This is a genomic window from Burkholderia latens, from assembly GCF_902499045.1.
In the GTDB taxonomy this organism is placed as follows: Bacteria; Pseudomonadota; Gammaproteobacteria; order Burkholderiales; family Burkholderiaceae; genus Burkholderia; species Burkholderia latens.
Genome location: NZ_CABVPL010000034.1, coordinates 1 through 56,093, shown reverse-complemented (window position 1 = coordinate 56,093; position 56,093 = coordinate 1). Strand labels below are relative to the sequence as shown.

Below are 56,093 nucleotides of genomic sequence, written 5' to 3'. Positions count from 1 at the left end.
CAATCGGCGCATGCGGCAACGCGGCCGACGGGGCCTCGCGCCCCGCGCCGGCGGCCGCGCAGCGGTACAGCCCCAATTACCTGCGCGCCGCCGGCTCAAATCGACATACACTTGAGTATCGGTCGTCCGTCCCTATCTGGATGGATGACGCATCGAGCGAGGAGCGGTTTCATGACGACGAAGGTACTGCTGATTGGCGCGACCGGCCGCACGGGCCTGGCCTGCGCGGATCTGCTGCTCAAGCAGCCGGAATTCGAGGTCACTGCGCTGGTGCGCCGGCGCGGCTATGCGCTGCCGGGCGCGAAGGTCGTCGAGGCCGATCTGACGGGCGATTTCTCGCACGCGTTCCAGGGCATCACGCACGTGATCTACGCGGCCGGCTCGGCCGAATCGGAAGGCGCGACCGAAGAGGAGCAGATCGATCGCGACGCGGTCGCGCGCACGGCCGAGCACGCGCTCGCCTACAACGTGCAGAAGCTGGTCGTGATCAGCTCGCTGACCGCGTACTGGCCGGAGCGCAGCGGCGCGCTGCGCCATTATTCGCAGATGAAGCGCGAAGGCGACGAGCGCGTGATCGCGTCGGGCATCGACTACGTGATCCTGCGCCCCGGCCCGCTCGCGGACGGCCCGGGCGTCGGCAAGATCGCGCTGACCGAGGAGCCGCTCGACGCAGCGCCGCCGGTATCGCGCCAGGATGTCGCATGGGCCGCGATCGAAGCGATCAAGCTCGGCATTTCGCGCAAGGTCATCGGCTTCGTCGGCGGCAGCGTGCCGATCGAACAGGCGTTGCGCGCGTAACGGATGCGCGCGCCGCGTTGGCGGCGCGTTTCGTCGAGCCGGCGGCCCGCGATGCGGGCCGCTTTACTGTGGGCTTACTGCCCGCGGCTCACTGCTTCGGATGCGCGTCGGCCCACGCCTTCACCGCGGCGAGCGTGTTCTCGACGTGCTTGTCCGGCGACAGGCTCGTGTATTCGTACAGCACCTTCCGTTCCGGCGAGATCACGTACGACACGCGATTCGCACGATCGACCGCGGGCAGCTTCGCGTCGTATTCGCGGATGATCTTCGCGTCCGGATCGGCCGCGACCGGAAACTTGCTGCGGCACTCGCTCACCGAGAACTTCGTCAGCGTGTCGATGTTGTCGGCCGATACGCCGATCACGGTCGCGCCGTACGCGGCATAACGATCGACCGCATCCGCGAACGCGTGCGCCTCGATCGTGCACCCCTTCGTGAACGCCGCCGGGTAGAAATACAGCACGACGGGCCCGCGCTTCAGCGCATCGGCGAGCGAGTACGTGTAGGTCTTGCCGCCCAGCGACGCCTGCGTCGTGAAGACCGGGGCCGCATCGCCCGGCTTCAGTTGAGCCTGCGCGACCAGCGCATGACCGGCGACCAGCAGCGCCGCCGTGGCGCCCACCCATAGTTTTCGCTTCATCTGCGTCCTCATTTCTTATAAAGTCAGCCCGAAGTAGGCCCCCACCGGCGTTCGCGTGTCGAACGCCGCGATGCACGACCCGACCGGCAGCGCGCGGCGCTGCCGGCCGGTCGGTTAAAGATTCCGCGCAAGCTGCCGTTAATCTTTCCGGACAACCGGTTCCAGCCCTAATCGTCAGCGAGAAACATGGAAGCCAACAGGAAACAGACGCCACGCAAGGGCTCCTGGCGCAGCGCCTTGCATACGCTGCGCCGCTTCGCCCGGTCGGGCGGCGCGCTGATGCCTGCGCGCGCCGGCGCGCCGCGTCGCGACGACACCGTGCGCAGCTGGCTGGAACAGACGGTCGGCACGGTGGACTTCCTCGCCCATGTCGACCGCGAACTGCGCTTCCTGTACGTGTCCGATGCAAGCCTGCGCTTCATCGGCTACCACCGCGACTACCTGCATACGCTGACGCTGCGCGATCTGATCGCCGAACAGGATACCGCGGCGCTCGAAGGCCTGCTTGCACGCGCTGCGCGCTCGGGCCAGGTCGAGAAAGCGACGCTGTGCATCGTCAAGTCGCTCACGTACCCGCTCGACGTCGAGATCCGTGCGTTCAAGAGCCGCCATCACGGCGTCGACGGCTTCGCGATCGCCGCGTTCGACGTGTCGGCGTGGCGCGCGCTCGAGGCGCGGCTGACGTACGAGATGCACCACGATCCGATGACGGGGCTCGACAACCTGTCCGCGCTCGTGCCCGCGCTGATGCGCGCGCAGCAGGCCGCCGACGCGGCCGGCACCTGCGCGGCGCTGTTGCTGCTCGACCTCGACGATTACCAGCGCATCAACCGCGCGCTCGGCTACGACGCCGGCGATGCGCTGCTGCGCCAGACCGCGCAGCGGCTGCAGGCGCTCGTCGCGCCCGACGAGCAGCTCGCGCGTGTCGCGAGCGACAAGTTCGCGATCGTGTTCACCGCGCCCGACCGCGCGCGCGCAAGCGACGCCGCGGATGCGCTCGCGCGCCGGCTGCAGGCCGCGGTGCGAGAACCCTACGTGTACCAGGGGCAGACCGTCCACTTGTCCGCGAGCATCGGCATCGCGCTGTACCCGGACGAACGCGCGGCGCCGCACCGCGCGCAGCATCACAGCCCGCTGCTGCGCCGCGCGGACCATGCGCTCGCGCAGGCGAAGGCGTCGGGCGGCAATGCGCTCGCGTTTCATGCGCCCGTCGACGATCCGGCCGACGCCGAACTTCTGAAGCTCGAAGCCGACCTGTACGACGGCGTGCGCAACGGCGAATTCTCGCTGCACTTCCAGCCGATCACGCGCAGCCAGTCGGGCGCGGTGGTCGGCGTCGAGGCGCTGATCCGCTGGCGCCATCCGGTGCACGGCCTCGTGCCGCCGGCAACCTTTATCCCGCTCGCCGAATCGATCGGCCTGATCAACTACCTCGGCAACTGGGTGCTCAAGGCCGCGTGCATGCAGCTCGTCGCGTGGGACCGGCAGGGGCTCGCGCTGCAGTACGTGGCGGTCAACGTGTCGCCGCAGCAGTTCCGCGACCCGCGCTTCACGCAGAGCGTGCGCGAGGCGATCACGCTGACGGGCATCGACCCGCGCCGCATCGTGCTCGAAATCACCGAAAGCCTGCTGATGCACGATCCCGCGCAGGCGAAGGCGCTGCTGGAGGAACTGACCGAGCTCGGCATCCGCTTCGCGATCGACGATTTCGGCACCGGCTATTCGAGCCTCGCGTATCTGCAGCGCTTCCCGCTCGCGAAGCTGAAGATCGACCGCAGCTTCGTCGAGAACCTGCTGACGTCGCGCAACGACCGCGCGATCGTGTCGGCCGTGGTCGGCCTCGCGCAGACGCTCGATCTCGAGCTCGTCGCGGAAGGCGTCGAGACGGAAGCACAACGCGAACTGCTGACCGAAATGGGCTGCAATCACATCCAGGGCTGGCTCGTCTGCCAGGCGCTGCCGTCCGAAGAGCTCGCACGGCGCTTCGAGGCGCAGCAGCTGCGCCTGCACGCCGCCTGACGCGCACGGCGCACCGGACGAATCCGTATGTCAATCACCGCACACCTGCCCCGCACGGCACTGCTCGACAAGCTGTGGGCCCGGATGAACGAACGGGGCGACTTCCCGCTGCTGTCCGAGTCGCTGCGCGCGACGATGGCCGCGATGAAGAACGACGATCTCGACTTCACCGCGCTCGTGCGCGTCGTGCTGTCGGATTTCGCGCTCACGCAGAAAGTGCTGCGGCTCGCGAACTCCGCGATGTACATGGCGTTCGGCGGCAACATCACGACCGTCACGCGGGCGCTGATGGTGCTCGGCATGGACACCGTCGGCCATCTCGTCGTCGGGCTGAAGCTCGTCGACCACTTCCATCACAGCACGCCGCGCCGCATCGACGCGAAGCTCGAGCTGAACCGCGCGCTGCTGTCCGGCTGCGTCGCGCGCAAGCTGACCGAGCACGCCGAGCTGCGCGGCGGCGAAGAGGCCGTCGTCTGCACGCTGATGCGCCAGGTCGGCAAGCTGCTCGTCGTCTGCTATCTCGACAGCGAATGGGACCGGATCCGCCGCCGCGCCGCCGAACTGGACGGCGACGATGCGGCCGCGTGCGTCGACGTGCTCGGTGTCGGCTTCGACGAGATCGGCCTCGAGGCCGCCGCGAGCTGGCGGCTGCCCGACGTGATCCGCGCGGGGATGTCCAACGGCGACGGCCGCGCCGCAAAGGCCGGCGGCGCCGCGGGCGCGGACGACGACGATGGCGACGACTGCCTGCGGCTCCACGACGCGTGCGCCGACGACAGCTCCGAGCGCGTGCGCTGGCTGCGCGCGGTGAGCCGCTGCTCGACCGATGTCGCCGGCGCGCTCGCGATGCCGGCGAGCCCGCAGCGCGACGCGCACATCGCGGCGCTCGCGCAGCATTACGGCGCCGAGCTGGAGATCGAGTCCGACGCGCTCGTCGAAATCGCCGAGCGGCTCGCGCGCGAGGAAGCGAGCGACACCGTGATGCGCGAGATCGTCGAGCTGCGCGCGAACGCGGACGCGATCGCGCGCGCGCAGACCGAACCCGAAGCGTGCCTCGAAGCCGGTCTTGCCGACCTGCGCGCGCTGCCGTCCGAGCACGTGCTGACGCCGGTGCTCGCGCTCGCGTCGGAGAGCCTGCTCGCGGGCCTCGCGTTCACGCGCACCGTGATGTTCGTACGCCGCGGCGACGGCACGTTCGCCGCGCGTCTCGGCTTCGGCCCGGACGTCGATGCGGCGCTCGACCGGCTCGCGTTCGACGAGCGCTTCGAGCCGGACGTGTTCCATCTCGCGATCACGAACTCGGTCGGCATCTTCATCGAGCAGGCACAGGATCCGAAAATGGTGAAGCGGCTCCCCGCGTGGTACGTCGATGCGCTGCCCGACACGCGCGCGTTCGTGCTGCTGCCGGTGCGGGTCGGCACGACGACCGTCGCGCTGCTGTACGGCGACTGGGCCGGCGCGCAACCCGCGCGCAAGATCACGCAGCAGGAGATGAGCGTGCTCAACGAGCTCGCGCGCGAACTCGGGCGGTTCTTTCCCGCGCAATCGGCATAATGCGCGACGGCCCGCCGGCCGGCGCACGAAATCCGCTGCCCAAAAGCAAACCGGCCGCGAACGCGGCCGGCTGCATCGTACGACGGATCGAAGCGCTTACTTGAGCGTGACCGGCACGCTGAAGTACTTCTTCGCGAGCGCGTCGATCGTGCCGTCCGCCTTCAGTTCCTTCAGCGCCTGATCGAGCGCGGTCTTCAGAGGCGCGTCGTTCTTGCGCAGGCCGAAGCCGACGCCCGAGCCGAGGATCTCGGCATCGCTGACGGTGCCGCCGGCGAAGCCGAAGCCCTGGCCTTGCGGCTTCGTCAGGAAGCCCTTCGAGCCCGCTTCCGAATCCTGGAACGTCGCGTCGAGACGGCCCGACTTCAGGTCGGCATACGCCAGATCCTGCGTCTGGTACGGCACGACGTCGACGCCGGCCGGCGCCCATTTCTTCTTCGCATACGCTTCCTGGATCGTGCCCTGCAGCACGCCGACGCGCTTGCCCTTCAGCGATTGCGGCGTCGGCAGCAGGCCGCTGCCCTGCTTCGCGATCAGCTGGTTCGGGATCGTGTAGATCGGATCGGTGAACGCGATCGCGTGCTTGCGCTGGTCGGTGATCGTCATGTCCGAGTTGATCGCGTCGAACTTGCGCGCCTGCAGCGCGGGAATCAGGCCGTCGAAGTCGTTCTCGACCCACACGCACTTCGTCTTCAGCTTCGCGCACACCGCGTTGCCGATGTCGATGTCGAAGCCGGTCAGCTTGCCGTCGGGCGTCTTGTATTCGAACGGCGCGTACGAGGCCTCGACGCCAAAACGGATCTCTTTCAGATCCGCGGCCATCACGCTGCCTGCCGCCACCGCCGATGCCGCCACTACCGCGTGCGCGGCCACTTTACGCCAATCCAACTTCATCAGGTGTTCTCCTCGATACTCGAATGTTCCGGAACGACCGGCGCACGCATCATTGCAGGGTCGAATGACCCCGGCAATGCCGACGCCGCGCCGTGATGCGGCGCAACAGCCGCAAGGCCGCGATTGTACCAACCCGCGCGGCCCGACACGCCAAAGCGGCGGCCGGCACGCGATGGTGCGCTGCGGGGCGCGGGCCGCCGCCGCGCCGCTCGTGGAACTTGCAAGACGATGTCGCAAATACGCAAGCGCGACGCACGCGCCGTCTGCGCGGCATGCGCGTGTCAGCGCGAAAATGAACGGACTGCGGGACGATGCGCGGGCCGCGAGCTGCCGCGGCCCGCGCGATGGCTCATCGGTCAGGCGAGCGCGGCGAGCGTGTCGCGCGTCGTATCCACGACCAGCAAGCCGGCGCGCAAACCCGGCTTCACGGTCGGATTCGGAAACACGATGCGCTCCTCGTCGTGCTTGACCGTGTAGCGGTAGTCGCCGTCCTGCGCGAGCACGGTGCCGCGCGGGAACGCGGTGAAGTTCGCGACGTCGGCGGCGACGAACAGCTCGAGCGCGTCGCTCTGCTTCGTGATCTGGTCGATTACCGTGAACACGCGCGGCAGCGGCGCGTCGGTATCTGCCGATGCACCGGACAACAGCTTGCGCACCGCGCGATCGGCCGGCGCGAACCGGCTGAGGTCGTTCTGGCCGAACGGCCGCACCTTGCCGAGTTCGAGCGTGCACGCGAGCGCGCCGCACTGCTCGGCCGTGAAGTGCGAATACGTGTTGCCCTTCGCGGTATGCAGCAGCACGGCCGCGATGCGCGCATCGCCGAGCCACTCGACCATCGCGCGCGTAGGCGGCGTGCCCGTGTGCGGCAGCAACGCGAACTGCTCGAATACCGATGCGCGGATCGCCGTGTGCATGTCGATGTGCCAGCGCGCGCCGCCCGCCGGCGCAGCCGCGAAGAACGCGGCGGCCGCGGCTTCGAGCTGCGCGGCGCGCGGCGCTTCGCGGCTCGTCGGCACCTGCGCGTGACGGCCGCTGAACAGCCGGTTCAGGTCGTCGTCGAGATAGCGTTCGCCCGCACGCATCGCCGGCACGTTGCCGAGCACGACGAGCAGCCGGCACGCGAGCGGCAGCGTCCGCGCGGCGACATCGCGCACGAGCATCGACAGCAGCTCGATCGGCGCGGTCTCGTCGCCGTGCACGCCGGCCGACACGAGCACGCTCGCGCGCGCTGCGTCATCGGCGTCGCCCGCTGCCGGCTCGAGCGCGAGCAGCCCGTCGCCGAGCCATTGCCAGCGCACCGCGCCGTTCGCACACGCGCCCGCTCTCACCGCCGGCGCGTCGCCCGCGAGCGTGAACGCGAGGAAGTCGTCGAGCAGCGCGGCGGCCGGCATGCGCGACTCAGCGCTGGAAGTCATACAGCGACCCGACGCGCAGGATCTGCGTGAGCGCGTCGAGCGCGGTGCGCGATTCGTCGAGCAGCGCCGGATCGGCGAGATCTTCCGGCGCGAGACGATCGCGGTAATGCTTGTCGATCCACGCGTCGAGCGACGCGAACAGCGTGTCGTCGATCCACACGTTCGACGTGACGGCCGCGCGCTCCGCGTCGGTCAGCACGACGCGCAGGCGCAGGCACGCGGGGCCGCCGCCGTTCTTCATGCTTTCGCGCAGGTCGAACACGAGCACGTCGCGAATCGGCCCGTTGCCGGCCGCGAGCCGGTCGAGATAGGCGGCGACGTTCGCGTTCTCGCGGCACTCCTGCGGCACGACGAGCACCTGCGAGCCGTCCGCGCGCGACAGCAGCTGGCTGTTGAACAGGTACGACGTGACGGCGTCGTTCACGCTCACCGCCGCATCGGGCACCTCGATCACGTTCAGCCGCGCGCCGCGCGCGTCGAGCGCGGCGGTCAGCGTGTCGTAGATCGCCTGCTTGTTGACGAACGCGCGCTCGTGCGTGAACAGCGTGTCGCGATTGCCGACCGAGATCACGTCGTTGTGGAACACGCCCGCATCGATCACGTCCGGATCCTGCTGCGCATAGACCGTCGCTTCTTCCGCGAGCCCGTGGCGATGCGCGACCGCGCGGCTCGCCTCGAACGTCTGGCGCGCCGGGAAGCGCTTCGGCTCCGGCCCGCGGCGGTATTCCGCGCGGCCGTACACGAAGAACTCGACGCCCGGCTTGCCGTATTCGGCGCAGAAGCGCGTGTGGTTCGCCGCGCCTTCGTCGCCGAGCGCCGGCGTGCCCGTCAGCGCGTCGTGCACCGCGAAGTGCGCGGGGTCCGCAAACAGCGTCGACAGCGTGCGGCGCGTCGCTTCGTGCTCGATCGCACGATGCAGCTTGCTGCACAGGTTGGCCGGCGTGAAATGCACGCGGCCGTCGCTCGTGTCGGCCGACGGGCTGACGGTCGCCGCGTTCGCGGTCCACATCGCCGACGCCGAGCTCGCCGCGGCGAGCAGCTCGGGCGCCTGCTTCGCGGCCTTCGCGATCACGTCCGCGTCCTTGCCGGAGAAGCCGAGCTCGCGCAGCAGGCGCAGCGACGGCCGCTCCTGCGGCGGCAGCACGCCTTGCGCGAAGCCGAGATCCGCGAGCTGCTTCATCTTGCGCAGCCCCTGCTTCGCGGCCGCCTTCGGATTCGCGGCCGACTTCTCGTTGTTCAGCGACGCCACGTTGCCGAACGACAGCCCGGCGTAGTTGTGGGTCGGGCCGACGAGTCCGTCGAAATTGGCTTCTTGTGCGTTCATCGTCGCTCCCTCGATCAGAAATGCAGGCCCGGCGACAGGCTCGCGGGCAAGGTCAGTTGCGTGCTTTCCACCGACGCCATCGGATACGCGCAGTAGTCGGCCGCGTAGTACGCGCTCGGCCGATGGTTGCCCGAGCGGCCCGTGCCGCCGAACGGCGCGGCCGACGATGCGCCGTTGGTCGGGCGGTTCCAGTTGACGATCCCCGCGCGGATCGTGCGGCGGAAGTGCGCCCAAGCGTTCGCGTCGTCGGCGAGCAGGCCGGCGGACAGGCCGAACGCCGTATCGTTCGCACGCTCGATCGCCTCGTCGAACGTCGCGTAGCGGACGATCTGCGCGAGCGGGCCGAAGTGCTCTTCGTCCGGCAGGTTCGCGACGCCGGTCACGTCGATGATCGACGCGTTCACGAAGCCGAGGCGCGGATCGCGCTGCGTCATCGCGATGATCGGCTTCGCGCCCTGCTCGATCAGGCGCGCCTGCGCATCGACGAGCTTCGCCGCCGCGCGCGCCGAGATCACCGCGCCCATGAACGGCTGCGGATCGGCGTCGAACACGTCGGCCGTGATCTTCGACGTGACGTCGGCGAAGCGCGCGACGAAGCGATCGCCGAACGCGCCCTGCGGCACGAAGATGCGGCGTGCGCACGTGCAGCGCTGGCCGGCCGACAGGAACGCCGACTGGATCGTGTGGTGCACGGCCGCGTCGATGTCCTCGACTTCGCCGATCACGAGCGGGTTGTTGCCGCCCATCTCGAGCGCGAGCACGATTTCCGGACGGCCGCCGAACTGCTTGTGCAGCAGCGTGCCCGTATCGGAGCTGCCGGTGAAGAACAGCCCGTCGATCTGCCGGTGATTCGCGAGCGCGATGCCGGTGTCCTTCTCGCCCTGCACGAGGTTCAGCACGCCGGCCGGCAGCCCGGCTTCGTGCCAGACCTCGACCGTTGCGCGCGCGACGCCCGGCGCAAGTTCGGACGGCTTGAACACGACCGTGTTGCCCGCGATCAGCGCCGGCACGATATGCCCGTTCGGCAAATGGCCGGGGAAGTTGTACGGGCCGAACACCGCGACGACGCCGTGCGGGCGATGGCGCAGCACCGCGACGCCGTCGGCCATGTCCTGACGCTTCTCGCCGGTGCGCTCCTGGTACGCCTGGATCGAGATGCCGACCTTCGCGGCCATCGCCGCGACTTCGGTGCGCGCTTCCCACAGCGGCTTGCCCGTTTCGCGGCCGATGGCGGTCGCGATCGCTTCCTTGCGTTCGGTGAGCAACGCGGCAAAGCGCTTGACGATTTCGCAGCGCGCTTCGAAGTCGAGCGCCGACCAGCCGGCGAACGCGCGGCGCGCGCTCGCGACCGCGCGGTCGACGTCGGCCGCCGACGCGCTCGCGCCCTGCCAGGCGACGGCGTCGGTGCCCGGGTTACGCGAAGCGAAGACGGGGCCCGAGCCTGCGACCCAGGCGCCGTCGATGAAGAGTTCCGTCATGATTCGTTTATCCCTGTTTGACTTTGAGCGGCAGCACGCGGACCGGATCGCCGGCCTTCACGTCGAGCGCGGCGGCATCGTCGGCCGACAGCACGAACGAACCGTTCGCGACCACGCCCGGCGCGACGCCGACGCGGAAATCGTCGAGCGACGTGTTCGACACGAGCGACTTCGGTGTACCTTCCGTCGCATCGGGCACACCGATCGCGACCGGCACGACGACGCTCTCGCGCACCGTGCGCAGGTCGTTGATGTGGCATTCGAGCACCGGGCCCGCGTCGAATATGTCGACGTGGTTCTGGTAGCGCAGCCCTTCGGCTTCGAGCATCTTGCGGGCCGGCAGCGTGTCGCGATGCGTGAGGCCGACCGCGTCCTGCGCGTCCTGCGGCAGCAGGTCGACGTACACCGGATAGCGCGGCATCAGTTCCGCGAGGAACGACTTGCGGCCGTGCGAGCTCAGGTAGTCCGCCGCATTGAAATCGATCTGATAGAAGTGCGAACCGACTGCGCGCCAGAACGGCGACGTGCCGTCCTCGTCGAAGTGGCCGCGCAGTTCCGCGCAGATGCGTTCCGGGAAGCGGTCGCGGAACTGCGCGATGAACATGAACCGCGAGCGCGACAGCAGGCCGCCGACGCCGCCCGTGCGATAGCGCGGGCTCAGGAACAGCGAGCACACTTCCGCGTAGCCCGTCAGGTCGTGCGAGATGTTCAGCGCATGCATCCGCGTCCACACGCCGAGTTCCTGGCTCGCGTGCACGACCGTGCTCACGCGATAGTTGTAGAACGGCTGCTCGAGGCCGACCTGCGTCTCGATTCCGCACACGCCGGCGATGTCGCCCGTCTTCGAATCTTCCATCACGAAGAAGTAGCCGGCTTCGCCCGGCGCCGCGTTGCCTTCGAGCGTGCGGCGCGAGCGTTCGATGCGCGCGGCGAGCGCGTCGCGGTCGGGCTTGAACGTGGTCAGGCCCGGCCCGGTTTCCTGCGCGAGCGACACGAGCGCGTCGACGTCGCCCGTTTGTACGACCCGAACGACGATCATGCTGCGTCCCCCTTCAATTCTTCATCGTCGCGGCGATGCAGCGGCACGCAGCGCACGACATCGCCATCCTTCACGTCGAGTGCCGCGCGCACGTCGCCGGCGAGCGGCGCATCGGTGCTGTCGCCCGGCAGGTCGGCCAGCACGCAGCGGAACGACTCGCCGCTGCCCGCCGACACCATGTACGCGACGTCGCCGTGCTGGTGCGCCGCTTCGCGCACCGTGCGCTCCGCGCCGTGCTTCACGCATGCGGTGCGGTCGACCTGCGCGGTCAGCACCGGGCCTGCGTCGAAGATGTCGACGAAGCGGTCCGGCTCGAAGCCTTCCTCGAGGTGGATGTCGTACGCGAGCAGCGCCGTTTCGTTCGGCTCGCCGAGCACGCGCTGCGCGGCTTCCGGCAACAGCGGCACGTAGAGCGGATACGCGGGCATCACTTCCGCGATGAACGTACGGCTGCGGCCGCCCGACGCGATGTCGACGTCGGTGAAATCGCGGCCGAAGAACTTGCGGCCCACTGCTTCCCAGAACGGCGACGCGCCCGTGCCGTCGCTTACGCCGAGCAGCAGCGTGAACACTTCCGGCGTGAAGCGGCGGCGGTTCGCGGCGATGTACATCATCCGCGCGCGCGAGATCAGGTGCGCGGCCGCGTCGCCGCGCAGCGACGGATCGACGTAGAAGCCGGCCAGCCGGCTCTTGCCGGTCAGCTCGTGCGACATCGTGAGCGCGTGGATCTTGCGGTTCACGTGCAACTCGCGCGACGCGTGGATCAGCGCGTCGTTGCGGAACGCGTAGAACGGTTCCGAGTAGCCGGCCGCGGCCACGATGCTCGCCGTGCCGAGCAGCTTGCCCGTCGACGAATCCTCGAGCACGAAGAGATAGAACTCTTCGCCGGCGAAGTCGACGTCCGCGCGAAATGAATCCTCGGAGAGCGCCACGCGCGCTTCGAGCGCCGCGCGGTCGTGCGGCAGCGAGTGCAGGACCGGCTGCGCGGTGCGCGCCATGTGCGCGAGCGCATCGAGATCCGTGAGTTTGCCGGGGCGAACAAATAGCATCGTCGTTCCTGTCTGCGATGGGGTGCGCCGATCAGCGCGCGGTGGCTTCCTGGGCCGCGAGCACCTGCTCGACCGCCTTCTCGAAGCGCTTCACGCCTTCGTCGAGCAGGTCGAACGGGATCACGAGCGACGGGACGAAGCGCAGCACGTTCGGGCCGGCGATCAGCATGATCAGGCCGTTTTCGGCGGCGGCCGTGACGAAGTCCTTCGCGCGGCCGTCGAATGCGGCGGTGAGTTCCGCGCCGACCAGCAGGCCCTTGCCGCGGACGTCCTTGAAGATGCCGAAGCGTGCGTTGATGCGTTCGAGCGCGCCCTTCAGCCGCACGCTGCGTTCGCGCACGCCTTCGAGCAGTGCCGGGTCGGCGATCAGTTCGACGACCTTGTCCGCGATCGCCGACGCGAGCGGGTTGCCGCCGTAGGTCGTGCCGTGCACGCCGACCTTGAAGTGCGCGGCCAGTTCGTTCGTCGTCAGCATCGCGCCGATCGGGAAGCCGTTGCCGAGCGCCTTCGCGGTCGTCAGGATGTCGGGCGTGACGCCCGTGTCCATGTACGCGTAGAACTGGCCGGTGCGGCCGACGCCCGTTTGCACTTCGTCGAAGATCAGCAGTGCGTCGTTTGCGTCGCAGGCTTCGCGCAGTGCCTTCAGGAACGCCGGATCGGCCGGGATCACGCCGCCTTCGCCTTGCACCGGCTCGACGATCACCGCGCAGGTTTTCGGGCCAATCGCGGCTTTCGCGGCTTCGATGTCGTTGAACGGCAGGTGCTTGATGCCTTCCGGCACCGGGCCGAAGCCTTCCGAGTACTTCGGCTGACCGCCGACGCTGACCGTGAAGAACGTGCGGCCGTGGAACGACTGGACGAACGACACGATTTCGTATTTGTCGGCGCCGTGGCGGTCGAAGGCGACGCGGCGCGCGAGCTTCAGTGCGGCTTCGTTCGCTTCCGCGCCCGAGTTCGCGAAGAATGCGCGGTCGGCGAAGGTCAGCGATTCGAGGCGCTTCGCGAGGCGCAGCACCGGCTCGTTCGTGTAGCCGTTGCCGATGTGCCAGAGCTTGCGGCCTTGTTCGTCCAGGACCTTCAGCAGTTCCGGGTGGCCGTGGCCCAGCGACGTGACCGCGATGCCGCACGCGAAATCGACGTACTCGCGGCCGGCCGTGTCCCACACGCGGGAGCCCTCTGCACGGTCCGGCACGAACGGCGCGGGAGAAAATACCGGCACCATCACTTCGTCGAATGTCTGGCGGGTCACGGTCGAGGTCGTCATGGTCGTTCCTTTCGGTTTCGTAAGAGGGTTCAACAGGATCAAGTTTAGGTAAGGGTGACGCAAGCGTCTTGCGGATTTGCGACGGGTTCTATCGGAAGCGGCTGCTTCAGGTATTTTGCCCTCCAGGCGGGGTTCGTTTTTGCTGTGGTCCGGTTTTGTTGGTTTTTTTTGGGGTCTGTTTGGGTGGTGCGCTTTCGGTGGGCGTGAAGCACCTGTCATCGTGTCGGTCTATTAGCGTCGCCCCTCCGCGGGGCAGCGGTCACTTTTCTTTGTCTTGCCAAAGAAAAGTAACCAAAAGAAAGGCGCTGTGAAAACGCAAGACCTCCCGGTGCCATGGTCAACAGAGTGGCCACCGCCTAAGTGTCCGCGCCAGTTCGGAACCCGGAGTGGTGCGAGCAATGGTTCTGACACCTACCACTACCCAACAGAGCGGTATACCGCCCGCTAGCTCCGTCCTCGCTTCGCTCGGCCGCAAGGTGCGCCCACCCCTCCAGTCGAGGCCCATGCCCCCGCAGAATTCCCGGGTACTCAGCTCCCCAAGCAGTGGCGGGCGCCGCGACGCCACGACGGACGGTCTCGATCGATTGCATCCATTCGCCAGACGGCACGATCGCACTCCCAATTGAGCGGCCGGAAAAATAAGGGCGGTGGGTTGTGGGATGTGCCTGTCGGCCGAGCGAAGCGAGGACGGAGCTAGCGGGTGGTATACCGCTCTGTTGGGTGGTGAGTGATGTCAGAACCATTGCTCGAACCACTCCGGGTTCCTGACTGGCGCGGACACTTAGGCGGTGGCCACTCTGTCGACCATGGCACCGGGAGGTCTTGCGTTTTCACAGCGCCTTTCTTTTGGTTACTTTTCTTTGGCAAGACAAAGAAAAGTAACCGCCGCCCCGCGCAGGGGCGACGCTAATAGACCGACACGATGACAGGTACTTCACGCCCACCGAAATCGCACGACCAAAACGAAAGCGCACCGCAAAAAGAACCTCAATCTTTCCCGCGCTCGACGAGCGCCCCGCCGCGCGGCTCGCTGCCGCCGCCGGTCTGTTTCTCGAGCCAGGCCCGCCGATCTTCCCGCGGCGTGACCCCGAACCTTTCGCGGTAAGCATTGGAAAAATGCGCTGCAGAGGAGAACCCACAGGCAAGCGAAACCTGAACGACCGACTTGCTGGTCCGCTGCAACTGAGTCCGGGCCTTGAGCAGTCGAAGATTGAGGTAATACTTGGAGGGCATCGCCCCGAGATACTGCCGAAAGAGCCGCTCCAACTGCCGCCGCGAAACGCCGACGAGCCCGGCGATCTCATCGGTGGTCAGAGGATCCTCGACATTGGCCTCCATCAAGAGCAACGCATCATTGAGCCGAGGATGCCGCTCGCCCGGCGCGGTAACGAACGGAATCCTCTGCCGCTCCTCGCCGCTGCGCAGCGTGCCGGCCCCGAGCGCATCGGCAATCCGCTCGGCAAGATCGGCCCCATGTTCGCGGCCAATCATGGCCAGCATGAAATCGACGGTCGCCTGCCCGCCGGCACAGGTCGCCCGATCGCGATCGATCTCGAAGATCTGCTGCGTGACGATCGACCGCTCGAACTGCTCGGCGAACTGCTGATACGTCTCCCAGTTCACGCTCACGCGATACCCGGAAAGCTGCCCGGCCATCGCGAGCCACCACACGCCGTGGTGAATCCCGGTCACGACCGGCGTGCGCTGCCCGACCCGCGCAAGACTCGCGAGAAACAACCGATAGTCGGCAAACTGCTGAAACCGCTCCGACACGACGATCAGCCAGTCGCACGCGATCGCATCGTTGAACGCCGCATCCGCATGCCACTGCGCGCCGCCGGCAAGCGGCACCGGCCGCCCATCCCACGAACACACCTGCCACCGATACAGCAAGCGCCCGTCGATCTCGTTCGCAAGATTCAGCGCATCGACGATCGGACCCACGCCCGACATCGACACGGGCGGCAATGCAACGATCGCCACCTGCGTCGTGCGGGTGGCGCCTGCGGGACGAGACACCGGTACCACGTATGACACCCGCCCTTCGCGTTACTTCAGACTACCCGACAGGAACTGCTTCAGACGCTCGCTCTGCGGTCGCACCAGCACCTCCTTCGGATCGCCCTCTTCCTCGGTCCGCCCCTGATGCAGGAACATCACGTGGTTCGACACGTTGCGCGCAAAACCCATCTCGTGCGTGACGACGATCATCGTCCGGCCTTCCTCGGCCAGCTTCTGCATCACCTTCAACACTTCACCGACGAGCTCAGGGTCGAGCGCGGACGTCGGCTCGTCGAACAGCATCACGTCCGGATGCATCGCGAGCGCCCGCGCAATCGCGACGCGCTGCTGCTGCCCGCCCGACAGGTGCGACGGATACTGCTTCTCGACGCGCGGCGGCAAGCCGACCTTCTCCAGGTACTCGCGCGCCCGCTCCTCGGCTTCCTTCTTCGAAATGCCGAGCACGTGCACCGGCGCCTCCATCACGTTCTCGAGCACGTTCATGTGCGCCCACAGATTGAAGTGCTGGAACACCATCGCAAGCTTCGTGCGAATGCGCTGCAACTGCTTGTGATCGGCAACCTCGAGCGCGCCGGCGCGGTCCGTCTTCGTACGCACGGCCTCGCCGTCGACGACGATCTGCCCCGCATTCGGCCGCTCGAGAAAATTGATGCAGCGCAGGAACGTGCTCTTGCCCGACCCGCTCGCGCCGATGATGCTGATGACGTCGCCGGCCTTCGCGTTCAGCGACACGCCCTTGAGCACCTCGTTATCGCCATAGCGCTTGTGAATGTCGACCGCGGCAAGCTTGACGGAAGCGGACGCGCTCGTTTGAGTGATCTCGGCCAACTGGCTCTCCTCGAAGTGAAATCAATGACGGCCGGCCGCGAGATACGCGAGCCAGTGGCGCTCCGCCCGGCGAAACGCCGCGACGAGTGCGAACGATACCGCAAGATAGATCAGCGCGGCGATCCCGAACGACTGGAACGCCATGTAGGTCGCGGAATTGGCGTCGCGCGCGACCTTCAGGATGTCGGGCACGGTCGCCGTGAACGCGACGGTGGTCGCGTGCAGCATCAGGATCACCTCGTTGCTGTACAGCGGCAACGCGCGGCGCAGCGCCGACGGCAGGATCACGCGGCGGTACATCGTGAACGGCGACATCCCGTACGCCCGCGCAGCCTCGACCTCGCCGTGCGGAATCGCGCGGATCGCGCCCGCGAAGATCTCGGTCGTGTACGCGCAGGTGTTCAGCGCGAACGCGAGAATCGCGCAGTTGAAGCCGCTGCGGAAAAACGCGTCGAGCAGCGAATGCGAGCGCACGAACTCGAGGCTGTACATGCCCGTGTACATCAGCAGCAGCTGCACGTAGAGCGGCGTGCCGCGGAACACGTACGTGTAGAACCGCACCGGCATCGACAGCCATCTCTTCTTCGACACGCGCGCGACCGCGAGCGGCACCGCGCACACGAAGCCGAGCGAAATCGACGCGACGAGCAGCCACAGCGTCACCGCGAGGCCGGACAGGCGCTGGCCGTCCCAGAAAAGGAACGCCTTGCCGAATTCCTGGAGGATCTCGATCATAGTTCTGCGTGACGCACGCCCATGGAGTAACGCTTCTCGAGCTGGATCAGCACGAGGTTGGAAACGGTCGTGATCGCGAGGTAGATCAGCGCCGCGACGAGGATGAAAAAGAACATGTTGAACGTGCTCTTGCCGGCGTCCTGCGCGGCCTTCACGACGTCCGCGAGGCCGATGATCGACACCAGCGCGGTCGCCTTCACGAGCACCTGCCAGTTGTTGCCGATGCCCGGCAGCGCGAAACGCATCATCTGCGGAAACATGATCCGCACGAACACGCGCATCCCGCTCATGCCGTACGCCGCGCCGGCCTCGAGCTGGCCGCGCGGCACCGACAGGAACGCGCCGCGGAACGTCTCGGTGAAATACGCGCCGTAGATGAAGCCGAGCGTCAGCACGCCGGCCACGAACGGGTCGATGTCGATCTGGTCCCAGCCGACGAGGTCGGTGAACTGGTTCAGCCAGATCTGGATGCTGTAGAACAGCAGCAGCATCAGGACGAGATCGGGCACCGAGCGGATCAGCGTCGTATAACCGGTCGCGATCGCTCGCAGCACCCGGTTGTGCGACAGCTTCGCCACCGCGCCGATCAGCCCCAGCGCCACCGCAGTGGCGAGCGACAGCACCGACAGCTCGATGGTCTGCACGGTGCCGGCCCACAGGACGGGACCAAAGCCGTAAAGGAACACGCGCGTCTCCAGTGTTGATAGAAACACCGGCGCGCATCACTGTCCGGCGCCGGGCTGACGCGGATAGTCGCAAGCGAAATTGATTGCCTCAAATCACCGCATCTGCCGATGCTGCGTTGCAACAATTCGTCGCATCATTTCCGCGTGGGCCCTACGCTGCTGTTTCAAAAGGAAAAAACCCGCTTCCTGACGGTCCGTTGACACGCCGGGAAGCGGGTTTTTTGCAATTTTCCGGTCGCTTTTTCGATATAGCGCCGGCGGCCGGCTTACCGCCCTTTCAGGATGTCGGAGCGCGAAGTCGTATAGACAAGCCCGTCCGGGCCGAAATGGACGTTGAAGAACGCGTCGGTGTTGACGCCGTCCTCGAGCCAGCGCCAGCTCCAGACCGTCTCGGGCTTCAGCGGATACTGCGCGATGTCGCCGGGCTTGCCGAGCAGGCGCCGCACCTCGTCCTCGTCCATCCCCGGGCGCACTTTCGCGAAATTCTCGGCGGTCAGCACCTGCGTCGCGCCCATGTAGTGCCCGCTCGCGTCGAGATCGACGAACCATGTCTGATTGCCCATCGGGCCGCGCGGATATTCGAGACGCTTCGAGCCGTCGGTGAAGATGCGCTCGGTCTCGGGCTTGCCCATCGTGTCGCGCACGTCGGCCTCGGTCGAGACGCCGGCCTTCAGCCCCTTGAGGAGCAGCGGCGCCGGCTTGATCGCGGTAAAGAAGTCCTTGATGCGTTGCACGTCGAGATGGCCTTGGTCGTCGCAGCCGGTCAGCGCCAGCGCGGCGGCCAGCATCGTCACGGGAAGCAGCCGGAAACGAAAAATCATCGGAAGGAATGCGCGTCGAGAAAACACGCGGCAAGGATACCCGCGCCACGCCAAAAGCGCGAGAACGACGGCAGGACCGCGCAGCCTGCCTCGTGTTCAATGCGTCGTTTCGGTCTGCTGCTCGGCGTCGCGGCTCGCCGGGTCCGCGCGGCGCACGCGCGATACGGCCGGGGCCGCGCCGATCCTGCTGCGCGTGCGCACGAGTTCGGCAAGCTGCCACGAACCGAGCGCGAGACATCCGAACAGCACCTCGCGGCCGCGCTTGACCAGCGCGAGCGACAGCGCCGTGTCGCGATCGACGCCGAACATCTGCGCGAGCAGCACGACGGTCGCCTCCTGCACGCCGAGGCCGCCCGGCACCATGAACGCCGCATGCCGCACGGCCTGCGTCATCGCCTCGATCGCGATCGCGCCGCCGATCGACACCGGATGGCCGAGCAGCGCGAGCGCCCAGTAGATTTCGAGCGCGCCGAGCACGTAGCCGGCCAGCTGCCAGAAAAACGCGCTGAACAGCAGGCCCGTGCGCGACATCAGCGCGTCGATGTCGGCATCGAGCCGCCGGCCGTCGACACCCTGCAGCAACCGGTGCGAATCGCCGAGCAGACGCCCCGCGAACCGCTCGATCGCATGGAAGATCCCGCCGCGCCGCATCAGCACGACGCCGAGCACGGGCAACGGCAGCGTCAGCAGCAGCGCGACGCCGATCGTGCCGCCGCCCATGTCGTGCGTGGTCGCGAGCAGCAGCACGAGGCCGAGCGCCGCGAACGCATACTGGACGACGATCGTCACCAGCACCTCGACGATCACCGACGCGGTCACGCGGCTCGCGTCGGGCACTTGCCAGCGCGCCATCCGGATCCCGACCAGCTCGCCGCCGATGCCGACGACCGGCAGCAGCCGGTTCACGGCCTCGCGCACGGTCGCGATCCACCACAGGAACGACAGCGACGCGCGCCGGTCGAGCAGCTGGTGCCACGCATACGCGTCGAGCAGCAGCGGCAATGCGTGGAACGGCACGAGCCACAGCAGCGCGAAGCCGGCGCGCTCGAGCATCTGCGTCACGTCGCCGATGCCTTCGTGCAGCCCCAGCGCGAGCAGGATCCCGATGCCGATCGGCCAGCCGAGCCACTTGATCCACTTCGTCATGACGGCTGCGCCCCCGTTTCTTGCGACGGGCGCACGCCGCGGGGCGCCGCACGCTGGCCGAATACGTCCGCGAACCCGCCGGTCGCGACGCCGGCCGCCTTCAGCGCGGCCGCGACGCGGGGCGACAGCAGCGCGTCGAGTTCATCGACCGGCCGGTAGCCGGCCATCGTCGGCGTGATCGGGCCGTCGCCGGCCTCGGCCGGATGACAGTAGATCTCGCCGACGCCGGCCGGCAGCGTAGCGAGCGCGTCGAGCAGCACGGCCTCGTCCATCGCGCCCGTATGCTCGATCCCGACCACGTAGTCGTTGTGCGCGAGCCCCGCGCGATCGAGCCGCGCGCGCACCAGCGCGATCCACGGCTTGAGCAGTGCGGGCGCGCTCGCTTCGTAAGGCAGCCGCACCGCGCGCAGCCCGTAATCGCGGCCGATCTCGATGATCATCGACAGCACGGTCGGATGCAGATGGAAATGCTTGTGCGCATTCACGTGATCGAGCGGCAAGCCGCTCGCCGCGAACGCGTCGAACTGCGCGCGAATCTCGCGGCGCAGCTGCGCACGCACGTGCGGCAGGAAGAAGAAGCGGCAGCCGTCCTTCGCCATCGCGTCGCCGAAGCGGCCGTCGCGGCCGACGAGCGCGGGAATCTCATGCGCGGGCAGCGTGGCCGGCCCGTCCGCGAGCACCAGGTGCAGGCCCACCGCGAGCGACGGCAGCCGCCGCGCGCGTTCGATCGCATCGTGCGCGGCGCTCGCCCCGACCATCAGGCTCGCGGCGTTCAGCACGCCGTCGCGATGCGCGCGCTCGACGGCCGCATTGACGCGCGGGTGCAGCCCGAAGTCGTCCGCGGTGAAGATCAGCGCCCGCGCCGCCCGCTGCGTCGCCACGGATCAGGCCTCGTGCGCGCGCAGGAAGCGGAAGAACTCGACGCCTTCGCGCAGGCGACGCTTCATCATGTCCCAGCTCGTCAGCATCTCGCGGACGATCTCCCAGATCTTCGACGGACGGAAGTAGAACTCCCGATAGAACTGCTCGAGATGGTGATAGATCTCGTCGCGCGACAGGTGCGGATAGCCGATCGCCGCGAGCTGCACGCCTTCCTTGCTGACCAGGTTGATCGTCTTGTTCTCTTCCATCCAGCCGTTCTCGATCGCCTGCTTGTACAGCGTCGTGCCCGGATACGGCGCGGCGAGCGACACCTGGATCGTGTGCGGATTGATTTCCTTCGCGTACTCGATCGTCTTCTTGATGGTTTCCTGCGTCTCGCCCGGCAGGCCGAGGATGAAGGTGCCGTGGATCTTGATGCCGAGCTTCTTGCAGTCCGCGCTGAAGCGGCGCGCGAAATCGGTGCGCACGCCCTTCTTGATGTTCACGAGGATCTGGTCGTCGCCGGATTCGAAGCCGACCAGCAGCAAACGCAGGCCGTTTTCCTTCATCACCTTCAGCGTCTTGTACGGCACGTTCGCCTTCGCATTGCACGACCACGTGATGCCGAGCTTGCCGAGCCCGATGGCGATGGCTTCGGCGCGCGGCAGATCGTCGGTGAAGGTGTCGTCGTCGAACATCAGTTCCTTCACCTCCGGCATGTTGTCGCGGATCCACTTCGCTTCGGCGAGCACGTTCTCGACCGAGCGCGTGCGGTAGCGATGGCCGCTGACCGTCTGCGGCCACAGGCAGAACGTGCAGCGCGACTTGCAGCCGCGGCCCGTATAGATCGACACGTACGGATAGTTCAGGTAGCCGATGAAGTAGTTGTCGATCTTCAGGTCGCGCTTGTAGACGGGCGCGACGAACGGCAGTTCGTCCATGTTCTCGAGGATCGGACGCGCTTCGTTGTGCTCGATCGAGCCGTCCTTCGCGCGCCAGCTCAAGCCCTTGATCTCCGCGAACGGCTTGCCTTCGGCGAGTTCCTTGCACGTGTAGTCGAATTCCTCGCGGCACACGAAGTCGATGGCGTCGCTCGCGGTCAGCGAGTTGTGCGGATCGACCATCACCTTCGCGCCGACCATGCCGACCAGCATCGACGGCTTCATCTTCTTCAGATCCTGCGCGAACATCGCATCGGTCGGAAACGACGGCGTGCTCGTATGGATGATCACGAGGTCGTAGTCGTTCGCGATCTTCAGCGTTTCGTCGACCGACAGCCCGTCGGCCGGCGCATCGACGACGCGGCTGCCCGGCACGAGCGCGGCCGGCTGCGCGAGCCACGTCGGATACCAGAAGGAACGGATTTCGCGCTTCGCCTGATAGCGCGAGCCGGCTCCGCCGTCGAAGCCGTCATACGAAGGGGCCTGCAAGAACAGCGTTTTCATGAATGCTCCGGTAGCCTGCATAGTTCGATTCGTTTCAACGATTCAGTCAATCAACCGCGGGCCGCCGTATCGGCGCCCGCCTCTTTGTCATGTCGCGTCGCACGGCAGTGCCGCGCGGCGCGTTTCGGCCCGCGGGCCGGATTCGTCCGGTAACGCGCGCGTGCCGGCCGCCGTGGTGCGCACGCCGGTACGCTAGCGGCCGTCCGCGCCTTCCACCGCCGCCGCCGCGCGCTCGCCGCCGACGACCGTCATCCGCGCGCCGCGCCACACGACGTGCGTGCCGAACGCGGCCGCGAGCCATTCGAGCGCGAGCAGCGTGTCGCGCACCGCGACGAGCGGCAGGTCGCGCCAGAACGCGCGCCAGCCGTCCTCGCCGCGCGCGTGCAGCACGAGCCGGCCGAACGCGCCCGCGATGGCCGCGCCGCCCGCGAGCGTGCCGGCGGCGGTGCCGTCCAGGCGCAGCGCGAGCACCGCGCCGATGGCAAGCCACGGCGCGGTAAACGTGATGAACAGGAACGCGAAGCCGGCCGGGTTCAGCGAGCGGATCGTGCGCAGCCAGCGCGTCTCGCGGTGCCAGAGCGGCCCGAACGACGGCTCGATCACGTCGGTCGCGACCTCGACTTCGGACAGCACCGTGTGGCGCCCGAGGCGCCGCGGCAGCTCGGCCAGCCAGTAATCGTCGGCCAGCTCGTCCTTCAGCGCGAGCAAGCCGCCGATCCGGTCGAGCGTGTCGCGCGTCAGCGCGAGCGTCGCGCCGAAGCCGAAGCGGCTCGAGCGGCCGAGGTGCGCGATCCGCACCGACGGCGCGAACCACGCGTCGACGAACTGCGCACCGATCCGCGTCCAGAAGCCGCCGACGCTGCGCGCATGATACAGGCACGTGACGACGCCGACCGACGCGTCGGCGAGCGGCGCCGTCACGCGCTCCAGATAGTCGGCCTTCACCGCGATGTCGCTGTCCGCGATCACGATGCGGCCGTACTTCGCGCGCTCGGCGAGATTGATCAGGTTGCTGACCTTCAGGTTCTTGCCATGCACGCGCGCGTCGATCACGAGCGTGATGTCGCAGTCCGGATAGTCGGCGCGCAGCCGCTCGACGACGGCGACGGCCGGATCGGACGCCGACGCGACCCCGAACAGCACTTCATAGCGGGGATGGCGCTGCCCGCAGAACGTCGCGAGGTTCTCGTACAGGTGCGGCTCCGCGCCGCACAGCGGTTTGAGCACGCTGACCGGCTCGAAGCCGTCGCGCGCGGCGGTGCGCGGCATGCGCGGTCGCGGCGCGAACGCGGCGGCGAGCGCATAGCCGGCCGCGGCGAGCGTGAACGCGATCAGCAGCCAGTCGAGCAACGTGACGGTCGGCGTCATGCGCGACGCCCCCCGGCGATGCGGGCGCCACGCCGAGCCAGCGAACCTGGCTGAACGTGATGGGAAATTCCGGCAGCGACGAACGCGGGCACGACCCGACTCCTTGTTCCAGCAGCGTCTGTGTAGAGAGGCATGGCTCGTTCGCAGAAGCGACCATGCCCGGATTCGCGTGGCACATCCTCGCGCGCGGCCCGAACGGGATGCGGGAAGATTCGAATGGCGACCATCGGCACAAGATGGGCGAGCGCCGGATTTTAGCAGTCCGCGCCTACCCGCGCTCGACGCCGCATGAAACGGACTGGTGCGATTTCGGCAAAGCTGCGAGACCGGCAAACCATTCGGGTGCCACCGCGTTCACGTTAGCGTAAGCACTTTGCAGGCGTATTGCAGTCTTGAAAATCAAACGTTTCGTGCAAATTTGTACGTCGATGCGAAGACGCGCCCAATCGCCGTAAACGACGGTAATTATTCGGCGATTATGGCGATTTCTGCAACGATCAAGAAGACCCGCGTTGCACCCCTGAAAGGCGCATGGGTATCCGTGCGTCGCCAGCGCGTTCCGGAACCCTTTGGCAAAATCGTCGGCATCTGTTGCGCATGCGCATCACCGCGCCCCTCCCTTTCGAAGGCCTCCCGATGATTCCGTTTTCCGTACTCGATCTCGCCCCCATTCCCGCCGGCGCCGATGCCGCGCAGGCGTTCCGCAACACCGTCGACCTCGCGCAGCACGCGGAACGCCTCGGCTACCGGCGCTACTGGCTCGCCGAGCATCACAACATGCCGGGCATCGCGAGCGCGGCCACCGCGGTCGTGATCGGCCACGTCGCGGGCGCGACGAAGACGATCCGCGTCGGCTCGGGCGGAATCATGCTGCCGAACCACGCGCCGCTCGTGGTCGCCGAACAGTTCGGCACGCTCGCGTCGCTGTATCCGGGGCGCATCGACCTCGGGCTCGGCCGCGCGCCGGGCACCGACCAGACCACGTCGCGCGCGCTGCGCCGCGACCTGATCGGCAGCGCCGATTCGTTCCCGGACGACGTCGCCGAGCTGCAGCGCTATTTCGCGGAACCGGTGCCCGGGCAGCGCGTGCGCGCCGTGCCCGGCGCGGGGCTCGACGTGCCCGTATGGCTGCTGGGTTCGAGCCTCTTCAGCGCGCAGCTGGCCGCGATGCTCGGGCTGCCGTTCGCGTTCGCGTCGCACTTCGCGCCCGACTACCTGATGCGCGCGCTCGAGATCTACCGCGCGCAATACCGGCCGTCGGCCGCGTGGCCGAAGCCGCATGCGATGGTCGGCGTCAACGTGTTCGCGGCCGATACGGACGACGAGGCGCGGCGGCTGTTCACGTCGCTGCAGCAGCAGTTCATCAACCTGCGCCGCGGCACGCCCGGCAAGCTGCCGCCGCCCGTCGACGTGCTGGAGGCAAGTGAATTCGAACTCGCGAACGTCGCGCACGCGCTGTCGTTCGCGGCCGTCGGCTCGCGCGACACCGTGCGCGACAAGCTACGCGACCGGATCGCGCAGACGGGCGCCGACGAGCTGATCATCACCGCGCAGATCTACGATCACGCGGCACGCGTGCGCTCGTTCGAGCTGGCCGCGCAAATCCGCGACGAACTCGCGAACGAAGCCCGCTGAGCGGGCGACGCGCGCCGCCGCGTTACTGCGGGTGTGCGGCGCCCATTCCGTCGAGCAGCGCCTTGTGGAACGCGTCCGGATCCTGGATCTGCGGCGCATGGCCGAGCGCCGGAAACTCGACGAGCTGCGCGCCGGGAATCGCCGCCTGCGTGCGCTTCGCGAGTTCCGGGTAACGGCCGAGTTTCGCGTGCACGTCGGGCGGCGCGGCGTCCTTGCCGATCGCGGTCGTGTCCTTGTCGCCGATCAGCAGCAGCGTCGGCACGCGGATCGCGCCGAGCTCGTACACCACCGGCTGCGTGAAGATCATGTCGTAGAGCAGCGCGGAATTCCACGCGACCGCGTCGCGGCCCGGGCCGCGATACATGCCGGCGAGCATCTGCACCCAGCGCTCGTACGACGGCGCCCACTTGCCCGCGTAGTAGGTCGCCTGCTCGTAGCGGCGGATGCCGTCGGCGCTGGTCTTCAGCTCGCGCGCATACCAGTAGTCGACGGACAGCGGCGGCACGCCGAGCGCCTTCCAGTCTTCCAGGCCGATCGGGTTCACCAGCACCAGCTGGTCGGTCGCCTTCGGATACATCAGCGCGTAGCGCATCGCGAGCATTCCGCCCGTCGAATGGCCGACGAGCGTCGCCGACTTCACGCCGATCGACTCGAGCAGCGCATGCGTGTTGCGCGCCAGTTGCTGAAAGCTGTACTGATAGCGCTCCGGCTTCGACGACTTGCAGAAGCCGATCTGGTCCGGCGCGATTACGCGATAGCCGGCACGGCTCAGCACGCCGATCGTGTCCTCCCACGTCGCTGCGCAGAAGTTCTTCCCGTGCAGCAGCACGACCGTGCGGCCGTTCGGGTGCGCCGGCTGCACGTCGACGTAGACCATCTCGAGCGTTTCACGCTGCGACACGAACGCATAGCGGTGCTCCGGCTCCGGATACGCGAAGCCTTCCAGGCGCGGGCCGTAAGCGGGCCCGTCGTTGCCGGCGGGCGCCTGGGCGGCGGCGGCCGGTGTCGCGCAGGCTGCGGCGACGGCCGCGCCGAGCACGGCGGCGCGGGCCAGTGACAACATCTTGCAAATCGAAGGCATGGCGATCACGGTAAGGGGAAACGCATACGGGCAGCCGGCATAGGAGCAGCCGGCATACGGCAGCCGGCGGCCTCGCGCCCCCGCGATTCTACGCGGTCGGGCTGACGACGGCGCGCAACAGTCGCCCGCCGCACGACTTTCGCGCCCGCGACGATCTCGGGTATCGTGTGACGTGACCCTGAAACGCCTGCAGGCGGATATCCATGAAAAACGTCCTCAGCATTCAGTCGCACGTCATCTACGGCCACGCGGGCAACAGCGCGGCCGTGTTCCCGATGCAGCGCCTCGGCGTCAACGTCTGGCCGCTCAATACGGTCCAGCTATCGAATCACATGCAGTACGGCCACTGGGCCGGCAGCGCGATCGATGCCGCGAAGATGGAGCAGCTCGTCGACGGCATCGCCGCGATCGGCGCGCTCAAGCGCTGCGATGCGGTGCTGTCCGGCTTCGTCGGCTCGCCCGCGCAGGCGCGCGCGACCGTCGAGATCGTGCGCGCGGTGAAGGCGATGAACCCGAACGCGTGGTACTTCTGCGATCCGGCGCTGGGCCAGACGGGCGGGATCCGGCCCGAGCCCGGCGTCGAGGAGTTCATCGTCCAGGAAATGCCGGCGCTCGCGGACGGCATGTCGCCGAACCATACCGAGCTGCAGAAGCTCGCCGGGCGGCGCATCGAGTCCGTCGCCGAAGCCGTCGACGCGTGCCGCGCGCTGATCCGCCGCGGCCCGAAGATCATCCTCGTCAAGCACCTGCACGACCGCAACAGCCCGGCCGACCGCTTCAACATGCTCGCGGTCACCGAAACCGAGGCGTGGATCGGCCAGCGGCCGCTGTATGCGTTTCCGCGCCATCCGGTCGGGGTCGGCGACCTCACCAGCGCGATCTTCGTCGCGCGCCGGCTGCGCGGCGACTCGGTGCGCGCCGCGTTCGAGCACACGCTCGCGGCCGTGCACGCGGTCGTGAAGGCGACCTACGATGCGCGCCGCTATGAGCTCGAGCTCGTCGCCGCGCAGGATGAAATCGCGCGGCCGAGCGAATGGTTCGGCGCGTGGGTGACCGACGCGTGATGCGTGCGCATCGCCATCTTCGCCGTTGCTCCGCTCTGCTCCCCGCTGTTCTCCGCTGTTCTCCGCTGTTCTCCGCTCCTCCGGCCCGCCATGCGCCGCCCGCTTCGCTCGTCGGCTCGCCTCTCGCGCGCCGCGTTGCCTCACCCGTTGTCCCGTGTGTCGTCTCGCCCGTCTCGTCGCCTCCTGCTTCCCCCGTCCCCCGCTTGTCGCGTCATCCCGCAGCTCGTTGATGCACGCACCGCTGGCCCCGTGCAATCCGCTCCACGCGTGCAAACGTTTCCGGACTTCACGGGAATGACACCGAATCCCGGCTATGCTCGCGGCGGCACGACCGTCGCAGCCGCATCCTGCGATCCGGGCGCGGCCGCTTTTCCCGCATGTCCCGCCAACCGGCTCCCCCTTTACGCACGATAACGACCATGACCCGATCGAACCGTCGTGATTTCCTGCGCGTCGCCGCCGGCACTGCCGGCGCCGCCGCGCTGAACCTGTTCCCGCCCGTGATCCGCGATGCGCTCGCCATTCCCGCGAACCGCCGTACCGGCACGATCCGCGATATCGAACACATCGTGATCCTGATGCAGGAGAACCGCTCGTTCGACCATTACTTCGGCACGATGCGCGGTGTCCGCGGCTTCGGCGACCCGCGTCCGCTGCGGCTCGCGAACGGCAAGTCGGTGTTTCATCAGCCGGTCGGCCCGGCCGAGCTGCTGCCGTTCCACCCCGGCGCCGACAAGCTCGGCATGCAGTTCCTGCAGGATCTGCCGCACGGCTGGCAGGACATGCATGCCGCATGGAACAAGGGCCGCTACGACCAGTGGGTGCCGAACAAGGGCACCACGACGATGGCGTACCTGAAGCGCGACGACATCCCGTTCCACTACCAGCTCGCCGACGCGTTCACGATCTGCGACGCGTACCACTGCGCGATCCCGAGCTCGACCGACCCGAACCGCTACTACATGTGGACCGGCTACGTCGGCAACGACGGCACGGGCGGCGGCCCGGTGCTCGGCAACGAGGAAAAGGGCTACGGCTGGACGACCTATCCGGAAGTGCTGGAGCAGGCCGGCGTGTCGTGGAAGATCTATCAGGACGTCGGCACCGGCCTCGACGCGAACGGCTCGTGGGGCTGGACGCAGAACCCGTACATCGGCAACTACGGCGACAACGCGCTGCTCTACTTCAACCAGTACCGCACCGCGCTGCCCGGCACGCCGCTGTACGACAAGGCGCGCACCGGCACCAACATCAGCGCCGGCGGCACGCTGTTCGACGTGCTGCAGCAGGACGTGAAGAACGGCACGCTGCCGCAGGTGTCGTGGATCTGCGCGCCGGAGGCGTATTCCGAGCATCCGAACTGGCCGGCCAACTACGGCGCGTGGTACATCGAGCAGGTGCTGAAGGTGCTCGTGTCGAACCCGGACGTGTGGAGCAAGACCGCGCTCTTCATCACCTACGATGAGAACGACGGCTTCTTCGACCACGTGCCGCCGCCGTTCGCGCCGCAGTCGCGCGACAACGGGCTGTCCACGGTCGCGACGACCAACGAGGTGTTCGCCGGCGACGCGTCGCACATGGCCGGCCCGTACGGGCTCGGCCCGCGCGTGCCGATGCTCGTCGTGTCGCCGTGGACGAAGGGCGGCTGGGTGTGCTCGCAGACCTTCGATCACACGTCGCTGCTGCAGTTCATCGAAGCGCGCTTCGGCGCGCAGTATCCGTTGACGGCCGCCAACGTGTCGCCGTGGCGTCGCGCGGTATGCGGCGACCTGACGTCGGCGTTCGACTTCGCGACCGCCGACGCCGCATGGCCGGCGCTGCCCGACACGAGCGGCTACGCGCCGCCCGACCGCCTGCGCCACCCCGACTACATCCCGGTGCCGCCAGTCGCGCAGCAACTGCCGAAACAGGAGCCGGGGCTGCGTCCGGCGCGCGCGCTGCCGTACGAGCTGTTCGTGCACGGCCGCGTCGAAGCCGCGAACGGGCAGTTCCGGCTGACCTTCGCGAACACGGGCCGCGCAGGCGCGGCGTTCCAGGTGCAGTCGCGCAACCGCGTCGACGGCCCGTGGACGTACACGGTCGAAGCCGGCAAGCGGATCGCCGACACGTGGAGCGCCGCCGCGTCGCTGGGCCTGTACGACCTCGACGTATATGGCCCGAACGGCTTCTACTGCCATTTCCGCGGCCCGTTCGCGACCGGCGCCGGCAGCGCGAACGCGAACCCCGAGGTGATCTACGGCTACGACGTCGCGAACGGCAACATCACGCTGCGCCTGATGAACCGCGGCCACAAGGCGGTGCGGCTCAAGGTCACGAACGCGTACGGCCACGGCGGCGCGCGCACGTTCGAGCTCGCGCCGGGCGCGCACGTCGACGACTACTGGGATCTGCGCGGCAGCCACGGCTGGTACGACCTGACCGTCAGCGACGGCCGCCTGCTCGGCTTCGTGCGCCGCTTCGCGGGCCACGTCGAGACCGGCCGCCCGAGCACCAGCGACCCGGCGATCCGCACGAGCGCGTCGCATGACGCCGCTGACGCCACCGAAGCCGCGTCGGACGCCCTGTCCGACTGACGACGGCACACGGCGGCGCGGCCTCCGTGCGGGGCCGCGCCGCCCGCCCTTCCCCGCATCCCGTCCGTTCGTGACGGGAAACTCCCGATACCGGCCAGCCGTGCTCGCGCGGAAGCTGTGCGCAAATCCGCATCGAATGCGCGGCAAATTGCCAAGACCCGTGCATATCGGCGACCTATATATCGAGGCGATCGGGGCTCCTCGCCGAGCCTGACGGGAGATTGTTCCGGGAATCATCTGCATGCCGAGCTCCCCGCCCGATTACGAGAAGCGGTCGAACCGCCCGCCCGTCGCACGTGTCCGGCCTGCCGGCCGCGTGCGGTACCCACCCGCTGGTGTAGAACAAGAGGAACGAACATGAAATTCCGTCATTCCCTGTTGTCGGTATCGGTCGTATCCGCGGTAGCTCTCCTCTCGCAACAGGCCGCCCAGGCCGCCGACGCGACCGACGTGAAGGTCGGCTTCGCCGCGCCGCTCACCGGCGTGAACGCCGGCTACGGCAAGGATCTGCAGAACGGCGTGCAGCTCGCGCTCGACGATGCCGCCGCGCAGAAGGTGCAGATCGCCGGCAAGCCCGCGCACTTCAACCTCGTCGTGCAGGACGACCAGGCCGACCCGCGGATCGGCGTGCAGGCCGCACAGGCGCTCGTCGATCAGAACGTGTCGGTGGTGGTCGGCCACTTCAACTCGGGCACGACGATTCCGGCGTCGGTGGTCTACGACAAGGCCGGCATTCCGGTCATCGACCCGGCGGCCACCAACCCGACGCTCACGTCGCGCGGGCTCGCGAACATGTTCATGGTGATCGCGACCGACGGCCAGAACGCGGGCAACGCGGGCAAGTACGCGGTCGACGTGACCAAGGCCAAGCGCATCGCGATCATCGACGACCGCACCGCGTTCGGCCAGGGCGAGGCGGACGAGTTCGAGAAGGCCGTGAAGGCGGCGGGCGGCAACATCATCGGCCGCGAGTTCACCAACAATCAGGCGGTCGATTTCCGCGCGCAGATCACGAGCCTGAAGGCGAGGAATCCCGACCTGATCTTCTTCGGCGGCCTCGATTCGCTCGCCGCGAACTTCATCAAGCAGATGCGCCAGCTCGGGCTGAACGCGCAGTTCGTCGGCGGCGGCGGCGTGAAGGACAACGAGTTCATCAAGATCGCCGGCCCGGCCGCCGAAGGCGCGATGGCGTGGGAATACGGGCGTCCGCTCGACGAGCTGCCGCAGGGCAAGGACTTCGAGCAGCGCTTCAAGAAGCGCTTCGGCGTCGACGTGCTGTCGTACGCGCAGTTCGGCTACGACGCCGCGTGGGCCGCGATCAAGGCGATGCAGGCGGCCAACTCGACCGATCCGAAGGTCTATCGGCCGGCGCTGAAGAAGATCGACTTCGAAGGCGTCACCGGCCGCATCTCGTTCGCGAACGACGGCTCGCTGAAGAGCGGGATGTCCACGCTGTATCAGGTGAAGAACGGCGCGTGGAAGACGATCGTGACGAAGGGCGGTTGATCGGGCGGAGCCGGCGGCCCGCGGAAGCGGGCCGGCCGGCGCGGGCGTCAGCGCAGGCTCCGCCCGCCGCTATGGGGCGATCCGGGAACGGCCGGAAGACGGCGCCGGATCGCGATGAACCGCAGCCATCGCACAGCATATCGTACGATGACTGATGTTAAGGCGTGAGACGCCGGGCCTAACGTCATGCCCCGACGCGGGCCGTGCCGACAGCCGGTGCTCCGGTCCGCGGCACTTGCTATCCGTTGTTCGTCCGGTCAGCCGGCCTGCGTATCGCGTTCCGCTTCGGCCGCCTCGTGCGCGCGGCGCAGCCGCTCGCGGCTGTTGGTCAGGTGCGTGCGCATCGCGGCGCGCGCGGCTTCCGGGTCGTGACGCGCGATCGCCTCGTAGATGTCCTCGTGCTCGTGATTGAGCCGGCCGACGTAGCACTCGAGGTCGTCGCCGGCGAAGCGCGCCGAATTCACGCGCGTGCGCGGAATGATCGACGCGCCGAGCTGCGTCATGATGTCGACGAAATAGCGGTTACCGGTGGACTGCGCGATCTGCAGGTGGAACTGGAAGTCGAGCTGCGCGGTATCGCGGCCGCCGCCCGCCCCCGACGCGATCGCATCGAGCGCGCGCCGCAGCGCCGCGAGATCGGTGTCGCTCGCGCGCTGCGCGGCAAGGCTCGCGCATTCGCTTTCGAGGCTGATCCGCAATTCGAGCACCGCGAGCACGTCGCGCAGCGTCGTGATGGTCGCGGGATCGATGCCGAGCGTCTGGCGGCGCGACGGCTCGAGCACGAAGCTGCCAATGCCGTGACGCGTCTCGATGAGGCCGCTCGCCTGCATTCGCGAGATCGCTTCGCGCACGACCGTGCGGCTGACGCCCTGCGCCGCCATCACTTCGGTTTCGGTCGGCAGCTTGTCGCCGGGACGCAGCGTGCCGTTTTCGATCTGCGCGGTCAGCGCGTCGACGACATCTTGTGCGAGGCTGCGTGCGCGACGGCGCGGCGCTGCGGGAAGCGTGGGCACGGACATGAGGCCGGTTCCTTTTGAATGATCGTAATGTGAGCCGAGGGTTTACGCGGGGTTTGAGCGAACGCCGATGATTCATTATACTGCGTCACAAGTCATCCGACGACTGATGATCGCGACACGGATCTCCTGTCGACCGCGGCAAGCGCACTGCGCATGCCCGGTCCCGTGGTCGCGATCGGCCGGCGGTCGTGCTTCAGCACGCGCGCCGGCATCCGGTTTCACGGTCGATCGAAGCGCGCCTGCGCGCTGGCTCCTGACCGCCGCGGCGCCGGCATCGAGCGGGTCGCCCTACCCTTGCGGGTTGCTGTCGACATGCGGGGCTTGCGCGCCGCGCACGTCGGTTGTCGAATGATCGCACCTCCCGCCGCGCGCGGCAAAACTTTTGCCGCACGGCATCGCTCCACTCTTTCGCCATCGCCGCCATGAACGCCGTCACTGCCTCGCCTTCCCACGACACGCCGCGCATCGTCGACCTGCAAGCCATTCCGGTCGCCGGCCACGACAGCATGCTGCTCAACCTGAGCGGCGCGCACGGCCCGTTCTTCACCCGCAATCTCGTGATCCTGAAGGACAGCGCGGGCCGGACGGGCGTCGGTGAAGTGCCGGGCGGCGAAAGCATCCGCCGCACCCTCGACGACGCGCGCGCGCTCGTCGTCGGCCAGCCCGTCGGCAACTACCATGCGGTACTCAACGACGTGCGGCGCACGTTCGCCGACCGCGATGCGAGCGGCCGCGGACTGCAGACGTTCGACCTGCGCACGACGATCCATGCAGTCACCGCGCTCGAAGCCGCGTTGCTCGACCTGCTCGGCCAGCACCTCGGCGTGCCCGTGGCGGCCCTCCTCGGCGAAGGACAGCAGCGCGAGCGCGTCGAGATGCTCGGCTACCTGTTCTACGTCGGCGACCGCACGAAGACTGCGCTGCCGTATCGCGACGGCCGTGGCGCAACCGACGACTGGACCCGCGTGCGCGACGAAGCCGCGCTGACGCCCGAGCAGGTCGTGCGGCTCGCCGAAGCCGCGCATGCGCGCTATGGCTTCAACGATTTCAAGCTGAAGGGCGGCGTGTTCGAAGGCGCGCGCGAGGTCGAGGCGGTGACGGCACTGGCCGAGCGCTTCCCGGACGCCCGCGTGACGCTCGATCCGAACGGCGCGTGGTCGCTCGACGAGGCCGTGCGGCTGTGCCGCGACCTGCATCACGTGCTCGCGTATGCGGAAGATCCGTGCGGCGCGGAAAACGGCTACTCGGGCCGCGAAGTGATGGCCGAATTCCGCCGCGCGACCGGGCTGCCGACGGCGACCAACATGATCGCGACCGACTGGCGCCAGATGGGCCACGCCGTGCAGTTGCAGGCCGTCGACATCCCGCTCGCCGACCCGCACTTCTGGACGATGCAGGGCTCGGTGCGCGTCGCGCAGATGTGCCGCGACTGGGGCCTCACGTGGGGTTCGCATTCGAACAACCACTTCGACGTGTCGCTCGCGATGTTCACGCACGTTGCCGCCGCGGCACCCGGTCAGGTCACGGCGATCGACACGCACTGGATCTGGCAGGACGGCGAACGTCTGACGCGCGAGCCGCTGAAGATCGAGAACGGGCTCGTGGAAGTGCCGAAGCGGCCGGGGCTCGGCATCGACATCGACATGGAAGCGGTCGCGCTCGCGCACGAGCTGTACAAGCAGCACGGGCTCGGCGCGCGCGACGACGCGGCGGCGATGCAGTACCTGATCCCGGGGTGGACGTTCGACAACAAGCGCCCGTGTCTCGTGCGCTGAGCGCGGCACGCATCGGGCGCTGGCCGGTGCGGGCGGCCGGCAGCCGATGCGCCGCGTTCGCCCGCGCATCGGCGGGTGCCGCGCGGCGAAAGCGTGGTGAGCCCTGGGTCGGGCTGACGCGGGCCGCCTGCGTCGGCACGGCCGGAGCTGGCCGCCCGCACCTGCCCGGCCAGGCCTAGCCGGCCACCCCAATCCCCCGCGCCATCCCCGACGCGGCGAACACGATGACCATCACGAGCAGCGCCTGCCAGTGGCCGATCCGCACATAGGTTCGCGCGCGAGCGAGATCGGGCATCTGCTGTTTGCGCGCGGCGATGCGCCAGCGGATCAGCCCGAGCATCGGCACGATCTCGAGCAGCAGGATCAACACCAGCGCGGTCATCTTCACGTGAAAGAGCGGCTCGTGAAGGTAATACGCCGAGCCTTTCTCGAAGCCGCCGAACGCGCGCGCGAGCCCCGTCGCGATCAGCACCAGCGCGGACAATCCCCACACCGCGTCGGCCTTGAACACGCCGGGCAGATCGGCGGCCTGTGCGGATGCGATGACCCGCCGCAGCGCGCGGTTGCGCCCCGCGATCGCGGCGAACGCGACGCCGAACGCCATCAAATGAACAGCTGCGAGCAACCAACGGACGATCATTGCGCCTCCTTGTCGCCCGCGCGCTGCGCAGGCGTTGTCAGACGATCTGCTTGAGCGCCGCGTCGAGCGCGAGCACCGCGACCCGGTCGCCCTCGGTCGCGAGCGGCGCGCGCATCACGATCTGCCGGTTATGGCCGACGGCCGCCGGCGAATCCCACAGCAGCTCCACCTTCGGCCGCCGGAACAGGCTGCCGCGCGGCGGCGGCACGGCGGCGGCCGGCTGCCCGCCGTCCACGCCGGCGGCCGGCGCGACGCGGCCGGGCCAACGCACCGACAGTTCGCGCGCGTCGTACTGCCCGACCTTGCGGCTTTCCATCCAGACGATCGCGGTGCGCGTGAGCGTATCGAGCGAAATCGCGTAACGGCCGACCGCGAACCGGCGGGCGGCCACGTTGGTGCGCCACAGCGGCCGCGGGCGGCACATCCACACGATCGCCGCATACAGCGCCGGCGCGGCGACGAGCCAGCCGTTGGTGGCCGTCACCGCGTGCAACGCGCGGCGCCAGCCGGCGGCCCACACGAACGCGCCGATCGACCACACGGCAAACAGGAAACCGATCAGCGCGAACACGCGCAGCGCCTGGCGCAGCCACTGCGGCAGCGGATGGAACGGCCGCTCGGCGCGCGCGGCGGCGCCCGGCAGCGCGAGCAGCAGGAAGATCAGGACGAGATAGACGAACGCCCACGGCGACGACACCATCGCCGACAGCGACGCGCGATAGCCCATCTGGGACATCGAGAAGAGCCAGCGCGCGAGCAGCACGAGACCGATCGCGCGCAATGCGAAGATCACGCCGGCGCCGGGGGCCGGCGCTGCACGCGTGGTTTTCGTTCTCGCCAAGACTGCTCTCCTCTCGATGATCGTGCGGGGCCGGATTTCACGGCACGGCCATTATAGGGACATTACCGGCTGGACAGACGTCAGGATCGTGTGCCGGACCGCTTCCGGGGCCGTTCGCGGCGCCGGGCGCGGCGAGAATACAACAGATCGGCGCCGCAGACGTGACAACGCCCCGCCGGGAACCCGGGCGGGGCGTCGATGACGGCCTCGGCCGCAATGCGGCCGGCGGCCCGGCATCAGCCTGCGTTGACTTCGCGCAGCACGGTGCGGCGCTTCTGGCGCAGCAGTTCCTCGTAGGCCTTCACGTAGTTCTGCGCCATCACCTTCGACGAGAACCGTGCTTCGAACGCGGCGCGCACCTTCTCGCGCGGCAGCGTATCGAGGCGCTTGAGCGCCGCGACGGCCGACAGTTCGTCTTCGACGACGAAGCCCGACACGCCGTTCTCGATCACTTCCGGCACCGAGCCGCGCTTGAACGCGATCACCGGCGTGCCGCAAGCCATCGCCTCGATCATCACCAGGCCGAACGGCTCCGGCCAGTCGATCGGGAACAGCAGCGCGTGCGCGTTGCCGAGGAATTCGGTCTTTTCCGATTCGCTGATTTCACCGATGTACTCGACGTGCGGCAGCGCGAACAGCGGCTTGATCTTCTCTTCGTAGTAAGCGCGGTCGGCCTTGTCGAGCTTCGCGGCGATCTTGATCGGCAGGCCGGCCTGCTCGGCGATGCGGATCGCGGTGTCGACGCGCTTTTCCGGCGAGATGCGGCCGAGGAATGCGAGGTAGCTCGGCTTCACGTTCGGGATCGGCGTCAGCAGGTTTTCCGGCAGGCCGTGATACACGGTCGACAGCCAGTTCGCCTGCGGCAGCGGGATGCGCTGGTTGTCGGAGATCGACACGACCGGCACGTCGCTGAACGCGTTGAAGATCGGCTGCAGTTCCGGCAGGTCGAGACGGCCGTGCATCGTCGTCAGATGCGGGACCGGCTGGCGCGAGAACAGCGAGAACGGGTAGTAGTCGATGTGGCAGTGGAGCACGTCGAACTCTTCCGCGCGGCGGCGCACCTGCTCGAGGAGCAGCATGTGCGGGGCCATCACGTCGCGGATCGTCGGGTCGAGGCGCAGCGCCTGCGGCCAGCACGCTTCGAGCTTCGCGGACGTTTGCGAATCGCCGCTCGCGAACAGCGTGACGTCATGCCCCATCTCGACGAGCGCTTCGGTCAGATAGGACACCACTCGCTCGGTCCCGCCGTAAAGCTTCGGGGGAACCGCTTCATGCAACGGAGCGATTTGGGCGATTCGCATGCGTAACTCCTAAAAAATCGGCTAAAAACCAGGTATGGGTCGGCAACCTGCCGGCGGTCCGGGCGGATGCAGTCGTCCGATGGTCGGACGAATCACCTGCCGGGAGCGTCGAAACCCGCGCTGCTCAAGGAGCGTCGGCGACGTGACAGGCATAGAACGTTTGAAACGAAGACCCGTTGACAGGGGTTCGTAAAAACCTGGAATCGAACCCGGAGCCGATTATCTAGGGTTAATCCCGATACGGCGCACGACATTTCAAACTCTTTACTTTGTTACAAAGGCGCAACACTTTGCAACCCGCGGACTTGGGCGTCCGTTCTAGAGTGGAAGGCCCTTTTGGCGCTCCGGGTCATCTCGTCGCCGCCGGCATCGCGACTCCGGCGCATGCGGGAGGACGGGATGCCGGATTTTATCTCAAAATTGGCCGCGCGCCTGCCTGATCCAGGCAAGATTCGCGCAGCGCAATGCACGGCGTTGTTTACAATGTCAGATTGTTCATTCAGTCCGGGCGACGCGCCGGCCGCGAGCCAGCCGACTCGCCCAATCACCGACTCACCGCACGCATATTTTGGAATCTCTCACCCCCGCCCAGCGCAACGCCCACAACGCGAAGCTGTCGAGCTACGCGCATCGGCCGATCGCGTTCCTGTTCCGCTACATCCGCCTGCATCCTGTCGCGCACCTGGTCGTGCTCTGCAGTGTGCTGGCCGCCGTCGGCTGCGCGCTCGGCTCGCAATACGCGATCAAGCACCTGATCGACGTGCTTGCGACCGGACGCCATCATCCGGGCCCGCTGTGGGGCGCGTTCGCACTGCTGGTCGGACTGATCGCGGCCGACAACCTGCTGTGGCGCGTCGGCGGCTGGTTCGCCGCGCATACGTTCGTCGCGGTCACGGGCGACCTGCGGCGCGACCTGTTCCAGTACCTGATCGGCCATTCGCCGACGTACTACTCGGAAAAGCAGCCGGGCACGCTCGCCAGCCGCATCACCGCGACGTCGAACGCCGTCTATACGTCGGAGAACACGATGGCGTGGAACGTGCTGCCGCCGTGCATCGCGGTGTTGGGCGCGATCCTGATGATCATCGTCGTGAACCCGCTGATGGCCGCCGGCCTGCTCGGCTGCTCGGCCGTGCTCGCGATCGTGCTGTTCAAGCTCGCCGGGCGCGGCTCCGCACGCCATCACGCGTTCGCGGCGAAGGCCGCCGCGGTCGACGGCGAGCTCGTCGACGTGATCGGCAACATGGGCCTCGTGCGCGCGTTCGGGATGACGCTGCGCGAGCAGAAGCGCTTCAGCGCGACGGTAAAGGCCGAGATGGACGCACGCCAGCAAAGCCTGCTCTATCTCGAAAAGCTGCGCCTGCTGCATGCGGTGATCACGGCGATGCTGTCCGCGGGGCTGCTCGGCTGGGCGCTGTGGCTGTGGGACCAGGGCCGCGCGACCTCCGGCGACATCGTGCTCGTCAGCTCGCTCGGCTTCACGATCCTGCACGGCACGCGCGATCTCGCGGTCGCGCTCGTCGACGTCACGCAGCACGTCGCGCGCCTGTCCGAAGCGGTGAAGACCCTGCTCGAGCCGCACGGGATGCCGGACCGCTCCGACGCGCAGCCGCTGTCGACCAAGGGCGGACGCGTCGATTTCGAACGCGTGACGTTCGCGTATCCGCACCGCCGCGCGATCCTCGACCACTTCGATCTGCATATCGAGCCGGGCCAGCGCGTCGGCCTGATCGGCAAGTCGGGCGCCGGCAAGTCGACCGTGCTCGCGCTGCTGCAACGCTTCTACGACACGCAGGACGGCGCCGTGATGGTCGACGGCCAGGACGTGAAGTCGATCACGCAGGACAGCCTGCGCCAGGCGATCGCGCTCGTGCCGCAGGATATCTCGCTGCTGCACCGGACAATCTACGACAACATCGCGTACGGCCGCCCCGACGCGACCCGCGAAGAAGTGCTCGCCGCCGCGCGCGACGCGCGCTGCGCGGAGTTCATCGAGGCGATGCCGGAAGGCTATGACACGATCGTCGGCGACCGCGGCGTGAAACTGTCGGGCGGCCAGCGCCAACGCATCGCGATCGCGCGCGCGATCCTGAAGAACGCGCCAATCCTGCTGCTCGACGAAGCGACGTCGGCGCTCGACAGCGCGTCCGAGGAAGCGATCCAGAGCGCGCTCGACCGGCTGATGGTCGGCCGCACGGTGATCGCGATCGCGCACCGGCTGTCGACGCTGCGCAACTTCGACCGGATCATCGTGATGAGCAACGGCAAGGTGATCGACGACGGCAGCCCCGACGTGCTGCGCAACCGTCCGGGCCTGTACCGCGACCTGCTCGCGAAGCAGCACGGTCGTCATCACGCCCCCGACGGCACCGCGCCGACCGGTGAACGCGTGGCCTGACGCGCGAGCCGCTTGAGCGTCGCGCGCGGCCTTTTCTCCGCCCGCTCCAAGCCGCAACGCATCGTTCGTTGCGGCTTTTTTACGTATGTCTTACGTGTGCACGATAACCGACACGGCCTCGTCGACGCGCACTTTTTTGAGATTTCAGATTCTGCGCATGTGATACCGTCATTCGGAATTTTCTCTGGAATTGCGAATAGGATCGGTATGCGAAACTGCAAGTTCTCATTGAACGACGAACCGATGAGCGCCTTCGAAATCGACGGGCGAAAATTCCCCGCGTTTTCGGGATTAACTCCTCATATCAACAAACGATCGCAACAGTGCCTGAAAGCCTATGGACCCATTCCGCTCGGCACGTACTACATCGTGGACCGCCAATCCGGGGGCCGTTTGGGCCGATTTCATGATCTCGGCTCGGGCAAATCGAACTGGTTCGCACTATACGCAGTTGACGACTGAATTGACGATGAGACATTTTGCAACGGTGTGCGACGAGGGGAATTCAGGCTGCACCCCAAAAGTGGCTTTGGAATCAGTCGAGGATGCATCACATTAAACGACGAAGCCGATTTTCATATCGTTCGTGGCCTGTTAAAAAATTCAAGCGCTTCGTTCATCCCTGGCACGAACATCCGCACGTACGGAAAGGTCGTTGTTTCATGAAGATGATCATCAAGTACGTGGCGCTATTGATTTGGCTGACATTGGCGACGCTTCTCTATTGCTGCATCTGGACTCGACACCCCAGCTATTTCCCAACTTATCCAGACTGGCTTGGGCTATTCATCGGCGATGTCTATGGGCTGAACACCGAAGGAAGCATGGAGGATTTCTGGATGGCTCTGTGGCTCACCATATCGTTCTTCAATGTCGCGTTATTCACCGCCGTTGGCTGGCTCGCCTGGCGGTTTCGACATCGATTGAGCGGGCTATGGCGGCGTCTGGTGCATCGTCAAAGCGGCACCTGAAGCACGCGCCGCGTCCCACTAACGAACAAGCCGCGACGTTTCGAGTGTCGCGGCTTGTTCGTCGTCACCCGGCACGCTGCAAATCGCGCAGAAAATTATCACGCCACACCGACACGTTGTTCTCGCGCAGTTGCGCGATCATGTCCGCATACCGCGCGCGCCGCTCGGCGAGCGGCATCGTCAGCGCCTGCGACAGCGCGTCGGCCATTCCGTCGATGTCGATCGGATTGACGATCAGCGCGCCCGTCAGTTCGCGCGCGGCGCCAGCGAAACGCGACAGCACCAGCACGCCCGGATCGTCCGGATCCTGCGCGGACACGTACTCCTTCGCGACGAGATTCATCCCGTCGCGCAGCGGCGTCACGAAGCCGACGCGCGCGAGGCGATACAGCGCGGCCAGCACCTGCCGGTCGTACTGCCGGTGAATGTAGAGGATCGGCGCCCAGTCGAGCTCCGCGTAGCGGCCGTTGATGCGCCCCGACTCCGCTTCGAGCTGCACGCGGATGTCCTGGTACGCGCGCAGGTCCGCGCGCGTCGACGGCGCGATCTGCAGGAACGACACGCGATTGCGGATGGACGCCTGATGCTCGAGCAGCTTCTCGAACGCGCGGAAACGCTCGACGAGCCCCTTCGAGTAATCGAGCCGGTCGACGCTCATGATCAGCTGGCGCCCGCGCAGCGACGTCGCCAGCGTGCGCACGGCCTTGCCGGTCTCGCCCGCTTGCGCGAGCGACGCGATCTCGTCCGGATACACGCCGATCGGATAGGCGGCCGCGCGCAGCGAATGGCCGAACGCGTTCACGCGCACCGTGCGCCCTTCGCGCGCGACTTCGCCGCCGGCCTCGAACTCGACGTAGTCGCAGAACGCGCGCAGGTCGGGCTCGGTCTGGAAGCCGAGCAGGTCGAACGCGCACAGCGACTCGACGAGTTCGCGATGCGGCGGCACGTTGACGAGCACCTGCGCGGCCGGAAACGGGATGTGCAGGAAAAAGCCGATGCGGTTCTTCACGCCGGCCGCACGCAGCGCGCGCGCGAACGGGATCAGGTGATAGTCGTGCACCCAGATCACGTCGTCGTCCTGCAACAGCGGCACGAGTTGCTGCGCGAGCCACACGTTCACGCGGCGGTAGCCGTCGAACTCGTGGCGGTCGTACTGGATCAGGTCCGCGCGGTAATGGAACGCGGGCCACAACGTCGCGTTCGAGAAACCGCGGTAGTACTGGTCGTAATCGCGGCGCGACAGCCCGATCGTCGCGAACGTGACGGGGCCGTGCTCCTCGACGCGAATCTGCGGCGCACCGGATGCGACGACTTCGCCGCTCCAGCCGAACCACATGCCGCCCGTCTCCTTCAGCGCGTCGTAGACGCCGATCGCGAGGCCGCCCGCCGCCGGTTCGCCTTCCGAAATCGGCGCGACGCGGTTTGAAACGATGATGAGTCGGCTCATGCGCCCGGCTGCTCCACACCGAGCCAGCGGGCGATCTGCGCGTGCAGCGCGTCGACCGAATCGAGCCGCATGCGCGCCGACGTCTCGCCCGCGCCGACCTTGATCGACAGGCCGCCACGCGCGTTGACCACCGCGAAGCCCTTCTCGTCGGTCAGGTCGTCGCCGGCGAACAGCGGCACGCGGCCCGCGAACGGCGGCTCGTCGAGGAACGCGGCCAGCGCGCGCCCCTTGTCGACGCCCTTCGGCTTGATCTCGAACACCATCTTGCCGGGCTGCAGCACGTACGCGTCCGCGTATTCGGCGACGAGGCGCTCGGCCGCTTCGCGCGCGGCCGGCTCGCGCTCCGGCGCGTTGCGATAGTGCAGCGCAACGGCCGCGCCCTTGATTTCGAGCAGCATGCCCGGATGGCGGTCGACGACGGCCGCGAGCTCGCGCTCGATGCGCAGCAGCCGTTCGTCGTTGAACCCGATGCGCTGCGTGTCGCCGTTCGCGTCGCGGCGCTCGGCGCCGTGCAGGCCTGCGATCGGCAGGTCCGGCATGTTCAGGAACGTGTCGAGGTTGTCGATCCCGCGCCCCGACACGACGGCGACCGCGCCGTGCGAGCGGCGCCGCAGTTCGTCGAGCAGCGTCAGCAGCGACGGCGGCACGTGAATGCTGTCGGGCGTCGGCGCAAGCTCGACGAGCGTGCCGTCGAAGTCGAAAAAGAACGCGGTATCGGTCAGGGACAAGGAAGCCGGAACGGATTGCATCGATTCGATGGTCTGAGGAGCGGCCTGCGGGCGCAGGCTGCGGCTGCGAGAATGGAATTGTGCGCATCTTACCGCGCCTGCGTACCGAGATGGGCGAATCCGGCGCCGGGCGCACCGCGCGCGATCGCGTCGGCCGACTGCGACATATTGCCCCGCTCGCCCGTGCCGTACGGGTTTCGAAAGGACGCAGGCGCGCGAATTGCGCTACAGTCGGCAACCGCCGGACGCGCGACGCATCGCGCCGCGCCGGCCGGCGACCGTTCCGTCCGATCGAGCCCCAGGATGTCGTCTGCCCGTCCCGCGCCGCACCGGCGCTTCCCCAGCCTCACCCGGTTAGTCCGCGCGGCTGCCGCGCTCGGCGCCGCCGCCGCGCTCGCCGCGTGCACGCACGACGAGCCGAACTGGCACCTGACCAACGTCACGGGCCACCTGCCCGACCTGTCGTTCACGCTGACCGGCGGCGACGGCCGGCCGATCGATGCGAATGCGTTTCGCGGCCGCGTCGCGCTCGTCTACTTCGGCTACACGCACTGCCCGGACGTGTGCCCGGAAACGATGGCGCGGCTGATGGACGTGCTCGCGAAGCTCGGCACGCACGCGAACGACGTGCGCATCCTGTTCGTATCGGTCGATCCCGCGCGCGACACGCCGCAGGCGATGCAGTCGTACGTCGCAGCGTTCGACGCCGCGCATGCGCGCGGCCTGACCGGCACCGACGGCCAGATCGAATCGCTCGCGAAACGCTATCGCGTCGCCTACCAGATGGAACGGCGCGATCCGTCCGGCGGCTACGAGGTCACGCACAGCTCGGCCGTCTACATCTTCGACGCAAACGGCCGCGCACGCCTGCTCGCCACCGACGGCGACTCGCCTGACGCGATCGCCGCCGACGTACGCCGAATCATCGACACCCCCTCCGCCACCTCCTGAATGCCGAACATCGACATGAAGACGACCCTCAAGTCATTCGCCCTCCTCGCCGCGCTGTGCAGCGGTGCACACGCGTACGCCGCCGGCGCGATCACCGCGCAGAACGGATGGGTGCGCTGGCTGCCGAACCAGTTGCCCGCCGGCGGCTACGTGACCATCGTCAACACGGGCGACAAGCCGGTCGATCTCGTCGACGCCGACAGCCCCGACTACGGGATGGCGATGCTGCACCAGACGGTATCGAACGGCTCGACGCAGAAGATGGAAATGGTCGACAAGCTGACGATCCCCGCGCGCGGCAAGGTGGACATCGCGCCGGGCGGCTATCACTTCATGCTCGAGGAGCCGAAGCGCGCGATCAAGCCCGGCGACACCGTGCGCGTGCGCCTGAAGTTCTCCGACGGCGAAACGGTCGACGCGCCGTTCGCCGTGAAATCGCCGGCCCGGGCGAAGTGATGCGCGCGCGATGAACGTTCTGTACTGGCTCGATCCGTGGGAACCGTCGCCGACCGTGGTCGTCGCGGTGCTGGCGGCCGCCGTGCTGTTCGCGCGCGGCGTGAAGAAGGCGAAGGTATCGCCGCTGCGGCAGTTCTCGTTCTGGTTCGGGCTGACGGCGCTCTACATCGCGCTGCATACGCGGCTCGACTACTTCTTCGAGCACGAATTCTTCATGCATCGCGCGCAGCACCTCGTGCTGCATCATCTCGGGCCGTTCTTCATCGCGCTCGCCTACCCGGGCGCGGCGATCCGCGCGGGCATTCCGTTTCGCTGGCGGCAACGCTTCGTGCGCCCCGCGCTCGCGTGGTCGCCCGTGCGCAAGACGCTCGACGTGGTGTTCCATCCGGTCGTCGCGGTCGTGCTGTTCGTCGGGCTGATCTATTTCTGGCTGCTGTCGCCGATCCACTTCATCGCGATGCTCGACTGGCGTCTGTATCGCGTGATGAACTGGAGCATGGTGATCGACGGGCTGCTGTTCTGGTGGCTCGTCGTCGATCCGCGGCCCGCGCCGCCCGCGCGGCTGTCGCCGGGACGCCGGATCCTGGTCGTCGTCGCGGCGATCCCGCCGCAGATCGCGCTCGGCGCGCTGATCTTCTTCACGCCGCACGAGCTGTATCCGATCTATTCGATCTGCGGGCGAGCATTCACGTGGCTGAGCCCGCTGCGCGACCAGCAGATCGGCGGGCTGCTGCTGTGGATTCCTGGTTCGATGATGAGCGTGATCGGCGCGCTGATCGCGCTGCGGCACTGGCTGCGGCTGTCCGCGCGCGGCCGCCTGATCGACGAACGGGCCGCCGCGCGGCGCACCGAACGCCCGCCGGCGACGCGCGCCGCCCACTGACTCCTTGCCGCGCCGCGGGTCAGCCGCGCGCGCGGGTCATCCACACGTGCGGGATGCCATCCTCGTCGTGCACGTCCGAGCTCGGCGTGAAGCCGAACGCCCCATAGAAACGCTGCAGATGGGCCTGCGCATGCAGGCTGACCTGCGCACCCGGCCACTGCGCGCCGATGTGCTCGAGTGCGCGCGAAATCAGCGTGTTGCCGAGGCCCGCGCCACGGAACGGCGCCGTCGTCAGCACGCGGCCGATGCGCACGTCGGCGTGCTGCGCATCCGGCAGCAGCACGCGCAGATAGCCGGCAAGACGCCCCGCCGGATCGTATGCGGCCAGGTGCCACGCGGTCTGATCCGCATCGTCGATGTCGCGATACACGCAGTTCTGCTCGACCACGAACACGGCGCTGCGCGCGTCGAGGATCGTGTAGAGTTCGCGCGTCGTCAGCGCGTCGAAGAATTTCCAGCGCCAGTCCAGATCGGCGGCGCGCGGGGATGGGGCGAGTGCGGAAGCGTTCATGTGCGGTCCTGATTCGGGCGCGCCGGCCGGCGCGCGGCAACCGTCGATTATGCTCGAAGCGCACCCGGCACGCGACCGCCGTTGCGCACATGAAAAAAAGGCCCCGCAACGCGCGGGGCCTGTCGATCAGGCCGGCATCCGGCCGAAGCGGCCATTGTTGAAATCGTCGATCGCGGTCCGGATTTCCTCTTGCGAGTTCATCACGAACGGGCCGTAACCGACGACCGGCTCATCGATCGGCTCGCCGCTCAGGATCAGCAGCTTCGCGTCGCCGTTCGCTTCGAGCTCGACGTCGCGGCCGTCGCGGCTCAGCTGCACGAACTGCGCTTCGCGGGCGATCGTCTCGCCGTTCACCAGCAGCGTACCGCTCAGCACGACTACCGCCAGCGTGCGCCCTTCGGCGATCGGGAACCGCGCGCGTCCGCCAGCGGCGAGCCGCACGTCCCACACGTCGATCGGCGTATGCGTGCGAGCCGGCCCGCGCCGCCCGTCGAGTTCGCCCGCGATGATCCGCGCGCGGCCTGCGCCGTCCGGCAGTTCGACTACCGGGATGTCGGCGTCGAGAATCGTCTGATAGCCGGGCTCGCCCATCTTGTCGGCGGCAGGCAGATTCACCCACAGCTGCACCATTTCGAGCGGCCCGCCACGCTTCGTGAAGGCCTCCGAGTGGAACTCCTCGTGCAGGATCCCGCTCGCAGCCGTCATCCACTGCACGTCGCCGGGGCCGATCGTGCCGCCCGCGCCGGTCGAGTCGCGGTGAGCGACTTCGCCGTCATAGACGATCGTCACCGTTTCGAACCCGCGATGCGGGTGCTGGCCGACGCCGCGCGGCGCCGAAGCCGGCTCGAAGTTCGCGGGCCCCGCGTAGTCGAGCAGCAGGAACGGGCTCAGGTGAGTACCGTGAGACTGATAGCTGAACAGCGAACGCACCGGGAAGCCGTCGCCCACCCAATGACCGCGCGGCGCACTGTACACACCCTTGATCTTCTTCACTTGCCTTCTCCAGATTGCGGCGAAACACGTGTTTCGCATCCTGACTACGAATATAGAGGTGGAACGATCGATCCGGTAGACTGCGGAAATCGCACTCAGCGTTCTATTTGATGAACGATAACGAACGGGATCTGAACGATCTCTATTACTTCGTGCAGGTGGTCGAGCACGGCGGCTTCGCGCCGGCCGGGCGCGCGCTGAACATGCCGAAATCGAAACTGAGCCGCCGCATCGCGCTGCTCGAGGCGCGGCTCGGGATGCGGCTGATCCAGCGCTCGACGCGCCGTTTCACCGTCACCGACGTCGGCCACACGTATTACGCGCATTGCCGCGCGATGCTCGTCGAAGCCGACGCCGCCGACGAGGCGATCGCGCTGCTGCACGAGGAGCCGCGCGGCATCGTGCGCGTCAGCTGCCCGGTCGCGCTGCTCGATTCGCTGGTCGGCACGATGATCGCCGCGTTCATGGCCGCGTGCCCGCGCGTCGAGATTCACCTGGAGGCGACCAACCGGCGCGTCGACGTGGTCGGCGAAGGGATCGACGTCGCGATCCGCGTGCGTCCGCCGCCGCTCGAAGACAGCGACCTCGCGCTACGCGTGCTGGCCGAGCGCGGCCAGTGCCTCGTTGCGAGCCCCGCGCTGCTGCACGCGCATGGCGTGCCGGCCGTTCCGGCCGATCTCACGCGCCTGCCGAGCCTCGATCATGGCGTGCCGCAGGCCGCGCACGTGTGGCGGCTGCGCGGCCCGGACGGCGCGCAAGCGGAGATCCACCACCAGCCGCGGCTCGTGACGGGCGGCATGCTCGCGCTGCGCGCGGCGGCCGTCGCGGGGGTCGGCGTCGTGCAGTTGCCGACGATGATGGTGCGCGACGAAGTCGCGCGCGGCGAACTGATCGCCGTGCTGCCGGCCTGGGCGCCGCGCCGCGAGATCGTGCACGCGGTGTTCGCGTCGCGGCGCGGGCTGCTGCCGGCCGTGCGCGCGCTGCTGGATTTCCTGGCCGAACGGTTCGCCGAGCTCGAACCCGATTGAGCGATGTCGATCGCGCCGTTGCCGCGCTTTCGGCGCCGTGCCTCCCGAATCGGACGCTGCACACCGGCCGCGCGTGCCGTAGACTGCGGGACGCGCATCGCGCGTTTCGCAATCCGCTGTTCACCATTCTTTTTGCCATCCAGCCATGTTCACGCTGTCCACCGACCCTCACGCCTCCAAGGCCGAACTCTATGCGACGCTCGTCGAGCAGGCGCGCGCCCTCGCCGAATCGGAGCGCGACCTGATCGCAAACGCCGCGAACTTCTCGGCGCTCGTCTATCACTCGCTCGACCGCCTGAACTGGGCCGGCTTCTATTTCTTCGACGGGACGGAACTCGTCGTCGGGCCGTTCCAGGGCAAGCCTGCGTGCGTGCGTATCGCGCTCGGCAAGGGCGTGTGCGGCACGGCCGCGCAGACCCGCGAGACGCAGGTCGTGCGCGACGTGCATGAATTCCCGGGCCATATCGCGTGCGACGCCGCGTCGGAATCGGAGATCGTCGTGCCGCTGGTGGCCGCCGACGGCACGCTGATCGGCGTGTGGGACGTCGACAGCCCCGTCGCCGCGCGTTTCGACGACGAAGACCGCAACGGGATGGAAGCGCTGTGCCGCGTGTTCGTCGAACATGCTTGGGAAAAGGCGCGCGGCCGATAAGCGCCGCGCGGCCGGTCAGGGCGGCAGAGGCGCCCGCCTGCCGATCGCATGGCCTGAGGGCCAATGACACGGGCCCCTGACGGGGCCCGTTTTTCGTTGCGCCGACGGTGCGTGCGCCTTGCGCACCCGTCAGGCCACGTGCGTGCCCGACAGCGCCGCGGACGCTTGCGGCTTCGCGTCGTCCGACAGGATCTCGACGCCCTGCTCCGTCACCACGACCATGTGCTCCCATTGCGCGGACAGCGAATGATCCTTCGTGACGACCGTCCAGCCGTCCGCGAGCACGCGCGTATCGCGCTTGCCCGCATTCAGCATCGGCTCGATCGTGAAGATCATTCCGGGGCGCAGCGGCACGCCGGTGCCCGGACGGCCATAGTGCAGCACCTGCGGCTCGTCGTGATACACGTCGCCGATCCCGTGCCCGCAGTACTCGCGAACCACGCTGAACCCTTCGCGATGCGCGACCTGCTGGATCGCGTAACCGACGTCGCCGAGCGTCGCGCCCGGACGCACTGCACGGATCCCCGCATGCATCGCCTCGTACGTCACTGCGACGAGGCGCCGCGCCAGTTCGCCGGGCTCGCCGACGAAGTACATGCGGCTCGTGTCGCCGAACCAGCCGTCCTTGATCACCGCGATGTCGAGGTTCACGATGTCGCCGTCTCGCATCGGCCGCGACGACGGAATGCCGTGACAGACCACGTGATTGACCGACGTGCACAGCGTTTTCGGATAGCCGTGGTAGCCGATGTTCGCCGGAATCGCACCGAGTTCGTCGACGATGTATTCACGGCAGCGCGCATCGAGTTCGTCGGTCGTGACGCCCGGCTTCACGTGCTCGGTGATCATCGCCAGTACGCGCGACGCGAGCTTCGCGGCCTCGCGCGACTTGGCGATTTCCGCGGCGCCGCGGATCGGGATTTCGCGTCTCGCCATTACGCCACCTGCTCGATGCGGTGGGCCACCGGCTCCGCCGCGCCGGCGTCACCGCCGCGGCCTTCGGTTTCGATCAGCATCCGGCAGATATCGCCGTAGGACAGCGACGGATTGAGTTCCGACAGCATCCCGACGCGCAGCCAGTGCTCCGCCTGCGCATTGATCGAGCGGCTCAGCGCGGTGCTGGTCGAGCGCAGCCGTTCGTGCATGTGCTCGGAGATCTTGATGATTCCCATATGTCTCTAATTAAACGAAGTGTAGTCGTTTTGTATATTACGCGCGCATCGGCGGGTGGGCAAGCGGTGATCGTTGGCGGCGCATCGGGCGGCTACAAGATCCGTTGACTTTCGATTCCAGTTCGCTGGAAAATTCATCCATCATGCAAGAATTCACCGGCACGCCCGCCGACGACACCGGCATCAACGACCGCATCGCGCGGCGCGTGCGCGAGCTGCGCACGCTACGAGGCTACACGCTCGATGCGCTCGCCGCGCGTTCCGGCGTCAGCCGTTCGATGATCTCGCTCATCGAACGCGCGTCGGCGAGCCCGACGGCCGTCGTGCTCGACAAGCTCGCGGCGGGCCTCGGCGTGTCGCTGGCCGGGCTGTTCGGCGGCGATCGCGACGACACGCCCGCGCAACCGCTCGTGCGACGCGCGCAGCAGACGGAATGGCGCGACCCGGCTTCCGGTTACGTGCGCCGCAACCTGTCGCCGCCCGGCTGGCCGTCGCCGATCCAGCTCGTCGAAGTGGATTTCCCGTCCGGCGCGCGCGTCGCGTACGACTCCGGCGGGCGCGAGCGCGCGTTGCATCAACAGGTGTGGGTCGTCCGCGGCCGCGTCGACGTCACGTTGGGCGATCAGCGTCACGAACTTCACCAAGGCGACTGTCTGGCCATGCGGCTCGATCAGCCGTTGATTTTCAGCAACCCGTCGTCGCACGCCGCGCGCTATGTCGTCGCGATCTGCGACGCATCGGCCGCCGTCGGCGCACGCAGCATGTCGTCCGTTCAAAGCCGGCCGCCGCAGGAGCCCCTATGAATTCCCCGACACCGCGCAACGACGTGCGCCTGATCGATTGCAGCGAGGCCGAGCACGCCGCGGCCATCCTCGAGATCCTGAACGATGCGATCGTGAACTCGACCGCGCTTTACGATTACCGGCCGCGTCCGCCGGAGGCGATGGTCACGTGGTTCGCGACGAAGCGCGCGGGCGGCTTTCCGGTCGTCGGCGCGGTGGACGAAGCAGGCACGCTGGTCGGCTTCGCGAGCTGGGGTACGTTCCGCGCGTTCCCGGCGTTCAAGTACACGGCCGAACACAGCGTGTACGTGCATCGCGACCATCGCGGCCGCGGGCTTGGCGAACTGCTGCTGCGCGAGCTGATCCGGCGGGCGCGCGAAGCGCAGGTGCACGTGCTGGTCGGCTGCATCGACGCGGCGAACGGCGGCAGCGTCGCGCTGCATACGCGGCTCGGCTTCGTGCACTCGGGCACGATCACCGAAGCGGGCTTCAAATTCGGGCGCTGGCTCGATGCGGCGTTCTATCAACTCACGCTCGATACGCCGGCGCAGCCGGTGGATGGGTGATCGGGTATCGCAGAGGATGATGCGGGTGGCGTAAATGGCCACCCGGCCGCTTGGCGTCCTGCGCGCCGCGACGAGGCCCACGATGATGAGCGAGACGAGCCGGGATCCGCGCGCGCAAAAAGAAAAGCCCCGCAGTCGCAGGAATGCCGTTCAGTTAAGGTCTTTCCGTAGATATCGAACGGCATAACGAGCCGACCGGGATTTGACGGCCCGATCGCATTTGCGATAGGGCCGTTTTACGTTGATGAGCAGTTTGATGTGCTCACGTAGTCGTGTCAGAACGGCGGGAAACTCCGCCACTGCTGGCGTACGCCCGGCCCACATCATCTCAAATCCGCCGCCTTGAAACGACGTCGATCGGTCAGCGAAGTCAGCAGCACCCGCTCACAGCCTGCCGCATCAAGCACACGAATCGAGCGAGCCATCCACCGTTCCAGCAATTGCTTGGCATACAGCATCTCATTCGTTTCGTAGCGATCAAACGCAATGTTTGCAACGAGGTGCGTTGGAAGCGAGGTCAGGGTCGCAGCTCGCACCTGCGGATAGCTCGCCACCTTGCCGCTGGCATAGCCCTGAGCGCCGAAGTGTTCACGATTCGCCGGACTGTCTGGCGTGCGTAGCGTGATGCCATCTATAGCCCACAAGCTCAACCCGTTGAAGGCGTGGCGTGCCGCGTCTTGCTGGCACCAGGCTTGCACGGTTCGCTCGAACAACCACACCATGGGCGCATCACCCAATCGCTGCCGAGCCCCTCCGGAGAAACGGCGAGCGTTTCAGGGCAATCTTCCCTGAAACTAGTCACGTGGATTGCAGGAGATTCAGCAGGGAAAAGCGCATGAGCAACTCAAATCCCTCTAGCACACAGCAGCCAGCCAGTCCTGCAGCGCCTGCCAGTGCTCCAGCGGCCGCACCGCCTATCGATGCCCAGACAAAGCAACTTGCAGCGATGGCTTACGGAGAAGCATCTTTGCAGAGAAGAAAGACAAAAAGACTAAAAAAGTGGAGACCGAAAAGGTGGAAATAGGACGGCACGATCACGTTTACGATTCAACCGCATGTATTGGCGGCCCAATTTTTTGTAAATACAATCAGCAGTATCTAGACGTTACGCGCCGGAGCGAATACCGATGAAGATGAGTATTTTCGCTGCATTGATCATGGTCATCGCCAGTATCGGATGGGCCGCCCCTCCGAGCGAAAGCGTGGTTAAAAGCTGCCTTCTCGCGCAGTCTGCTGCATCCTCCGTCGCCATCCAAAACATCGATGTGGATGAGGTTCTACAACAGGATGATTACGCAGACGGATTCAACGCCAGATACCTATTCAAATACAAAGATATCGATATTGGATACGCCGACGGAAAATCCGATCAAGCATTGATTTATTCCGGGAATATTTACCCATTTTCCAGATCCATATCCGTTGGGAATAACGGTGAAATTAAACCTGCTTCATTTAACCCAACACTGGCACAATGGAGCATTGCAAAAGACGGCCGCCAGCGATATGTCTGCGTTAGCTTTAATTTTGATGGGCTCGGGCAGAGTGGCTCGTTTCAAAGTGTACACGGCGGGTATCTCTTGAATTCAAAAACAAAAAAACTATATTTTGCTGTCCGCGACGTTAAGTAGCGTTCCTGACATGGTCGTCTGCTTAAGCGCCTCCTATCCCGCCTTCGCCTATCCGTGGGTATGATGCCGGCGCGATTGCACGCATCGGCATCATCGGTTAGAACAATCCAACCGGCTGGGCCGCATCATCCAAACTGAAGATGATTGAGCGGCCCCCAGTAAACAGTGCCATGATGTAAGCGAGTTTTCGGCGGACTGAACGGTCCCGGACGGAAGATCACAACGCATCGTTTCTCATCGTCGGGCTTGTGCATGCGGGACATGGCGGGATGTCGGTCGGCGTTCAAGGCTCGCTGCAACGCCTGCGGCACCTGCTGAGGGACGTGAAGCAGCGTGCGACCATGCTTTAGCCCGGTTGACACAATTTGAAGGACCGCACGGCCAGCTGCGGTCGGCCGCTCTCTTGGAAGTGGTAAATTCATACGTCATACGAAAACCACACCTACGAGAGAACCCATGGCCCGATCCATGATCTGCGTCGGCGACACGACGACGCACGGCGGGCGCGTGCTGGAGGGCACCGCGACCGCAACTATTGACGGGAAACCCATTGCCGGCGTCGGGCACAAGGTACTTTGCCCGCAGTGCAAAGGCGTCTTCCCAATCCTGCCCGCCACCGGGCGACGCTACTCGCACCAAATCGCGGGCCGGGAAACGGCCATCGAGGGCATGAAGACCGCGTGCGGCGCGACGCTGATTGCGTCGCAGTCTTCCGCGACACTTGATGACGTCGGAGCCGGCGAAGCCACGACCGGCGGCGCAGTGGCCGCCGCGGCTACAGCGTTGGCGCCTTCTCCGACGCTCTGCCTCGAATGCCTTAAGTCCGCCGCCGAGAACGCGGCGACGATGATCGCGCGCGGTTAAGCCCATGACCGCCGTCTCGATCGAAGCATTCTTCGTCAAACGCCAACAGCAGCTGGCGATGCAGGTGCATCTGTACGCGCTGGTCGACGGTCTGTTGTTCGCTGACTCAGGCGCAGGATCTTCGCCGCAGCGATCGCAAGCGGCCATCGCCCTGTTCGACGGCACACCAGACGCATCACTCGCCGACGCCGGACCGTGGCTGCTCGATTGGGAACGGACGTCCGCTGGTGTTCGACACACACTTTCGGCGATGGCCGGCGGCTCGACGGGCGTGTCGTGGCTCATCAGCGCGTATCCGATCGAATCGCTCGCGCACGAGCTGCGCCGCCGCCTCGACGTGCGCCTGCCGGACGGGCGCATCGCCCTCCTCCGGTTCTACGACGCCCGCATCATGGCCGACATGGCATCGTTGATGGAACTCACACAGCGCATGCAGTTCTTCGTCCCGACATTTAACTGGCTCGTGGAGGTGAACGGGAAATTGAAGGGAGTGCACCCGCATGCTTGAACTGACAGCCGAACAGGTCGTCGGCCTTGCCGAGATCGATGCGCGCCGATATGTCGAGCGGACGCGGTTAGATCTCGTCAAAGCGGATCCAAAGCTGGCCGACGACAGTACGTTGCCTACGCGCCTCTGGAACGCATACGTCGCGGCTCGCCAACTCGGCATTCAGTCCGACGAGAATGTCGCAGCGTTCCTCCGAATCGAGGCATACGCCCCGAAGTTTTACGAGAAACCTGCGACGCGTGCATGGATAACGCGCCCCGGACGCTCGGCCGACGAACGCTTTCACGATTACCTTCGCGTCATCAAGTGGCGCATCGAACATCAGCAACAAAACGGGGAGTCTCGAAATGGCGGGATTGGTAGTACCGGTGATCGAAGCGGCGGCAGTGGAGCTTGGACCGCTATTGGCGCGCGCTGGCGTAGCCTTATTGGGCGGGGCGGCAGTAGCGGGAACGGGGAGTCTGTCGGGTGATACCGCAAAGGACGAAAGCAAGGCAAAACCGGATGTCCGCGCGATTCCGCGCACGGGCGAGAGCTGCAAGAAGTGTCCACCGGAACTTGGCACCAAGGTTCGACGCAATCACGGTGTGAACTGGAACGCTTATCGCTATCAGGCTCGCATTACCGGTTTCGCATTCGATACCGAGACCTGTCGCTGGAGTGAAGAATGGCTGTGGGAAGGCACAACCTTCGATGGGTTTCAACCGAGCGCGTGCATGCTGCAAGAGGCGAAGGGAAACTACGATCAGTTTCTTGACGGCTCGATCCCCGGCGCAGAGGACTTTTTTGGCGGGTTCGACAAAATGGAACAGCAACTCACTGAGCAGGCGATGCACGTTCGGGCAAATCCGCCTGCCGCGTTGACGTGGTATTTTCAGACACCGCTTACGCAGCGGCGAATGGCACCGATCGCTGCAGCCTTTGGCGTACTCGCGATCTACCAACCATAACCGACCATGAACATTACCGCATTGTTTCGCGACCCTACTCTCGCATCGAGCGATTTCCGCGAAATGTTGACGCGCGAATCCAAGATCGTTGCGACGCTGATGCCTGCGAGTCCGGCAATGGAATTCACAAACTGGCGACTCAAGGGCAATTCACTTGAGGAGGCAACTCTGTATCCGGCGTTCGAGTCGGATGGCTCTCCAACGACGGCGGCGATTGCAGTCTTGACGGAAGAAGCAAGCGGGCGCAAGCGTGGGATCTCCAATGCCTCCATCTGGAACGGCACGACCCAGCCTAACGAGGGTGCGTCGATGTCCTGCCACGTGACGGACGCAAAAATCCTCCCAGATCGCTTCGCGATGCGAGTTGGTAATCCCGCTTGCTTTCCAACCTTCCAGAATTTCGCGAAGATTATCGAGGGAATCGTCACTACATTTGGACCGGATACGATCGAAGCGGCTCCTAACGGATACTTCGACAAGCAAGTCTTCAATGACAAGCCCGGCGTCGGTTGGATGCTGTACCTACCGGAAGTCATCACGCAACAACAGGTGCCCGAGGCCCGCGCGTTGATTCCCGTTCCCGCAGACGGCAAGCAAACCGGCACGATCATCGTCAGCGTTACGGACGCGCCGTTCTCGATCGACAATCGCGAGCACGTCGAAGCAGCGAATAGGATCGAGATCCGCCTCGTCGATGAAGACCTGTTGCCACGATACGCGGATATCTGACCAAGCTGGCGCCGTGGGCTGCGTCAGCGGCAATCGCTAGAACAGTCCAACAGGCTGCGCTGCGACGTCCCGGCTATAGATAACCGTGCCAGACTTCACCGCCAATCGAAACAGGGAGCGAGCGCGCCCACATTGTGGCGAATTGTCGACAGTGACACATAATGCTCGCGCTTCATCGCTGTCACCCATCGCTTCGCCCAATCGTAGTCGACAGTAGAGAGCGATTTCGATGGCAGACGCCCGCAGAGCAACGTGTTGACGATCTGGGCGTCGGAATCAGGCACCGAAACGCGACGCAGATACTCCCGAACCGCATCGAGCGTCGTCGCGATTGCTTGCGTTGCTCGACTACGTCGGCCGGCACAATCCCAGCGTCGAGCAGCTGCTCAAGTTGCGCGACATATGCATCGCCCTCTTCTTCGGATCGAAACGTCAGGGAAAGCGGCTTTGGGAGGAACTTCGAACGTCGGATGATGCATTTCCACATTCCGGAGGGTCGCAATCGCTTCGTCGCCATACGCTACTCGCCTATACGGCCAAAGAGCCGACTTAGGAGTGGTTACGCGTGTTTCAAGAGTGGTTAGAGGCGACTTTGTACCACTCTAGGCGACTTTCTTACAAGGATGAAAGCGGGGCCGAAAAAAGAAAAAGCCCTGATTTCTCAGGGCTTTTTCTCTTCCTACCTGGAGGCGCGAGCCGGAGTCGAACCGGCCTAAACGGCTTTGCAGGCCGCTGCATAACCGCTTTGCTATCGCGCCAAAAGCGGACTGTCCGGATGCCGTGCGGCAAGCGACAGATTCTTTATTCGAGGACCATCCGTCCATCAAATAAAAAGGGAAGCGTGGCTTCCCCATGACCTGGAGCGGGAGACGAGTCTCGAACTCGCGACCTCAACCTTGGCAAGGTTGCGCTCTACCAACTGAGCTACTCCCGCATTGTCCTGCACCTGCAGCGCTTTGCCATTCAACACGCTGCCAGAAAAATCTGGAGCGGGAGACGAGTCTCGAACTCGCGACCTCAACCTTGGCAAGGTTGCGCTCTACCAACTGAGCTAC

Annotated in this window: 51 protein-coding genes, 2 tRNA genes and 2 pseudogenes; 24 read left to right on the top strand and 31 right to left on the bottom strand. The window is 66.7% G+C overall.

The genetic code is table 11. The annotated features are described in order from the left end of the window. Positions 1–171 precede the first annotated feature (171 nt). Positions 172–798 (top strand): SDR family oxidoreductase, encoded by a 627-nt coding sequence (locus tag BSE24067_RS21465; protein ID WP_151066447.1) that lies wholly within the window; start codon positions 172–174, stop codon positions 796–798. A gap of 88 nt (positions 799–886) precedes the next feature. On the opposite strand, the gene BSE24067_RS21460 is transcribed toward BSE24067_RS21465, so the two are convergent. Further along, positions 887–1,438: a peroxiredoxin gene (locus BSE24067_RS21460; RefSeq protein WP_151066448.1), complete on the bottom strand. Its 552-nt coding sequence runs from the start codon at positions 1,436–1,438 to the stop codon at positions 887–889. Positions 1,439–1,717: 279 nt separating this feature from the next. On the opposite strand from BSE24067_RS21460, the gene cdpA reads away from it, so the two are divergent. After that, positions 1,718–3,457 (top strand): putative bifunctional diguanylate cyclase/phosphodiesterase, encoded by a 1,740-nt coding sequence (cdpA, locus tag BSE24067_RS21455; protein WP_208455038.1) that lies wholly within the window; start codon positions 1,718–1,720, stop codon positions 3,455–3,457. A 27-nt stretch (positions 3,458–3,484) separates the two neighbouring features. Then, entirely contained in the window at positions 3,485–5,011 is a 1,527-nt protein-coding gene (locus BSE24067_RS21450) for an HDOD domain-containing protein (RefSeq protein ID WP_151066450.1), read from the top strand. Positions 5,012–5,107: 96 nt separating this feature from the next. Here BSE24067_RS21450 and BSE24067_RS21445 read toward each other — a convergent pair whose 3' ends face one another. From BSE24067_RS21445 to hpnI, 16 genes are all read right to left on the bottom strand, one after another. Next, on the bottom strand, positions 5,108–5,902 hold the full coding sequence (locus BSE24067_RS21445) for an ABC transporter substrate-binding protein (protein WP_151066451.1): 795 nt from the start codon (positions 5,900–5,902) through the stop codon (positions 5,108–5,110). 356 nt (positions 5,903–6,258) lie between these two features. Next, a complete protein-coding gene (astE, locus tag BSE24067_RS21440) occupies positions 6,259–7,293 on the bottom strand; it encodes a succinylglutamate desuccinylase (RefSeq protein WP_174904848.1) in 1,035 nt (344 codons plus the stop codon). A gap of 7 nt (positions 7,294–7,300) precedes the next feature. Continuing rightward, entirely contained in the window at positions 7,301–8,641 is a 1,341-nt protein-coding gene (gene astB, locus BSE24067_RS21435) for an N-succinylarginine dihydrolase (protein ID WP_151066453.1), read from the bottom strand. Between the two features lie 14 nt (positions 8,642–8,655). Further along, positions 8,656–10,119, bottom strand: coding sequence for a succinylglutamate-semialdehyde dehydrogenase (gene astD, locus BSE24067_RS21430; protein WP_151066454.1), 1,464 nt, complete (start codon positions 10,117–10,119; stop codon positions 8,656–8,658). Between the two features lie 7 nt (positions 10,120–10,126). Then, positions 10,127–11,158, bottom strand: coding sequence for an arginine N-succinyltransferase (astA, locus tag BSE24067_RS21425; RefSeq protein ID WP_151066455.1), 1,032 nt, complete (start codon positions 11,156–11,158; stop codon positions 10,127–10,129). Further along, a complete protein-coding gene (aruF, locus tag BSE24067_RS21420) occupies positions 11,155–12,207 on the bottom strand; it encodes an arginine/ornithine succinyltransferase subunit alpha (protein WP_151066456.1) in 1,053 nt (350 codons plus the stop codon). Before aruF ends, astA begins: the two co-directional genes overlap by 4 nt. Before the next feature lie 31 nt (positions 12,208–12,238). Beyond that, entirely contained in the window at positions 12,239–13,471 is a 1,233-nt protein-coding gene (locus BSE24067_RS21415; protein WP_151066457.1) for an aspartate aminotransferase family protein, read from the bottom strand. A 987-nt stretch (positions 13,472–14,458) separates the two neighbouring features. After that, entirely contained in the window at positions 14,459–15,499 is a 1,041-nt protein-coding gene (locus BSE24067_RS21410; RefSeq protein WP_011544983.1) for a GlxA family transcriptional regulator, read from the bottom strand. 21 nt (positions 15,500–15,520) lie between these two features. Continuing rightward, on the bottom strand, positions 15,521–16,321 hold the full coding sequence (locus tag BSE24067_RS21405) for an ABC transporter ATP-binding protein (protein WP_006488736.1): 801 nt from the start codon (positions 16,319–16,321) through the stop codon (positions 15,521–15,523). A gap of 21 nt (positions 16,322–16,342) precedes the next feature. Further along, positions 16,343–17,056, bottom strand: a complete 714-nt coding sequence (locus BSE24067_RS21400) for an ABC transporter permease (protein WP_151066458.1) — start codon at positions 17,054–17,056, stop codon at positions 16,343–16,345. Then, complete coding sequence (locus BSE24067_RS21395) at positions 17,053–17,742, bottom strand: ABC transporter permease (protein ID WP_009690868.1); 690 nt, start codon at positions 17,740–17,742, stop codon at positions 17,053–17,055. Before BSE24067_RS21395 ends, BSE24067_RS21400 begins: the two co-directional genes overlap by 4 nt. Before the next feature lie 266 nt (positions 17,743–18,008). After that, entirely contained in the window at positions 18,009–18,563 is a 555-nt protein-coding gene (locus BSE24067_RS21390; RefSeq protein ID WP_151066459.1) for an outer membrane protein assembly factor BamE, read from the bottom strand. A gap of 96 nt (positions 18,564–18,659) precedes the next feature. Next, on the bottom strand, positions 18,660–19,709 hold the full coding sequence (locus BSE24067_RS21385) for an HpnL family protein (protein WP_151066460.1): 1,050 nt from the start codon (positions 19,707–19,709) through the stop codon (positions 18,660–18,662). Further along, positions 19,706–20,590: a hopanoid biosynthesis-associated protein HpnK gene (hpnK, locus tag BSE24067_RS21380; RefSeq protein WP_151066461.1), complete on the bottom strand. Its 885-nt coding sequence runs from the start codon at positions 20,588–20,590 to the stop codon at positions 19,706–19,708. The genes BSE24067_RS21385 and hpnK overlap by 4 nt, the downstream gene beginning before the upstream one ends. Positions 20,591–20,593: 3 nt before the next feature. Further along, positions 20,594–22,036 carry a hopanoid biosynthesis associated radical SAM protein HpnJ gene (gene hpnJ / locus BSE24067_RS21375; protein WP_341772552.1) on the bottom strand — a complete coding sequence of 481 codons (1,443 nt, stop codon included), beginning with the start codon at positions 22,034–22,036 and terminating at the stop codon, positions 20,594–20,596. Positions 22,037–22,207: 171 nt separating this feature from the next. Continuing rightward, a complete protein-coding gene (hpnI, locus tag BSE24067_RS21370) occupies positions 22,208–23,383 on the bottom strand; it encodes a bacteriohopanetetrol glucosamine biosynthesis glycosyltransferase HpnI (RefSeq protein WP_174904845.1) in 1,176 nt (391 codons plus the stop codon). Between the two features lie 636 nt (positions 23,384–24,019). Between hpnI and BSE24067_RS21365 the strand changes: the two genes are divergently transcribed. Beyond that, entirely contained in the window at positions 24,020–25,018 is a 999-nt protein-coding gene (locus tag BSE24067_RS21365) for an LLM class flavin-dependent oxidoreductase (RefSeq protein ID WP_151068313.1), read from the top strand. A 22-nt stretch (positions 25,019–25,040) separates the two neighbouring features. Here BSE24067_RS21365 and BSE24067_RS21360 read toward each other — a convergent pair whose 3' ends face one another. Further along, on the bottom strand, positions 25,041–26,099 hold the full coding sequence (locus BSE24067_RS21360) for an alpha/beta fold hydrolase (protein WP_151068314.1): 1,059 nt from the start codon (positions 26,097–26,099) through the stop codon (positions 25,041–25,043). A gap of 203 nt (positions 26,100–26,302) precedes the next feature. Here BSE24067_RS21360 and pdxY point away from each other — a divergent pair, with 203 nt between their 5' ends. From pdxY to BSE24067_RS21345, 3 genes are all read left to right on the top strand, one after another. Further along, positions 26,303–27,163: a pyridoxal kinase PdxY gene (pdxY, locus tag BSE24067_RS21355; protein ID WP_151068315.1), complete on the top strand. Its 861-nt coding sequence runs from the start codon at positions 26,303–26,305 to the stop codon at positions 27,161–27,163. A 419-nt stretch (positions 27,164–27,582) separates the two neighbouring features. Then, positions 27,583–29,736, top strand: a complete 2,154-nt coding sequence (locus BSE24067_RS21350; RefSeq protein ID WP_151068316.1) for a phosphocholine-specific phospholipase C — start codon at positions 27,583–27,585, stop codon at positions 29,734–29,736. 357 nt (positions 29,737–30,093) lie between these two features. Then, positions 30,094–31,242: a branched-chain amino acid ABC transporter substrate-binding protein gene (locus tag BSE24067_RS21345; RefSeq protein ID WP_151068317.1), complete on the top strand. Its 1,149-nt coding sequence runs from the start codon at positions 30,094–30,096 to the stop codon at positions 31,240–31,242. A gap of 257 nt (positions 31,243–31,499) precedes the next feature. Here BSE24067_RS21345 and BSE24067_RS21340 read toward each other — a convergent pair whose 3' ends face one another. Further along, positions 31,500–32,261 carry a FadR/GntR family transcriptional regulator gene (locus tag BSE24067_RS21340; protein WP_151068318.1) on the bottom strand — a complete coding sequence of 254 codons (762 nt, stop codon included), beginning with the start codon at positions 32,259–32,261 and terminating at the stop codon, positions 31,500–31,502. A 422-nt stretch (positions 32,262–32,683) separates the two neighbouring features. Here BSE24067_RS21340 and gudD point away from each other — a divergent pair, with 422 nt between their 5' ends. Next, positions 32,684–34,036 carry a glucarate dehydratase gene (gene gudD, locus BSE24067_RS21335; protein ID WP_151068319.1) on the top strand — a complete coding sequence of 451 codons (1,353 nt, stop codon included), beginning with the start codon at positions 32,684–32,686 and terminating at the stop codon, positions 34,034–34,036. 175 nt (positions 34,037–34,211) lie between these two features. Here gudD and BSE24067_RS21330 read toward each other — a convergent pair whose 3' ends face one another. The 3 genes from BSE24067_RS21330 to BSE24067_RS21320 all read right to left on the bottom strand — a co-directional run bounded on the left by BSE24067_RS21330 (position 34,212) and on the right by BSE24067_RS21320 (position 36,818). Then, positions 34,212–34,676, bottom strand: coding sequence for a DUF2214 family protein (locus BSE24067_RS21330; RefSeq protein ID WP_151068320.1), 465 nt, complete (start codon positions 34,674–34,676; stop codon positions 34,212–34,214). A gap of 37 nt (positions 34,677–34,713) precedes the next feature. Continuing rightward, positions 34,714–35,517: a hypothetical protein gene (locus BSE24067_RS21325; RefSeq protein ID WP_174904844.1), complete on the bottom strand. Its 804-nt coding sequence runs from the start codon at positions 35,515–35,517 to the stop codon at positions 34,714–34,716. A gap of 236 nt (positions 35,518–35,753) precedes the next feature. Next, positions 35,754–36,818 carry a glycosyltransferase family 4 protein gene (locus tag BSE24067_RS21320; RefSeq protein WP_151066491.1) on the bottom strand — a complete coding sequence of 355 codons (1,065 nt, stop codon included), beginning with the start codon at positions 36,816–36,818 and terminating at the stop codon, positions 35,754–35,756. A gap of 568 nt (positions 36,819–37,386) precedes the next feature. Between BSE24067_RS21320 and BSE24067_RS21315 the strand changes: the two genes are divergently transcribed. The 3 genes and pseudogenes from BSE24067_RS21315 (at position 37,387) to BSE24067_RS21305 (ending at position 40,187) form a co-directional block, all read left to right on the top strand. Further along, positions 37,387–39,216, top strand: coding sequence for an ABC transporter ATP-binding protein (locus tag BSE24067_RS21315; RefSeq protein ID WP_151066490.1), 1,830 nt, complete (start codon positions 37,387–37,389; stop codon positions 39,214–39,216). A gap of 207 nt (positions 39,217–39,423) precedes the next feature. After that, positions 39,424–39,882: pseudogene (locus tag BSE24067_RS21310) on the top strand (DUF2778 domain-containing protein). Then, positions 39,879–40,187: a hypothetical protein gene (locus BSE24067_RS21305; RefSeq protein ID WP_151066489.1), complete on the top strand. Its 309-nt coding sequence runs from the start codon at positions 39,879–39,881 to the stop codon at positions 40,185–40,187. Before BSE24067_RS21310 ends, BSE24067_RS21305 begins: the two are co-directional and overlap by 4 nt. A 64-nt stretch (positions 40,188–40,251) precedes the next feature. On the opposite strand, the gene otsA is transcribed toward BSE24067_RS21305, so the two are convergent. Both otsA and otsB read right to left on the bottom strand, forming a co-directional pair. Then, on the bottom strand, positions 40,252–41,634 hold the full coding sequence (gene otsA, locus BSE24067_RS21300; protein ID WP_151066488.1) for an alpha,alpha-trehalose-phosphate synthase (UDP-forming): 1,383 nt from the start codon (positions 41,632–41,634) through the stop codon (positions 40,252–40,254). Further along, complete coding sequence (otsB, locus tag BSE24067_RS21295) at positions 41,631–42,383, bottom strand: trehalose-phosphatase (RefSeq protein WP_151066487.1); 753 nt, start codon at positions 42,381–42,383, stop codon at positions 41,631–41,633. The genes otsA and otsB overlap by 4 nt, the downstream gene beginning before the upstream one ends. Positions 42,384–42,665: 282 nt before the next feature. Here otsB and BSE24067_RS21290 point away from each other — a divergent pair, with 282 nt between their 5' ends. Genes BSE24067_RS21290 through BSE24067_RS21280 form a run of 3 tightly spaced genes read left to right on the top strand, consistent with a single transcriptional unit; the run spans position 42,666 to position 44,652 of the window. Next, positions 42,666–43,313: an SCO family protein gene (locus BSE24067_RS21290; RefSeq protein ID WP_151066486.1), complete on the top strand. Its 648-nt coding sequence runs from the start codon at positions 42,666–42,668 to the stop codon at positions 43,311–43,313. A gap of 15 nt (positions 43,314–43,328) precedes the next feature. Beyond that, positions 43,329–43,769 carry a copper chaperone PCu(A)C gene (locus tag BSE24067_RS21285; RefSeq protein ID WP_151066485.1) on the top strand — a complete coding sequence of 147 codons (441 nt, stop codon included), beginning with the start codon at positions 43,329–43,331 and terminating at the stop codon, positions 43,767–43,769. Positions 43,770–43,779: 10 nt separating this feature from the next. Beyond that, on the top strand, positions 43,780–44,652 hold the full coding sequence (locus BSE24067_RS21280; RefSeq protein ID WP_151066484.1) for a cytochrome c oxidase assembly protein: 873 nt from the start codon (positions 43,780–43,782) through the stop codon (positions 44,650–44,652). A gap of 19 nt (positions 44,653–44,671) precedes the next feature. Here BSE24067_RS21280 and BSE24067_RS21275 read toward each other — a convergent pair whose 3' ends face one another. Together BSE24067_RS21275 and BSE24067_RS21270 are read right to left on the bottom strand one after the other, a co-directional pair. Continuing rightward, positions 44,672–45,163, bottom strand: coding sequence for a GNAT family N-acetyltransferase (locus BSE24067_RS21275; RefSeq protein WP_151066483.1), 492 nt, complete (start codon positions 45,161–45,163; stop codon positions 44,672–44,674). 126 nt (positions 45,164–45,289) lie between these two features. Further along, the gene (locus BSE24067_RS21270) at positions 45,290–46,156 is read right to left on the bottom strand and encodes a pirin family protein (RefSeq protein ID WP_151066482.1); all 867 of its coding nucleotides are present in this window, start codon (positions 46,154–46,156) and stop codon (positions 45,290–45,292) included. A 110-nt stretch (positions 46,157–46,266) separates the two neighbouring features. Between BSE24067_RS21270 and BSE24067_RS21265 the strand changes: the two genes are divergently transcribed. Both BSE24067_RS21265 and BSE24067_RS21260 read left to right on the top strand, forming a co-directional pair. Further along, positions 46,267–47,184 carry a LysR family transcriptional regulator gene (locus BSE24067_RS21265; protein ID WP_151066481.1) on the top strand — a complete coding sequence of 306 codons (918 nt, stop codon included), beginning with the start codon at positions 46,267–46,269 and terminating at the stop codon, positions 47,182–47,184. A gap of 145 nt (positions 47,185–47,329) precedes the next feature. Then, on the top strand, positions 47,330–47,836 hold the full coding sequence (locus tag BSE24067_RS21260) for a GAF domain-containing protein (RefSeq protein ID WP_151066480.1): 507 nt from the start codon (positions 47,330–47,332) through the stop codon (positions 47,834–47,836). 129 nt (positions 47,837–47,965) lie between these two features. Here BSE24067_RS21260 and map read toward each other — a convergent pair whose 3' ends face one another. Together map and BSE24067_RS21250 are read right to left on the bottom strand one after the other, a co-directional pair. Continuing rightward, positions 47,966–48,772 carry a type I methionyl aminopeptidase gene (gene map, locus BSE24067_RS21255; RefSeq protein WP_151066479.1) on the bottom strand — a complete coding sequence of 269 codons (807 nt, stop codon included), beginning with the start codon at positions 48,770–48,772 and terminating at the stop codon, positions 47,966–47,968. Then, positions 48,772–49,008 carry a ParD-like family protein gene (locus BSE24067_RS21250; RefSeq protein WP_151066478.1) on the bottom strand — a complete coding sequence of 79 codons (237 nt, stop codon included), beginning with the start codon at positions 49,006–49,008 and terminating at the stop codon, positions 48,772–48,774. Before BSE24067_RS21250 ends, map begins: the two co-directional genes overlap by 1 nt. Before the next feature lie 143 nt (positions 49,009–49,151). On the opposite strand from BSE24067_RS21250, the gene BSE24067_RS21245 reads away from it, so the two are divergent. Together BSE24067_RS21245 and BSE24067_RS21240 are read left to right on the top strand one after the other, a co-directional pair. Further along, complete coding sequence (locus BSE24067_RS21245; protein ID WP_151066477.1) at positions 49,152–49,811, top strand: helix-turn-helix domain-containing protein; 660 nt, start codon at positions 49,152–49,154, stop codon at positions 49,809–49,811. Then, positions 49,808–50,356 (top strand): GNAT family N-acetyltransferase, encoded by a 549-nt coding sequence (locus BSE24067_RS21240; RefSeq protein ID WP_151066476.1) that lies wholly within the window; start codon positions 49,808–49,810, stop codon positions 50,354–50,356. Before BSE24067_RS21245 ends, BSE24067_RS21240 begins: the two co-directional genes overlap by 4 nt. A gap of 150 nt (positions 50,357–50,506) precedes the next feature. Here BSE24067_RS21240 and BSE24067_RS21235 read toward each other — a convergent pair. Beyond that, positions 50,507–51,105: pseudogene (locus tag BSE24067_RS21235) on the bottom strand (hypothetical protein); the annotation flags it as partial. Between the two features lie 378 nt (positions 51,106–51,483). On the opposite strand from BSE24067_RS21235, the gene BSE24067_RS21230 reads away from it, so the two are divergent. The 6 genes from BSE24067_RS21230 to BSE24067_RS21210 all read left to right on the top strand — a co-directional run bounded on the left by BSE24067_RS21230 (position 51,484) and on the right by BSE24067_RS21210 (position 55,038). Next, positions 51,484–51,987 carry a hypothetical protein gene (locus BSE24067_RS21230; protein ID WP_151066475.1) on the top strand — a complete coding sequence of 168 codons (504 nt, stop codon included), beginning with the start codon at positions 51,484–51,486 and terminating at the stop codon, positions 51,985–51,987. A 456-nt stretch (positions 51,988–52,443) separates the two neighbouring features. Beyond that, complete coding sequence (locus BSE24067_RS21225) at positions 52,444–52,851, top strand: PAAR domain-containing protein (protein WP_151066474.1); 408 nt, start codon at positions 52,444–52,446, stop codon at positions 52,849–52,851. Between the two features lie 4 nt (positions 52,852–52,855). Further along, on the top strand, positions 52,856–53,359 hold the full coding sequence (locus tag BSE24067_RS21220; protein WP_151066473.1) for a DUF4123 domain-containing protein: 504 nt from the start codon (positions 52,856–52,858) through the stop codon (positions 53,357–53,359). Next, positions 53,352–53,831, top strand: coding sequence for a hypothetical protein (locus BSE24067_RS32615; protein ID WP_244130423.1), 480 nt, complete (start codon positions 53,352–53,354; stop codon positions 53,829–53,831). Before BSE24067_RS21220 ends, BSE24067_RS32615 begins: the two co-directional genes overlap by 8 nt. Further along, positions 53,716–54,309, top strand: coding sequence for a restriction endonuclease fold toxin 5 domain-containing protein (locus BSE24067_RS21215; protein ID WP_244130437.1), 594 nt, complete (start codon positions 53,716–53,718; stop codon positions 54,307–54,309). The genes BSE24067_RS32615 and BSE24067_RS21215 overlap by 116 nt, the downstream gene beginning before the upstream one ends. Positions 54,310–54,315: 6 nt before the next feature. After that, a complete protein-coding gene (locus tag BSE24067_RS21210) occupies positions 54,316–55,038 on the top strand; it encodes an immunity 52 family protein (protein WP_151066471.1) in 723 nt (240 codons plus the stop codon). Positions 55,039–55,722: 684 nt separating this feature from the next. On the opposite strand, the gene BSE24067_RS21205 is transcribed toward BSE24067_RS21210, so the two are convergent. Then, positions 55,723–55,796: transfer RNA gene (locus tag BSE24067_RS21205), tRNA-Cys, on the bottom strand. 100 nt (positions 55,797–55,896) lie between these two features. Next, positions 55,897–55,972, bottom strand: a tRNA-Gly gene (locus BSE24067_RS21200). Between the last annotated feature and the right edge of the window lie 121 nt (positions 55,973–56,093).

Bases quoted from the DNA above. Each gene is read 5' to 3' on its own strand.
- astA (WP_151066455.1), bottom strand. From the start codon at position 11,158: ATGATCGTCGTTCGGGTCGTACAAACGGGCGACGTCGACGCGCTCGTG.
- otsA (WP_151066488.1), bottom strand. From the start codon at position 41,634: ATGAGCCGACTCATCATCGTTTCAAACCGCGTCGCGCCGATTTCGGAA.
- BSE24067_RS21275 (WP_151066483.1), bottom strand. From the start codon at position 45,163: ATGAACGCTTCCGCACTCGCCCCATCCCCGCGCGCCGCCGATCTGGAC.
- BSE24067_RS21245 (WP_151066477.1), top strand. From the start codon at position 49,152: ATGCAAGAATTCACCGGCACGCCCGCCGACGACACCGGCATCAACGAC.
- BSE24067_RS21385 (WP_151066460.1), bottom strand. From the start codon at position 19,709: ATGACGAAGTGGATCAAGTGGCTCGGCTGGCCGATCGGCATCGGGATC.
- BSE24067_RS21340 (WP_151068318.1), bottom strand. From the start codon at position 32,261: ATGTCCGTGCCCACGCTTCCCGCAGCGCCGCGCCGTCGCGCACGCAGC.
- astD (WP_151066454.1), bottom strand. From the start codon at position 10,119: ATGACGGAACTCTTCATCGACGGCGCCTGGGTCGCAGGCTCGGGCCCC.
- BSE24067_RS21415 (WP_151066457.1), bottom strand. From the start codon at position 13,471: ATGACGACCTCGACCGTGACCCGCCAGACATTCGACGAAGTGATGGTG.
- BSE24067_RS21360 (WP_151068314.1), bottom strand. From the start codon at position 26,099: ATGCCTTCGATTTGCAAGATGTTGTCACTGGCCCGCGCCGCCGTGCTC.
- BSE24067_RS21280 (WP_151066484.1), top strand. From the start codon at position 43,780: ATGAACGTTCTGTACTGGCTCGATCCGTGGGAACCGTCGCCGACCGTG.
- BSE24067_RS21320 (WP_151066491.1), bottom strand. From the start codon at position 36,818: ATGCGAATCGCCCAAATCGCTCCGTTGCATGAAGCGGTTCCCCCGAAG.
- pdxY (WP_151068315.1), top strand. From the start codon at position 26,303: ATGAAAAACGTCCTCAGCATTCAGTCGCACGTCATCTACGGCCACGCG.
- BSE24067_RS21225 (WP_151066474.1), top strand. From the start codon at position 52,444: ATGGCCCGATCCATGATCTGCGTCGGCGACACGACGACGCACGGCGGG.
- BSE24067_RS21390 (WP_151066459.1), bottom strand. From the start codon at position 18,563: ATGATTTTTCGTTTCCGGCTGCTTCCCGTGACGATGCTGGCCGCCGCG.
- BSE24067_RS21400 (WP_151066458.1), bottom strand. From the start codon at position 17,056: ATGATCGAGATCCTCCAGGAATTCGGCAAGGCGTTCCTTTTCTGGGAC.
- BSE24067_RS21250 (WP_151066478.1), bottom strand. From the start codon at position 49,008: ATGGGAATCATCAAGATCTCCGAGCACATGCACGAACGGCTGCGCTCG.
- BSE24067_RS21305 (WP_151066489.1), top strand. From the start codon at position 39,879: ATGAAGATGATCATCAAGTACGTGGCGCTATTGATTTGGCTGACATTG.
- BSE24067_RS21260 (WP_151066480.1), top strand. From the start codon at position 47,330: ATGTTCACGCTGTCCACCGACCCTCACGCCTCCAAGGCCGAACTCTAT.
- map (WP_151066479.1), bottom strand. From the start codon at position 48,772: ATGGCGAGACGCGAAATCCCGATCCGCGGCGCCGCGGAAATCGCCAAG.
- cdpA (WP_208455038.1), top strand. From the start codon at position 1,718: ATGCCTGCGCGCGCCGGCGCGCCGCGTCGCGACGACACCGTGCGCAGC.
- BSE24067_RS21230 (WP_151066475.1), top strand. From the start codon at position 51,484: ATGAAGATGAGTATTTTCGCTGCATTGATCATGGTCATCGCCAGTATC.
- astB (WP_151066453.1), bottom strand. From the start codon at position 8,641: ATGAACGCACAAGAAGCCAATTTCGACGGACTCGTCGGCCCGACCCAC.
- hpnJ (WP_341772552.1), bottom strand. From the start codon at position 22,036: ATGCAGGCTACCGGAGCATTCATGAAAACGCTGTTCTTGCAGGCCCCT.
- BSE24067_RS21265 (WP_151066481.1), top strand. From the start codon at position 46,267: ATGAACGATAACGAACGGGATCTGAACGATCTCTATTACTTCGTGCAG.
- gudD (WP_151068319.1), top strand. From the start codon at position 32,684: ATGAACGCCGTCACTGCCTCGCCTTCCCACGACACGCCGCGCATCGTC.
- BSE24067_RS21285 (WP_151066485.1), top strand. From the start codon at position 43,329: ATGAAGACGACCCTCAAGTCATTCGCCCTCCTCGCCGCGCTGTGCAGC.
- BSE24067_RS21450 (WP_151066450.1), top strand. From the start codon at position 3,485: ATGTCAATCACCGCACACCTGCCCCGCACGGCACTGCTCGACAAGCTG.
- otsB (WP_151066487.1), bottom strand. From the start codon at position 42,383: ATGCAATCCGTTCCGGCTTCCTTGTCCCTGACCGATACCGCGTTCTTT.
- BSE24067_RS21290 (WP_151066486.1), top strand. From the start codon at position 42,666: ATGTCGTCTGCCCGTCCCGCGCCGCACCGGCGCTTCCCCAGCCTCACC.
- BSE24067_RS21460 (WP_151066448.1), bottom strand. From the start codon at position 1,438: ATGAAGCGAAAACTATGGGTGGGCGCCACGGCGGCGCTGCTGGTCGCC.
- BSE24067_RS21365 (WP_151068313.1), top strand. From the start codon at position 24,020: ATGATTCCGTTTTCCGTACTCGATCTCGCCCCCATTCCCGCCGGCGCC.
- hpnI (WP_174904845.1), bottom strand. From the start codon at position 23,383: ATGACGCCGACCGTCACGTTGCTCGACTGGCTGCTGATCGCGTTCACG.
- astE (WP_174904848.1), bottom strand. From the start codon at position 7,293: ATGCCGGCCGCCGCGCTGCTCGACGACTTCCTCGCGTTCACGCTCGCG.
- BSE24067_RS21350 (WP_151068316.1), top strand. From the start codon at position 27,583: ATGACCCGATCGAACCGTCGTGATTTCCTGCGCGTCGCCGCCGGCACT.
- BSE24067_RS21465 (WP_151066447.1), top strand. From the start codon at position 172: ATGACGACGAAGGTACTGCTGATTGGCGCGACCGGCCGCACGGGCCTG.
- aruF (WP_151066456.1), bottom strand. From the start codon at position 12,207: ATGCTATTTGTTCGCCCCGGCAAACTCACGGATCTCGATGCGCTCGCG.
- BSE24067_RS21445 (WP_151066451.1), bottom strand. From the start codon at position 5,902: ATGAAGTTGGATTGGCGTAAAGTGGCCGCGCACGCGGTAGTGGCGGCA.
- BSE24067_RS21330 (WP_151068320.1), bottom strand. From the start codon at position 34,676: ATGATCGTCCGTTGGTTGCTCGCAGCTGTTCATTTGATGGCGTTCGGC.
- BSE24067_RS21240 (WP_151066476.1), top strand. From the start codon at position 49,808: ATGAATTCCCCGACACCGCGCAACGACGTGCGCCTGATCGATTGCAGC.
- BSE24067_RS21210 (WP_151066471.1), top strand. From the start codon at position 54,316: ATGAACATTACCGCATTGTTTCGCGACCCTACTCTCGCATCGAGCGAT.
- BSE24067_RS21220 (WP_151066473.1), top strand. From the start codon at position 52,856: ATGACCGCCGTCTCGATCGAAGCATTCTTCGTCAAACGCCAACAGCAG.
- BSE24067_RS21345 (WP_151068317.1), top strand. From the start codon at position 30,094: ATGAAATTCCGTCATTCCCTGTTGTCGGTATCGGTCGTATCCGCGGTA.
- BSE24067_RS32615 (WP_244130423.1), top strand. From the start codon at position 53,352: ATGCTTGAACTGACAGCCGAACAGGTCGTCGGCCTTGCCGAGATCGAT.